The organism is Inquilinus sp. 2KB_23, from assembly GCF_052115705.1.
GTDB lineage: Bacteria > Pseudomonadota > Alphaproteobacteria > DSM-16000 > Inquilinaceae > Inquilinus > Inquilinus ginsengisoli_A.
Genome location: NZ_JBFRHF010000020.1, coordinates 1 through 55931, shown reverse-complemented (window position 1 = coordinate 55931; position 55931 = coordinate 1). Strand labels below are relative to the sequence as shown.

52 protein-coding genes (1 of these 52 running past the window's edge) are annotated in these 55931 nt (G+C 70.1%); 29 read left to right on the top strand and 23 right to left on the bottom strand.

All coding sequences use genetic code 11. From position 1 onward, the window contains the following. A protein-coding gene (locus AB4112_RS23870) for a MarC family NAAT transporter (RefSeq protein ID WP_309792306.1) crosses the window boundary here: on the bottom strand, positions 1-479 show its 5' portion. The gene continues 169 nt to the left of window position 1, outside the view; 479 of the gene's 648 nt are visible here — the first part of the coding sequence; it begins with the start codon at positions 477-479; its stop codon lies beyond the left edge, outside the window. 497 nt (positions 480-976) lie between these two features. On the opposite strand from AB4112_RS23870, the gene AB4112_RS23865 reads away from it, so the two are divergent. Then, positions 977-1399 carry a VOC family protein gene (locus tag AB4112_RS23865; RefSeq protein ID WP_309792305.1) on the top strand — a complete coding sequence of 141 codons (423 nt, stop codon included), beginning with the start codon at positions 977-979 and terminating at the stop codon, positions 1397-1399. Positions 1400-1454: 55 nt separating this feature from the next. Continuing rightward, on the top strand, positions 1455-1622 hold the full coding sequence (locus tag AB4112_RS23860; protein ID WP_309792304.1) for a hypothetical protein: 168 nt from the start codon (positions 1455-1457) through the stop codon (positions 1620-1622). A gap of 13 nt (positions 1623-1635) precedes the next feature. Here AB4112_RS23860 and AB4112_RS23855 read toward each other — a convergent pair whose 3' ends face one another. Continuing rightward, positions 1636-1893 (bottom strand): hypothetical protein, encoded by a 258-nt coding sequence (locus AB4112_RS23855; RefSeq protein WP_309792303.1) that lies wholly within the window; start codon positions 1891-1893, stop codon positions 1636-1638. Positions 1894-2002: 109 nt separating this feature from the next. Beyond that, entirely contained in the window at positions 2003-3004 is a 1002-nt protein-coding gene (locus AB4112_RS23850; protein WP_309792302.1) for a DUF1254 domain-containing protein, read from the bottom strand. A gap of 148 nt (positions 3005-3152) precedes the next feature. Between AB4112_RS23850 and AB4112_RS23845 the strand changes: the two genes are divergently transcribed. After that, positions 3153-4052 (top strand): LysR family transcriptional regulator, encoded by a 900-nt coding sequence (locus AB4112_RS23845; RefSeq protein ID WP_309792301.1) that lies wholly within the window; start codon positions 3153-3155, stop codon positions 4050-4052. Positions 4053-4076: 24 nt separating this feature from the next. Here the strand turns inward: AB4112_RS23845 and AB4112_RS23840 are convergent, their stop codons facing one another. Continuing rightward, a complete protein-coding gene (locus tag AB4112_RS23840) occupies positions 4077-4871 on the bottom strand; it encodes a DUF899 domain-containing protein (RefSeq protein WP_441723425.1) in 795 nt (264 codons plus the stop codon). 298 nt (positions 4872-5169) lie between these two features. Here AB4112_RS23840 and AB4112_RS23835 point away from each other — a divergent pair, with 298 nt between their 5' ends. The 5 genes from AB4112_RS23835 to edd all read left to right on the top strand — a co-directional run bounded on the left by AB4112_RS23835 (position 5170) and on the right by edd (position 13260). Further along, a complete protein-coding gene (locus AB4112_RS23835; protein WP_309792298.1) occupies positions 5170-5811 on the top strand; it encodes a chloramphenicol phosphotransferase CPT family protein in 642 nt (213 codons plus the stop codon). A gap of 259 nt (positions 5812-6070) precedes the next feature. Then, positions 6071-8959, top strand: a complete 2889-nt coding sequence (locus AB4112_RS23830) for an AAA family ATPase (RefSeq protein ID WP_441723423.1) — start codon at positions 6071-6073, stop codon at positions 8957-8959. A gap of 170 nt (positions 8960-9129) precedes the next feature. Beyond that, entirely contained in the window at positions 9130-10608 is a 1479-nt protein-coding gene (gene zwf, locus AB4112_RS23825) for a glucose-6-phosphate dehydrogenase (protein WP_309792296.1), read from the top strand. 10 nt (positions 10609-10618) lie between these two features. Further along, a complete protein-coding gene (pgl, locus tag AB4112_RS23820; RefSeq protein WP_309792295.1) occupies positions 10619-11317 on the top strand; it encodes a 6-phosphogluconolactonase in 699 nt (232 codons plus the stop codon). Positions 11318-11448: 131 nt separating this feature from the next. After that, a complete protein-coding gene (gene edd, locus AB4112_RS23815; RefSeq protein WP_309792294.1) occupies positions 11449-13260 on the top strand; it encodes a phosphogluconate dehydratase in 1812 nt (603 codons plus the stop codon). 71 nt (positions 13261-13331) lie between these two features. On the opposite strand, the gene AB4112_RS23810 is transcribed toward edd, so the two are convergent. Beyond that, on the bottom strand, positions 13332-14438 hold the full coding sequence (locus tag AB4112_RS23810; RefSeq protein ID WP_441723420.1) for a YeiH family protein: 1107 nt from the start codon (positions 14436-14438) through the stop codon (positions 13332-13334). Between the two features lie 174 nt (positions 14439-14612). On the opposite strand from AB4112_RS23810, the gene AB4112_RS23805 reads away from it, so the two are divergent. After that, complete coding sequence (locus AB4112_RS23805) at positions 14613-15182, top strand: NADPH-dependent FMN reductase (RefSeq protein ID WP_441723418.1); 570 nt, start codon at positions 14613-14615, stop codon at positions 15180-15182. An 87-nt stretch (positions 15183-15269) separates the two neighbouring features. Here the strand turns inward: AB4112_RS23805 and AB4112_RS23800 are convergent, their stop codons facing one another. The 6 genes from AB4112_RS23800 to AB4112_RS23775 all read right to left on the bottom strand — a co-directional run bounded on the left by AB4112_RS23800 (position 15270) and on the right by AB4112_RS23775 (position 22685). Continuing rightward, the gene (locus AB4112_RS23800; protein ID WP_309792292.1) at positions 15270-16862 is read right to left on the bottom strand and encodes a peptide chain release factor 3; all 1593 of its coding nucleotides are present in this window, start codon (positions 16860-16862) and stop codon (positions 15270-15272) included. A gap of 80 nt (positions 16863-16942) precedes the next feature. Next, positions 16943-19009, bottom strand: coding sequence for a M3 family metallopeptidase (locus AB4112_RS23795; RefSeq protein ID WP_441723416.1), 2067 nt, complete (start codon positions 19007-19009; stop codon positions 16943-16945). Positions 19010-19062: 53 nt separating this feature from the next. Next, a complete protein-coding gene (locus AB4112_RS23790; protein ID WP_309792290.1) occupies positions 19063-19401 on the bottom strand; it encodes a DUF1491 family protein in 339 nt (112 codons plus the stop codon). Positions 19402-19675: 274 nt separating this feature from the next. Continuing rightward, positions 19676-20902, bottom strand: coding sequence for an SGNH/GDSL hydrolase family protein (locus AB4112_RS23785; protein ID WP_441723414.1), 1227 nt, complete (start codon positions 20900-20902; stop codon positions 19676-19678). Positions 20903-21017: 115 nt separating this feature from the next. After that, positions 21018-22244, bottom strand: coding sequence for an SGNH/GDSL hydrolase family protein (locus AB4112_RS23780; RefSeq protein WP_309792286.1), 1227 nt, complete (start codon positions 22242-22244; stop codon positions 21018-21020). Positions 22245-22352: 108 nt separating this feature from the next. Beyond that, positions 22353-22685 (bottom strand): hypothetical protein, encoded by a 333-nt coding sequence (locus AB4112_RS23775; protein ID WP_309792285.1) that lies wholly within the window; start codon positions 22683-22685, stop codon positions 22353-22355. Between the two features lie 324 nt (positions 22686-23009). On the opposite strand from AB4112_RS23775, the gene AB4112_RS23770 reads away from it, so the two are divergent. Continuing rightward, positions 23010-25619: a beta strand repeat-containing protein gene (locus tag AB4112_RS23770; RefSeq protein ID WP_441723411.1), complete on the top strand. Its 2610-nt coding sequence runs from the start codon at positions 23010-23012 to the stop codon at positions 25617-25619. A gap of 54 nt (positions 25620-25673) precedes the next feature. On the opposite strand, the gene AB4112_RS23765 is transcribed toward AB4112_RS23770, so the two are convergent. Further along, positions 25674-26663, bottom strand: a complete 990-nt coding sequence (locus AB4112_RS23765; RefSeq protein ID WP_441723409.1) for a zinc-dependent alcohol dehydrogenase family protein — start codon at positions 26661-26663, stop codon at positions 25674-25676. Between the two features lie 110 nt (positions 26664-26773). Between AB4112_RS23765 and AB4112_RS23760 the strand changes: the two genes are divergently transcribed. The 3 genes from AB4112_RS23760 to AB4112_RS23750 all read left to right on the top strand — a co-directional run bounded on the left by AB4112_RS23760 (position 26774) and on the right by AB4112_RS23750 (position 28279). Further along, on the top strand, positions 26774-27658 hold the full coding sequence (locus tag AB4112_RS23760) for a LysR family transcriptional regulator (protein ID WP_309792282.1): 885 nt from the start codon (positions 26774-26776) through the stop codon (positions 27656-27658). A gap of 73 nt (positions 27659-27731) precedes the next feature. Beyond that, complete coding sequence (locus AB4112_RS23755) at positions 27732-27989, top strand: type II toxin-antitoxin system ParD family antitoxin (protein ID WP_309792281.1); 258 nt, start codon at positions 27732-27734, stop codon at positions 27987-27989. Then, a complete protein-coding gene (locus tag AB4112_RS23750) occupies positions 27977-28279 on the top strand; it encodes a type II toxin-antitoxin system RelE/ParE family toxin (protein ID WP_309792280.1) in 303 nt (100 codons plus the stop codon). The genes AB4112_RS23755 and AB4112_RS23750 overlap by 13 nt, the downstream gene beginning before the upstream one ends. Positions 28280-28289: 10 nt before the next feature. Here AB4112_RS23750 and AB4112_RS23745 read toward each other — a convergent pair whose 3' ends face one another. Then, complete coding sequence (locus tag AB4112_RS23745; RefSeq protein WP_309792279.1) at positions 28290-29450, bottom strand: cytochrome P450; 1161 nt, start codon at positions 29448-29450, stop codon at positions 28290-28292. Between the two features lie 164 nt (positions 29451-29614). Here AB4112_RS23745 and AB4112_RS23740 point away from each other — a divergent pair, with 164 nt between their 5' ends. Both AB4112_RS23740 and AB4112_RS23735 read left to right on the top strand, forming a co-directional pair. Beyond that, positions 29615-30562, top strand: a complete 948-nt coding sequence (locus AB4112_RS23740) for a proline dehydrogenase family protein (protein ID WP_309792278.1) — start codon at positions 29615-29617, stop codon at positions 30560-30562. A gap of 23 nt (positions 30563-30585) precedes the next feature. Further along, complete coding sequence (locus tag AB4112_RS23735; protein WP_309792277.1) at positions 30586-30897, top strand: antibiotic biosynthesis monooxygenase family protein; 312 nt, start codon at positions 30586-30588, stop codon at positions 30895-30897. 9 nt (positions 30898-30906) lie between these two features. Here AB4112_RS23735 and AB4112_RS23730 read toward each other — a convergent pair whose 3' ends face one another. From AB4112_RS23730 to manD, 4 genes are all read right to left on the bottom strand, one after another. Further along, entirely contained in the window at positions 30907-32196 is a 1290-nt protein-coding gene (locus tag AB4112_RS23730; protein ID WP_309792276.1) for an MFS transporter, read from the bottom strand. A gap of 149 nt (positions 32197-32345) precedes the next feature. After that, on the bottom strand, positions 32346-33383 hold the full coding sequence (locus tag AB4112_RS23725; protein WP_309792275.1) for an L-idonate 5-dehydrogenase: 1038 nt from the start codon (positions 33381-33383) through the stop codon (positions 32346-32348). A gap of 25 nt (positions 33384-33408) precedes the next feature. Next, positions 33409-34755: an MFS transporter gene (locus AB4112_RS23720; RefSeq protein WP_309792274.1), complete on the bottom strand. Its 1347-nt coding sequence runs from the start codon at positions 34753-34755 to the stop codon at positions 33409-33411. Positions 34756-34816: 61 nt separating this feature from the next. After that, on the bottom strand, positions 34817-36025 hold the full coding sequence (manD, locus tag AB4112_RS23715; RefSeq protein WP_441723404.1) for a D-mannonate dehydratase ManD: 1209 nt from the start codon (positions 36023-36025) through the stop codon (positions 34817-34819). A 181-nt stretch (positions 36026-36206) separates the two neighbouring features. Here manD and AB4112_RS23710 point away from each other — a divergent pair, with 181 nt between their 5' ends. After that, positions 36207-36932, top strand: coding sequence for a GntR family transcriptional regulator (locus AB4112_RS23710; RefSeq protein WP_441723402.1), 726 nt, complete (start codon positions 36207-36209; stop codon positions 36930-36932). A gap of 82 nt (positions 36933-37014) precedes the next feature. After that, positions 37015-37800 carry an inositol monophosphatase family protein gene (locus tag AB4112_RS23705; RefSeq protein WP_441723400.1) on the top strand — a complete coding sequence of 262 codons (786 nt, stop codon included), beginning with the start codon at positions 37015-37017 and terminating at the stop codon, positions 37798-37800. Here the strand turns inward: AB4112_RS23705 and AB4112_RS23700 are convergent. After that, positions 37742-38479 (bottom strand): HAD family hydrolase, encoded by a 738-nt coding sequence (locus AB4112_RS23700; protein ID WP_441723398.1) that lies wholly within the window; start codon positions 38477-38479, stop codon positions 37742-37744. The genes AB4112_RS23705 and AB4112_RS23700 overlap by 59 nt on opposite strands. Positions 38480-38577: 98 nt before the next feature. Here AB4112_RS23700 and AB4112_RS23695 point away from each other — a divergent pair, with 98 nt between their 5' ends. From AB4112_RS23695 to rpmE, 4 genes are all read left to right on the top strand, one after another. Further along, complete coding sequence (locus tag AB4112_RS23695; RefSeq protein ID WP_309792269.1) at positions 38578-39144, top strand: hypothetical protein; 567 nt, start codon at positions 38578-38580, stop codon at positions 39142-39144. 139 nt (positions 39145-39283) lie between these two features. After that, positions 39284-40066 carry an SDR family NAD(P)-dependent oxidoreductase gene (locus tag AB4112_RS23690; protein ID WP_441723396.1) on the top strand — a complete coding sequence of 261 codons (783 nt, stop codon included), beginning with the start codon at positions 39284-39286 and terminating at the stop codon, positions 40064-40066. After that, the gene (locus AB4112_RS23685) at positions 40063-40494 is read left to right on the top strand and encodes an HIT family protein (RefSeq protein WP_309792267.1); all 432 of its coding nucleotides are present in this window, start codon (positions 40063-40065) and stop codon (positions 40492-40494) included. Before AB4112_RS23690 ends, AB4112_RS23685 begins: the two co-directional genes overlap by 4 nt. Positions 40495-40571: 77 nt before the next feature. Then, positions 40572-40799, top strand: coding sequence for a 50S ribosomal protein L31 (gene rpmE, locus AB4112_RS23680; protein WP_309792266.1), 228 nt, complete (start codon positions 40572-40574; stop codon positions 40797-40799). 80 nt (positions 40800-40879) lie between these two features. Here rpmE and AB4112_RS23675 read toward each other — a convergent pair whose 3' ends face one another. Beyond that, the gene (locus AB4112_RS23675; RefSeq protein ID WP_441723393.1) at positions 40880-41920 is read right to left on the bottom strand and encodes a C-terminal binding protein; all 1041 of its coding nucleotides are present in this window, start codon (positions 41918-41920) and stop codon (positions 40880-40882) included. Positions 41921-41933: 13 nt separating this feature from the next. After that, complete coding sequence (locus AB4112_RS23670) at positions 41934-42275, bottom strand: hypothetical protein (RefSeq protein WP_441723391.1); 342 nt, start codon at positions 42273-42275, stop codon at positions 41934-41936. Positions 42276-42538: 263 nt separating this feature from the next. Here AB4112_RS23670 and AB4112_RS23665 point away from each other — a divergent pair, with 263 nt between their 5' ends. Continuing rightward, positions 42539-44092 carry an MFS transporter gene (locus AB4112_RS23665; protein WP_441723389.1) on the top strand — a complete coding sequence of 518 codons (1554 nt, stop codon included), beginning with the start codon at positions 42539-42541 and terminating at the stop codon, positions 44090-44092. 79 nt (positions 44093-44171) lie between these two features. Here AB4112_RS23665 and AB4112_RS23660 read toward each other — a convergent pair whose 3' ends face one another. After that, positions 44172-45374, bottom strand: coding sequence for a UbiH/UbiF family hydroxylase (locus AB4112_RS23660; protein ID WP_441723387.1), 1203 nt, complete (start codon positions 45372-45374; stop codon positions 44172-44174). 154 nt (positions 45375-45528) lie between these two features. Here AB4112_RS23660 and ettA point away from each other — a divergent pair, with 154 nt between their 5' ends. Both ettA and AB4112_RS23650 read left to right on the top strand, forming a co-directional pair. Further along, positions 45529-47202: an energy-dependent translational throttle protein EttA gene (gene ettA, locus AB4112_RS23655; protein ID WP_441723385.1), complete on the top strand. Its 1674-nt coding sequence runs from the start codon at positions 45529-45531 to the stop codon at positions 47200-47202. 297 nt (positions 47203-47499) lie between these two features. Next, the gene (locus AB4112_RS23650; RefSeq protein WP_441723383.1) at positions 47500-49044 is read left to right on the top strand and encodes an FAD-dependent monooxygenase; all 1545 of its coding nucleotides are present in this window, start codon (positions 47500-47502) and stop codon (positions 49042-49044) included. A gap of 22 nt (positions 49045-49066) precedes the next feature. Here the strand turns inward: AB4112_RS23650 and AB4112_RS23645 are convergent, their stop codons facing one another. After that, entirely contained in the window at positions 49067-50032 is a 966-nt protein-coding gene (locus AB4112_RS23645; protein WP_441723381.1) for a GlxA family transcriptional regulator, read from the bottom strand. Positions 50033-50188: 156 nt separating this feature from the next. Between AB4112_RS23645 and AB4112_RS23640 the strand changes: the two genes are divergently transcribed. Together AB4112_RS23640 and AB4112_RS23635 are read left to right on the top strand one after the other, a co-directional pair. Further along, entirely contained in the window at positions 50189-50902 is a 714-nt protein-coding gene (locus AB4112_RS23640) for a GNAT family N-acetyltransferase (RefSeq protein WP_309792254.1), read from the top strand. A gap of 102 nt (positions 50903-51004) precedes the next feature. Then, positions 51005-51700, top strand: coding sequence for a DNA-3-methyladenine glycosylase I (locus AB4112_RS23635; RefSeq protein WP_441723379.1), 696 nt, complete (start codon positions 51005-51007; stop codon positions 51698-51700). A gap of 3 nt (positions 51701-51703) precedes the next feature. Here the strand turns inward: AB4112_RS23635 and AB4112_RS23630 are convergent, their stop codons facing one another. Continuing rightward, positions 51704-53134: an MFS transporter gene (locus AB4112_RS23630; protein WP_441723377.1), complete on the bottom strand. Its 1431-nt coding sequence runs from the start codon at positions 53132-53134 to the stop codon at positions 51704-51706. A 115-nt stretch (positions 53135-53249) separates the two neighbouring features. Between AB4112_RS23630 and AB4112_RS23625 the strand changes: the two genes are divergently transcribed. From AB4112_RS23625 to AB4112_RS23615, 3 genes are all read left to right on the top strand, one after another. Further along, positions 53250-54116 carry a LysR family transcriptional regulator gene (locus tag AB4112_RS23625; protein ID WP_309792251.1) on the top strand — a complete coding sequence of 289 codons (867 nt, stop codon included), beginning with the start codon at positions 53250-53252 and terminating at the stop codon, positions 54114-54116. 58 nt (positions 54117-54174) lie between these two features. Further along, a complete protein-coding gene (locus AB4112_RS23620; RefSeq protein WP_441723375.1) occupies positions 54175-55179 on the top strand; it encodes an ornithine cyclodeaminase family protein in 1005 nt (334 codons plus the stop codon). 2 nt (positions 55180-55181) lie between these two features. Continuing rightward, positions 55182-55931: aromatic amino acid lyase (locus AB4112_RS23615; protein ID WP_441723373.1), on the top strand; the 750-nt coding region annotated here is incomplete at its 3' end.

Here is a 55931-nt window from a genome sequence, read left to right as displayed (position 1 = left end):
ATCGCCGCGGCGGAGGCGCCGAGCACGAAGGGCAGGAAGGACGGCTGCCCCACCGGCAGGCTCGACCCGATGGCGATGGCGACCGAGATCGTCCCCGGTCCGGTGGTGAACGGCATGGTCAGCGGGAAGAAGGCGACGGCGTCGATGCCCTCGGCCTCCGAGGCCTGCTGCTGCTTGCGCTCCTCCTGCTGCTCCGGCGATTGCAGCAGCCGCCAGGCGCTGGCGGCGATGATGAAGCCGCCGGCGATGCGCAGGGCGGACAGGCTGATTCCGAAGAAGCTCAGCACATAGGCGCCGCCCCACAGCGCCCCGAGCATGACCAGGGTGGAGTACATCGCGATCGTCCGCGCCAGCTGGCGGCGTTCGTCATGCGACCGGTCGGCGGTGATTTGGCTGAAAATCAGCGCCGCCCCGATCGGGTTGACGATCGAGAACAGGGCCGAGAGGGTGAGCAGGAATGTCTGGATCGAACCGCCCATGCGCGTCCCCCTGATGTGGCCAGACACCCTGGCTGATCTGCGGTGCCGGCCGCAACATCGGGATCACGGCAAGAGGCTAGAGCCCGGTGATCAGCTTCCTGAGCAGGGCGTTGAGCTTTTCCTGCTCGGCGGTGGTGAGCACCGACAGCAGCCGCTCCTATCGTAAAGCCGGGTGGGTGACAGCATGCAGGGCACGCCCGATCGCCGGAGGGTCGCGAGCACGTCAAACTCGCCCGGCTGCAGCCCGGCGCTGGCGAACAGCGGGTTGAGATGGTCGCGCGTCACCCGCCCGGCGGCTTCGGACAGGCGGCCGAGCACCGCCATCGGCAGCGTGGGAGGTCCGGGCGCTCGCGGGCCCATTGCTCTGTCGCGACGTCGGCACGATCCATGAGTCTTTTCTCTCGACGTAATGTATCTTGACGATAAGACATATTGCGTCTACCAACATAGCAGCGAGACAAAAGCGCGGCTCGCAGATCAAGAGAAGGAGGGACGTGATGCCCAAGATGATTTTCGTGAACCTGCCGGTCCGCGATCTCGCCGCTTCGACCACGCTCTACCTCGCGCTCGGCGGCACGCTGAACCCGCAGTTTTCGGGCGAGCAGTCCAGTTCGATCATGTTCTCGGACGCAATCGGGGTGATGCTGCTGACCCACGCCCACTATGGCGTTTTCACCAAGCGCCCGATCGGCGACGCGCGGCGCGACAGCCAGGTCCTGCTCGCCCTGAGCGTCGACAGCCGCGACGCGGTGGATGCGACGCTGGCCCGCGCGGTGGCGGCCGGCGGTCGCGCCGATCCCAACCCGGCGCAGGACCATGGCTTCATGTTCAGCCGCAGCGTCGAGGATCCCGACGGCTATGTCTGGGAGATCATGTGGATGGATCCGGCGGCGATCGCAGGGACGCCCGAGACCGCGTGATCGGCCGAACAGAACGGGCGTCCTGATCAATCCGGGCGCCCGTCCCGCCGAGTCGATGGCCCGAGGCAGGCGGATCGAGGTCGAGTACCGGACACTGGAGCAGGAGATAACCGCGCGCGGCAGCAATGTCTGCCAGTTCGGCAGCTTCGACTACGCCTCGGACGCCGAGAATTTCGCCGCCAGGAATTTCGGCGGCAAGGGCAGCCCCTGCAGTTGCCGCTGAGGCGGCCGGCGCGTCATCGCTTCGGCGCCAGCGGCACGATCGGCGGTCTCGGGGCCGGTTGGGCCGGCGGGGAGACCTTGACCGACGGTGCGGGCGTCGCCCTCGGCGGCGGCTTGATATTCTGGAGGACCGGCTGCCGGTCGTGGGTCAGCGGCGGCGTGCCGCCGTTGACGCAGGGGGCGCCGATGGCGCCGGGGTTCACGATGCATTGCGCCTGGGCCGCCGATGCGGCGGCGAAGGCAAGGCCGGCGACCAGCGCCAGGCGGATCATGGATCTCATCATACTGACATGCACCGCGGCCGGCCGGCTTCAATGGCCATTCGACTCACCCCAGACGCATCCTCGAACGGTCTCCCCTGTGGCTTGCCAGCCGACAGCTTCAGCCCTCGGGCTGGACCGATGGAAATGTCCAGGTGCCGTCGAGGATCTCCGCACGCGGGCGGAACAGGCGCACGGTGTAGTTCCATCCCGGCGTGATCGGCAGGCAGTTCGGGGCTGTGCCGTCGCAGCCGCCGAACCGGATGGCGACCGAACCGTCCGGGCCCTTCCTGGCGTTGAGGCTGTTCACCGCATAGGCGTTGTCCGGGTTCGGCTGGAGGTAGCCCGCGCTGTTATAGACGGTCAGCGACCAGAAGCCGTCTACCGGCACGTCCCCGACCCTCAGCGCGTAGACGGTGCGGCCGTCGTTCCGGGCCGGCGTGGTCGGAAGGTAGAGCGCGTCCTTCTCAGGCGCGCCGCCCCACAGCATGGCGCTGCCGATCAGGTGCCGGACCGGGTCGACCGCGTCCGCGTCAGGACCGAACATGCGCCGCGTGTCGGACACCGTGGTTCCCAGCTGTTGCAGCGCCGCCTGAATGGTCTTGAGGCTGGCCTCGTCCCAGTGGGGAACTGCGAAGGTGCCGGGCCGGTCCTGGCCGAGCGTGACGGCATCCTGCAGGGCGTGGACCTGGCCGACATCCTGCTGGTTCGCGAAATCGACCAGGAAGCGCACCACCACGATGGCGTAGCGCGTGCCGACCGCCTCCCGGGTCAGGGTGTGGGGGCCCGGGCTGTAATAGGTGGCCCGGGTGTACTGGTCCTCGTTGACGACCTGCATCCCCATGAAGCGCCGGCCGGCATCCGGCAGCGTGATCGTCGCCGGCCCAGCGTCGAGGTCGAGGATCGCGAAGGAATACAGCGTGTCGCGGTTGGGGCGCACGATGCCCTGTTGGACCGGGGGCGCCAACTCGCGGCCATGCTTGAACCGTCCGAAGCCGCCGGCCTTCACCACCCCGGCGAAGTTCACATCGGTCTGGGCGCGGCTGTAGGTCTCGACGGTGACGGGCTGGGCCGGTGCCGCCGCCGTCTGGGCCGATGCGATGGAGCTCGCGATCAACGACATGGCCGCCAAGATCCTCATGCTGGTCAGTTTCATCGTGCTTTCCCGGGCGAAAACCCCCTTCCCGATGCGCGGCACCCTAGGCCGATCGAATATGAAGATTAACCGGCAAGATTGGTAACAAGTCTCTCAGAAATGGTATGCTCCCGGCATGGATCTGGATGCCACCCGCATGTTCGTCGCGGTGGTCCAGGCGGGCAGCCTTTCGGCAGCGGCGGCCCGTCTCGGAACCCCGCTGCCCACGCTGAGCCGTCGCATCCGCGAGCTGGAGCGGCAGCTCAAGGTGCAACTGCTGGAACGCTCGGCGCGCGGCACCCGGCTGACCGATGCCGGGGCGAGGCTGTACGAGCATGCCAGCGGCGGCATCGAGGCGCTGCTGGAGGCCGAGCAGGCGGTGGTCAGCGACCAGGCGCGGCTGAAGGGGCGCCTGCGCCTGTCGCTGCCCCAGACCTTCGAACCGTGGTGGGACCTGCTGGCCGCCTTCCAGCGCCGCTACCCCGACATCGAGGTCCACGTCTATTCGACCGAACGGCGCATGGACCTGGTCGAGGACGGCATCGACGTCGCCCTGCGGGTCGGCGCGATCGTCCACGAGGCCATGGTGGCGCGGCGCCTGCTGTCCTTCCGCAACGTCCTCGTTGCCAGCCCAACGCTGATGGAGCGGCTGGGCCTGCCGACCGGACCCGACGCGCTGCATCGCTACCCCTGCGCGGTGTGGGCGACGCGCCTCGATGTCCCGGCCCGCTGGGATCTGGGCGGGCAGGTGGTGGCGCCCCGGGCGGTGCTGTCCACCAACGACTACCACCAGCTGTGCAGCCGGGCGCTGGGCGGCGACGTCGTGACTGAGCTGCCGCCCTTTCTGGTGGCCAGGCCGATCCGAGAGGGGCGGCTGGTGCAGCTGCTGCCGCAGCACCCGCTGCCGGAATGGCCCCTCCACCTGGTCTATCCGCCCCACCGCCACCCCTCGACCATCGTCCGGACCTATCTGGACTTCTGCCAGGGCTATCTCCCGCAGATCGTCCAGGCCTGCGATATCGGCGGCGGCGGGTGAGCGGAGCGGGGCGGCGGGCCCGCCTCAGGGCTTCGTGGCCGTGTCCTGGTTCCGGAACGCCGCCTCTCCGGCGTCCGACACCTCGACCCATTTCTTGTCGGGCGCCGCGTCCGCGACGTAGCTGTCGTGCCAGTTCCACCATTTGTAGGTCGGGGTCTGGGGATAGCCTTCGGGCGAGTCCTCCCACACCTCCTGCCGGCCCAGCGGTGTGATGTCGAGGTAGTTCCAGGTGCCCCCCATCTGCTCGTCGCCGCGGTTGTTGACGAAATAGGTGCGGAACACGCGGTCGCCGTCGCGATAGAACACGTTGGTGCCGTGCCACTCGTCCACGCCGAAATCGGCGTCGAAGCTGTCGGTGACGGTGAACCACGGGATCTCCCAGCCCATCCGCGCCTTCAGCCGCGCGATATCCGCCTGGGGCGCCCGCGAGACGAACACCAGGGTGGTGTCGCGGGCGTTGAGATGGGCGAGGTGGGCGACCTGGTCGGCCACCATGGAGCAGCCCCGGCAGGCATGGTCGGGCCAGCCGAACACGCCCGGCTCGAAGAAGGCGCGGTAGACGATCAACTGGCGCCGGCCGTCGAACAGGTCGAGCAGGCTGGCCTTGCCCACAGGCCCGTCGAACGCATATGCCGTTTCCACGGCCATCCACGGCATGCGCCGGCGCTCGGCGGCCAGGGCGTCGCGGGCGCGGGTCTGGGCCTTTTCCTTCACGAGCAGCTGGTCGTGGGCCGCCTGCCACGCCTGCGGCGACACCACCGGCGGCGTGCGCATGATGGCCCGGGTGCCGTTCCGTCCGGTCTCGGTTGATGTGGTCATGGTTGCAACCTCCTGATTTGGGCGGGCTCCCGCGCCTCGCGGTCGAGGCGGGATGCCATGTCCCTGCTCATCGCTGGTTGTTGGTCGTGACATAGATTTGGGCCGGACATCGGACAGCGGGGAGTGACAAGTATGGCGTGAGTCCGTTCGCGTCATCGCTTGCGCGCCACGATGTAGGGACGGCCGTCGTTGCCCTTGGTGGCGTGGCTTTCGGGACGTGGCCGGGCCAGGCGGGCGTTGCATGCCGGCCCGGCATGGCTTTAGCTGGCCTGGATGTCACGAGCGCGGGGCGCAGGCCATGGGCCAGGGGACCCAGCCCGGGTGGATCGTCGTCCTGAACGGCGCGCCGCGGGCGGGCAAGTCGAGCATCGCTGCGGCGATCCAGGACAGCTTCGACGGCCCCTGGATGAATTTCGGGGTCGACGCCCATGTCCGGCACGTCACCCCGCCGCGCTACCGGCCCGGCATCGGGCTGCGGCCGGGCGGTGAGCGCCCGGAGCTGGAGCCCTGGGTGCCAGTGTTCTACGCCGCCTTGTACGAATCGGTCGCCGCCCATGCCCGGTTGGGGCTGAACGTCGTGGTCGACGTCGGCCACCACGACGCCCATGCGGTGCCGCGTGACACCCTGCGCGATTGCGCCCGGCGCCTCGCCGGGCTGCCGGCCCTGCTGGTCGGGGTGCGCTGCCCGGTCGAGGAGATCATGCGCCGCCGCCGGGCGGGACAGCCGGGGCGGGAAGGGGAGTATGCCACCGCCATGGCGGCGGAGCCGGTGCCGGCCCCGGTCCTGCTGTGGCAGCGCGAGGTGCACCGCCCGGGGATCTACGACCTCGAGCTCGACACCTCGCAACTGAGCCCGGAGGCCTGCGCCGCGGCGATCCGCCGGCGCCTCGACGACCCCGAACCGACCTCGGCCTTCCGCCGGCTGGCCGAGGCTGGGTAGGTGCCGGTGCTGACCGGCTGGGATTGTGGCGCGAAGATGCTTAAGCTCGGGGTTTCCGGCTGGACCGGCGGCCACGGTCGCGTGTCGTGCCCCGGCGGCATCGGCGCAAAACGCCGGGGCGGGCTGGAACAGCCACGATCCCCAAGCGTTCGCGCTGGGGGAGAGGAAAACGCCGTTCGACCCGGACTCGCACCGGGCCGTCTCGCAACGGGCTTCGTCAGATGAGGCCGATCCGGTTTTCGGGAGTGGAGACGTCACCATGCCCCAGCATCTCTGCGATATCTGCCAGGCCCGGCCCGCCACGGTCCGCGTCACCGTGCTGCAGAACGGCCAGCGCCGGCAGCTGGATGTCTGCGATTTCCATTACACCCAGCTGACCCGGCACCAGCGCTACGTCTCGCCACTGGAGGCGCTGGTCCGCGGCGGCGGGCTCGATGACGTGCTCGGCCAGGGCGGCCAGGGCAACGGCGTGCCGGCCGGGCCGCCACGCCGCGGCCCGCAACGGCCCGAGGGCGACGCGCTCAACATACAGCAGCATTTCAGCGAGACCTCGAAGGAGCTGCTGCAACGCGCGGCGGAGCGGGCGGTCAACGCCGGCAAGCGCGAGGTCGACACCGAGCACCTGCTGTATGTGCTGTCGGTCAGCGATGTGGTCCAGGCGATCCTGCGGCGCTTCAAGATCTCGCCCGACGACCTGCGCAACTACATCGACCAGAATGCGCCGCGCGGCGACCCCGGCACCATCGGGCCGCGCACCGAGGTCGGGGTGTCGCCGCGGGTGAAGAGCGCGCTGGACCATGCCTTCCTGATCTCGCGTGAGCTCGGCCACAACTATGTCGGGCCGGAGCACCTGCTGCTCGGCCTCGCCGCAGTGCCGGAGAGCTTCGCCGGCAACCTGCTGAGCAAATACGGGCTGACGCTGCAGGCGCTGCGGCAGCAGACCGTGCGCACGGTCGGGTCGGGGGCGGAGGAGGGGCCGGTCGAGGTGCCGTCCAACACGCCCCAGGTCGACAAGTACAGCCGCGACCTGACCAGGCTGGCGCGCGAGGGCAAGCTCGACCCCGTGATCGGCCGGTCGCGCGAGGTCGAGACCACGATCGAGATCCTGGCCCGGCGCAAGAAGAACAACCCGGTGCTGATCGGCGAGCCCGGCGTCGGCAAGACCGCCATCGTCGAGGGGCTGGCCCAACGCATCGTCAACGGCGAGGTGCCGGACACGCTGCGCGACAAACGGCTGGTCGAGCTGAACGTCAACAGCCTGGTCGCCGGCTCGAAGTTCCGCGGCGAGTTCGAGGAGCGGGTCAAGCAGGTGATGGACGAGATTGCCGAGCACCGCGACGAGCTGCTGCTGTTCATCGACGAGGTCCACACCATCGTCGGCGCCGGCCAGGGCGGCGGCGAGGGCGGGTTGGACGTCGCCAATGTGTTCAAGCCGGCGATGGCGCGCGGCGAGATGAACCTGATCGGCGCCACCACGCTGAACGAGTACCAGAAGTACATCGAGAAGGACGCGGCTCTGGAACGCCGGTTCCAGCCTGTGCTGGTGGCCGAGCCGACGGTGGAGCAGACCATCGCCATCCTGCGCGGGTTGCGCGACCGGATGGAGGGCCACCACAAGGTCACCATCCAGGACGAGGCCTTCGTGGCGGCGGCGGAGCTGTCGGACCGCTACGTCTCCGGCCGCTTCCTGCCGGACAAGGCGATCGACCTGATCGACCAGGCAGCGGCGCGCGTCCACCTGTCCACCACCTCGCGCCCGGCCGAGATCCAGGAGCTGGAATCGGAGGTCGCGCAGCTGAAGCGCGAGCAGGCCTACGCCACCTCGCGCAAGCAGTACGAGCGCACCAAGGCGTTCGAGGAGCAGGTGGCCGAGAAGGAGAAGACGCTGGCCGACCTGACCGACGAGTGGAAGCGCCGCATCGGGTCGAGCACCGCCGAGGTCACGGTCGAGCACATCGCCGAGATCGTGTCGAAGCTGACCGGCATCCCGGTCACCGAGCTGACGGCGGAGGAGAAGGCCAAGCTGCTGCAGATGGAGGAGCGGCTGCACCAGCGCGTGATCGGCCAGGAGGAGGCGATCCGCGCGGTCAGCGACGCGGTGCGGCTGGCCCGGGCCGGGCTGCAGCAGGGGCATCGCCCGATCGCCAACTTCCTGTTCCTGGGCCCGACTGGCGTGGGCAAAACCGAGCTGGCCAAGGCCCTGGCCGAGGTGGTGTTCGGCGACGAGGACGCGATCATCCGCATCGACATGAGCGAGTATATGGAGCGCCACGCCGTGTCCCGGCTGATCGGCGCCCCGCCCGGCTATGTCGGCTACGACGAGGGCGGACAGCTGACCGAGCGGGTGCGCCGCCGGCCCTACAGCGTGATCCTGCTCGACGAGATCGAGAAGGCGCATGCCGACGTCTACAACGTGCTGCTGCAGGTGTTCGACGACGGCCGCCTGACCGACGGCAAGGGCCGGGTGGTCGATTTCAGCAGCACCCTGATCATCGCCACCTCGAACCTCGCCTCCGACATCATCATGGGCCGGCAGAGCTCGATCGGCTTCAACGCCACCGCCAACGGCATCAAGGGCGACGTGATGACCGTGCTGCGCCAGCATTTCCGGCCGGAGTTCCTGAACCGGATCGACGAGATCATCATCTTCCACGGCCTGACCGGCGAGCAGATCAAGGCGATCGTCCGGCTGCAGCTGGCCCGCCTGGTCAAGACGGCCCGCGGCCAGGACATCGAGCTGGCGGTGGACGACAGCCTGGTCGACCACCTCGCGGCCGAGGGCTACCAGCCGGAATACGGCGCCCGCGAGCTGCGGCGGCAGATCCGGCAGCTGCTGGAGACCCGGCTGGCCAAGGCGATGCTGAACGGCGAGGTCAAGGAGGGTGACCGCGTCACCTTCCGCTACGACAAGGGCGAGGTCGCCTTCAAGGTCGAGACGCCGAAGCCGGCCAAACCGGCCGGAGCGAAGCCGGCCAAGCCCGCCAAGGCAAAGGCCGCTAAGCCGGCAAAGACTGTGAAGGCCGCCGGGAACGGCAAGGCGGCCCCGGCCAAGCGCGTCCCGGCCGCGAAGCCGGCCAAGGCCGCCAAGGCACCGGCGGCCGGCAGGAAACCGGCGAAGGGCAGCCCCCCGGCCCGCAGCCGCGGCTGAAACCGGGGCATCTGCCCAGCTTTTGGGCAGGCGCGGGCCCCGCAACCCTCCGGGCCCGCGCCTGACTCAACCGACGCATGCGTCGGGCCGGCCCTCGATCGCAACTTCCCGCTGGCACTTGCGCGCCCAGCCGCCGATAACAGCGGCTCGATTTGGTCCGAGGATTGGATATGATCGCGCGCGTCATTGCCGTCGAGCCGTTCGACATCGTCGTGTTCGGGGCGACGGGAGACCTGTCCCAGCGGAAGCTGCTGCCCGCGCTCTATGAGCGCGACAAGGCCGGGCAGGTGCCGCCGGAGGCCCGGATCATCGGCACGTCCCGCCGGCCGCTGTCCGACGACGAGTTCCGGGACTTTGCCCGCAAGGCGATCCTCGAGCACATCCCGACGGCGGAGCAGAGCGGCACGGTGCTGGACGATTTCCTGGCCCGCCTGTCCTACGTCCCGGTCGATGCCAACGCCAAGAAGGGCTGGGCCGACCTCGGCAAGGCGCTGAAGGACGGTGCCGAGCGCATCCGCATCTTCTACCTCGCGACTTCGCCGGACCTGTTCGGAGAGATCTGCGGCCAGCTTGGCCAGCACGGGCTGGTGACCGAGCGGTCGCGGGTGGTGGTCGAGAAGCCGATCGGCAAGGATCTCGAATCCGCCCGCGAGCTGAACGACGCGATCGGCCGCGTCTTCCCCGAGGAATCGACCTACCGGATCGACCACTATCTCGGCAAGGAGACGGTGCAGAACCTGATGGCGCTGCGCTTCGCCAACGCCCTGTTCGAGCCGCTGTGGAATTCCTCGCACATCGACCATGTCCAGATCACCGTGGCCGAGAGCCTCGGGGTCGAGGGCCGTGCCGGCTATTACGACGGCGCCGGCGCGCTGCGCGACATGGTGCAGAACCACATCCTGCAGCTGCTCTGCCTGGTCGCGATGGAGCCGCCGACCTCGATGGAGGCCGCGTCGCTGAGCGACGAGAAGCTGAAGGTGCTGAAGTCGCTGAAGCCGATCACGGACGGCATGGTGAACACCGCCACGGTGCGCGGCCAGTACCGGGCCGGCGCCTCCTCTGGCGGCGCGGTGCCGGGCTATCTCGATGAGCTGGGCAACACCACCAGCCATACCGAGACCTTCGTCGCCCTGAAGGCCGAGATCGAGAACTGGCGCTGGGCCAACGTTCCGTTCTACCTGCGCACCGGCAAGCGCCTGGCGGCGCGGATGTCGGAGATCGTGGTCACCTTCCGCGCCATCCCGCATTCGGTGTTCGACGGGTCGGCCGGACCGATCTCGCAGAACCACCTGGTGATCCGGCTGCAGCCCGACGAAGGCGTCAAGCTGTGGCTGATGATCAAGGATCCGGGGCCGGGCGGCATGCGGCTGCAGCATGTGCCGCTCGACATGAGCTTCGCCGAGGCCTTCAACGTGCGCAATCCGGACGCCTATGAGCGGCTGGTGATGGATGTCGTCCGCGGCAACCAGAGCCTGTTCATGCGCCGCGACGTGGTCGAGCAGGCCTGGGCCTGGGCAGACCCGATCATCGAGGCGTGGAAGGCCTCCAAGGAGCCGCCGAAGCCCTACACCGCCGGCACCTGGGGCCCCTCCGCCGCGATCGCGCTGATCGAGCGCGACGGCCGCACCTGGCACGAGGACGAGGACTAAGGGGGCTAGCATGTCGATCGCGCGCCACGACTTCCCGACCGCCGAGGCGCTGGCATCCGGCCTCGCCGACCACATCGCGGCAGTGTTGACCGTGCGGCTCGCCCAGGGCGGGCGGGCGGCGCTGGCGGTGTCCGGCGGGCGCACCCCGACCCGGATGTTCGAGGCGTTGTCGGGCAAGCCGCTCGACTGGGCCCGGGTCGACATCACCCTGGTCGACGAGCGCTGGGTGGGCGAGGAGTCCGACCGCTCCAACGCCGCGCTGGTCCGCAAGCACCTGCTGCAGGGCCCGGCGGCGGCCGCGACCTTCGTGCCGCTGCATGTCGATGCGCCGACGCCCGAGGACGGGATGGCGCAGGTGACCGCCAGCATCGCCGCCCTGCCGCTGCCCTTCGCCGTGGTGGTGCTGGGCATGGGCGATGACGGCCACACCGCCTCCTTCTTCCCCGGCGGCGACCGGCTGGCCCAGGCCTTGGCCCCGGCGGCCGGACAACTGCTCGAAACCATGCGCGCCCCCGCCGCCGGCGAGCCGCGCATCACCTTGACGCTGCCGGTGCTGCTGGCGGCGGACGCCCTGTGCCTCCATATCGAAGGGGCGGGCAAGCAGCGCGTGCTCGAGGCGGCGCTGGTCGCCGGCCCGGCCGAGGCGATGCCGATCCGCGCCGTGCTGACCCGGTCGGTGCGGCCGGTCGAGATCTTCTGGTGCCCGTGACCATCGGCTTCAGAAGCTGATAGTCAACTATAAGAATCTGCCATAACATATTGATCGTTATGAGATCGGGCTGAACATCCTTCGCTTGGCCCGGTCCGGTGGCGAGACCGTCCAGCCAAGGAGCCAGCCTGATGGTGCAAGCCCGCATAGCCGAGGTCACCGAACGGATCGCGCGGCGCAGCCACGATGCCCGCTCGGCCTATCTCGACCGGATCGCCGCAGCCGCCGAGGCCGGCCCCACCCGCCGGCGGCTGGGCTGCGCCAACTTCGCCCATGGCTTCGCCGCCTGCGGCGTCGACAAGGGCGCGCTGCGCGAGGGCGAGGGCCCCAACCTCGGCATCGTCACCGCCTACAACGACATGCTGTCGGCGCATCAGCCCTTCGAGCGCTATCCCGAGCTGATCCGCGAGGCGGCGCGGGCCGTCGGCGGCACGGCGCAGGTGGCGGGCGGCGTGCCGGCGATGTGCGACGGCGTCACCCAGGGCGAGGCGGGGATGGAGCTGTCGCTGTTCTCGCGCGACGTCATCGCCCTGTCGACCGCGGTCGCCCTGTCGCACCAGATGTTCGACGCCGCCGTGTTCCTCGGCGTCTGCGACAAGATCGTGCCGGGGCTGGTGATCGGCGCCCTGTCCTTCGGCCACCTGCCGGCGGTGTTCATCCCGGCCGGGCCGATGCCGTCCGGCCTGCCGAACGACGACAAGGCCAAGGCCCGCCAGCTCTATGCCGAGGGCAAGGTCGGCCGCGACGCGCTGCTGGAGGCCGAGGCCCAGTCCTATCACGGGCCGGGCACCTGCACCTTCTACGGCACCGCCAACACCAACCAGATGTTGATGGAGATCATGGGCCTGCATCTGCCGGGCTCGTCCTTCGTCAACCCCAACACGCCGTTGCGCGACGCCCTGACCATCGAGGCCGCCAAGCGGGCGCTGGCGATCACCGCGCTGGGCAACGAGTTCATCCCGATCGGCCGGCTGATGGACGAGCGCGCCGTGGTCAACGGCGTGGTCGGGCTGCACGCCACCGGCGGGTCGACCAACCACACCATCCATCTGATCGCCATGGCGGCGGCGGCCGGCATCGCCCTGACCTGGGACGATTTCGCCGACCTCGCCGAGATCACGCCGCTGCTGTGCCGCGTCTATCCCAACGGCAAGGCCGACGTGAACCACTTCCACGCCGCCGGCGGCACCGGCTTCCTGATCCGCGAGCTGATCGGCGCCGGCCTGCTGCACGACGACGTCGCCACCATCCTCGGCGGCGGGCTGGACCGCTACACCGTCGAGCCGGGCCTGGACGTCGACGGGGCGGTGGTGTGGCGCGACGCGGCGGCGACCAGCGGCGACACCGCGGTGCTGCGCGGCGCGGCCGAGCCGTTCCAGGCCACCGGCGGCCTGCGCGTGCTGGACGGCGATCTCGGCCGCGCGGTGATCAAGACCTCGGCGGTGGCGCCGGAGCGCCATGTGATCGAGGCGCCGGCGAAGATCTTCCATTCGCAAGAGGAGCTGCAGGCGGCGTTCAAGGCCGGCGCGCTGGACCAGGACTTCATCGCGGTGGTGCGGTTCCAGGGCCCCAAGGCCAACGGCATGCCGGAGCTGCACAAGCTGATGCCGCCGCTCGGCGCGCTGCAGGACCGCGGCCGCAAGGTGGCGCTGGTCACCGACGGCCGCCTGTCCGGCGCCTCGGGCAAGGTGCCGGCGGCGATCCATGTCACGCCCGAGGCCTCGGTCGGCGGGCCGATCGCCAAGCTGCGCGACGGCGACATCCTGCGCCTCGACGCGGTCACCGGGCGGCTGGAAATCCGCGACATCGACGCCGAGGAATGGGCCGCGCGGGAAGACGCAACGGCCGATCTCGCCCCGTCGCATGTCGGGGTGGGACGTGAGTTGTTCGCCGCCTTCCGCAACGCTGCCGGACGGGCGGATGCGGGTGCTTCGATCTTCTGAGGCCGAGGAGCCCGAACAGAATCGTCATCCCCGCGAAAGCGGGAATGACGATGAGAAGGGAATGCTCGGCGTCACACGATCCCGAGCATATGAATCAGGCCGAAGCTGATGGCGCCGAGCACCAGCAGCGAGAGGGTAACCGCGGCGGTCACGCGCGGGCCGGCCTTGGCCACGCTGCGCAGATCGGTGCTGAGGCCGAGCGCCGCCATCGACAGCACGGTCAGCCAGGTGGCCACCGCCGCGGTGGGGGCGAGCGCCACCTGCGGGATCAGCCCGAACGAGCGCAGCACCGCGAGCAGCAGGAAGCCGTCGATGAACCAGGGCACCAGCTTGTGCCACGGCATCCGGCCCGTGCTGCGCACGGCTGCGCCGTCGGTCCGCCTCCGGGTCACCAGCGTCAGGCCCAGGATCACCGGCCCGAGCATCAGCACGCGCATCAGCTTGACCAGGGTGCCGAGCTGCACTGCGATCGCGCCGATCGGCGCCGTGGCCGCGAGCACCTGGGGCACGGCGTAGACGGTCAGCCCGGCCAGCACGCCGTACTGCACCCCGCTCATATGCAGCAGCGCCGGCAGGAAGGGCAGGCCCAGCACCACCAGCACGCCGAGCACGGCGGTGAAGGCGATCGACGCCGCCACCTCTTCGCCATCCGCCCCGATCACCGGCGCCACCGCGGCGATCGCGGAATTGCCGCAGATCGAGTTGCCGCAGGCGACCAGCACCGCCATGCGGTGGGGCAGGCCGAGGCCGCGCCCCAGCCCGTAGCTGGCGGCGATGGCCACCAGGACCACGGCGGCGATGCCGACCAGCAGGGCCGGGCCGGCGGTCACCACCGCGCCGATGCTCACCGAGGCACCGAGCAGCACCACCGCGATCTCCAGCAGCGTCTTGGCGCTGAAGCCGATCCCGGCGCGCCAACGCTGGTTCGGGGTCCAGACCGTGCGCACCACGGTGCCGACCAGGATCGCCAGGACCAGAGCTTCCAGCCAGGCGTGGCCGAAGATGCCGGCCTCCAGCCGCTCCAGCAGGACCGCGACGATGGTGACCGCGCCGCACAGGACGAGACCCGGGGCCAGCCGGGCGATGGTGCCCGGGACAGACCCGGCGGCCGCCGTCAAACGGTGCGCCATGGGGAGGGTGGCTGGCAGCTGGGGCCGGAATGGGTCGACGATCGCCATGGCAGACTCGGATTTCTAAGGTGCCTGCAAGATGATCTGCGCCGATCAATCAATCCAACGCATTCAATTTCTCAAATCGATCGACTTTGTCGATTGGTCTGTACTTTATGCCCTCCCCCGGAGGTCCGCTTGACCGATGTGGCGGCGGCAGCGAGGCGGGACTTATGATCTCCCGTGAACGATGATCCCCGACAGATCGGCGCCGCCATGAAGATCCTCGCCATCTCCGGCAGCCTGCGCGCCGGGTCGTCCAACACCGGGCTGCTGCAGGCCATGGCGACGCTGGCGCCGGCCGGGGTGGAGGTGGCGGTCTATGGCGGCCTGGCCGACCTGCCGCATTTCAACCCGGACCTCGACCCCGAGGCGATCCCGGCGGTGGCGGAGTTCCGGGCGCGGCTGGCGGCGGCGGACGGCGTGCTGATCTCCAGCCCGGAATACGCCCATGGCGTCGCCGGGGTGATGAAGAACGCGCTGGACTGGGTGGTGGCGACCGGCGAGTTCGTCGACAAGCCGGTGGCGCTGATCAACGCCTCGCCGCGCGCCCATCACGCCCAGGAAGCGCTGACCGAGACGCTGGTGGTGATGACGGCGCGGATGGTGCCGGAGGCCTCGATCGCCGTCCCGCTGCTGGGCCGCAAGCTGCCGGAGGGCGGCATGCTGGCCGATGCCGAGATCGCGACGGCGCTGCGCGGGGCGATCGAGGGTTTCGTCCGGGCGATCGGGACGGAGACGACGGCTTCGTAGGTTGGGTTCGCATATGCGAACCCAACATCGATCCGCCGGCTGGGTGTTGGGTTCGCGGTGCGAACCCAACCTACGGACTGGAGTGCCTTACGCCGTCTGTTCCTTGGTCTTCAGGAAGCGCAGCGTCGGGTTTTCCTTGGTCACGGTGTCGAGGTGCCAGGCGTTGCGTGCCAGGAACACCGGCGCCCCGTCATGGTCGTCGGCCATGGCGCTGCGCAGACCGTCCTGGAAGGACTTCAGCGCGATCGGGTCGTCCGATTCGACCCAGCGGGCGGTGTAGTAGGGCGCCGGCTCGAAATGCACCGGGATGCCGTATTCGGTGCGGATGCGGTCGGCCAGCACCTCGAACTGCAGCCCGCCGACCACGCCGACGATCCAGTTGGCGTCCAGCACCGGCTTGAACACCCGGGCAGCGCCTTCCTCGGCCAGCTGCTCCAGCGCCCGGCCGAGATGCTTGGCCCGCATCGGGTCGTCCGGCCGCACCCGCTGCAGCAACTCCGGTGCGAAGCTAGGGATGCCGGTGAAGCGCAGATCCTCGCCCTCGGTCAGCGCGTCGCCGATGCGCAAATTGCCGTGGTTGGGGATGCCGACGATGTCGCCGGCCCAGGCCTCCTCGGCCAGCTCGCGGTCCTGGGCCAGGAACAGCACCGGGTTGTGCATGTTCATCAGCTTGCCCGAGCGGACATGCTTCAGCTTCATGCCGCGCTTGAAATGGCCGGAGGCGAGGCGGACGAAGGCGATGCGGTCGCGGTGCTTCGGATCCATGTTGGCCTGGATCTTGAACACGAAGGCCGAGACGTCGCTCTCGGTCGGGTCCACCGTCCGGCCCGCCGTCGGCTGGGGCCGGGGCGAGGGGGCAAGGGCGCCGATGCCGTCGAGCAGCTCGCGCACGCCGAAATTGTTCACCGCCGAGCCGAAGAACACCGGGGTCAGATGCCCCTCGCGATACATCTCCAGGTCGAATTCCGGGCACAGCGCCCGGGCCATCTCGACCTGCTCGCGCAAAGTGGCGACGGCATCGGCCGGCAGCAGCGCGTCGAGCTTGGGGTCGTCCAGCCCGCTGCAGGTCTCGCCGAGCTCCGGCATGGCGCCCTTCGAGCCCTTGGCCATCAGCACCAGCCGGTCGTGGAACAGGTCGTAGCAGCCCAGGAAGCCGCGGCCGCTGCCGATCGGCCAGGTCGCCGGCGTCACGTGCAGCTGCAGCTCCTGCTCGATCTGGTCGAGCAGGTCGAACGGGTCGCGGCTCTCACGGTCCATCTTGTTGATGAAGGTCGTGATCGGCACGTTCCGCATGCGGCAGACTTCGAACAGCTTGCGGGTCTGCTCCTCGATGCCCTTGGCCGCGTCGATCACCATCACCGCCGAATCGACCGCGGTCAGGGTGCGGTAGGTGTCCTCCGAGAAATCCTCGTGGCCCGGCGTGTCCAGCAGGTTGAAGGTGTGGCCGTCATAGTCGTAGGTCATCACCGAGGCGGTGACCGAGATGCCGCGCTCGCGCTCCACCTTCATCCAGTCCGACCGGGCGCGGCGCTGGTCGCCGCGGGCCTTGACCGCGCCGGCCATCTGGATGGCCCCGCCGAACAGCAGCAGCTTTTCGGTCAGCGTGGTCTTGCCGGCGTCCGGATGGGCGATAATGGCGAAGGTGCGGCGGCGTTCGATCGGGTCGATATTCGAGGGCATGATCGGTCAGTCATATATGCAAAAGCAGGCCGCTGGGAGCGGCCTGCCAGAAACGGGCGGAAACGGAGGAGGCCCGGCCGCTACATCAGCCCGTCCCGCCGCAGCAGCGCATCCTGGTCGGGCTCGCGGCCGCGGAAGCGCTTGTACAGCTCCATCGGGTGCTCGGTGCCGCCGCGCTCCAGCACGTTCTCCTTGAAGCTGCGGGCGGTGGCGGGGTCGAACAGCCCCTTCTCCTGGAACAGCTCGAAGGCGTCGGCATCCAGCACCTCGGCCCATTTGTAGCTGTAGTAGCCGGCGGAATAGCCGCCGCCGAAGATGTGGCTGAAGCCGGAGGAGGAGTTGGCCTCCGGGATCGGCGGTAGCACCTGGGCGCGCGCGGTGGCGCTGCGCTCGAACTCCGGCACCGAGGCGATCGCGGTCGGGTCGCCGTCGTGCCAGGCCATGTCGAGCTGGGCGAAGGAGGTCTGGCGCAGCGACTGCCAGCCGGCCATGAAGCGGGCGCTCTCGCGGATCTTCTCGACCAGGTCCGCCGGCAGCTTCTCGCCGGTCTGGTAATGCCCGGCGAACAGGTCCAGCCCGTCCTTCTGCTGCACCCAGTTCTCGAAGATCTGCGACGGCAGCTCGACGAAGTCCCAATAGACGTTGGTGCCGCCCAGCGAGCGGTAGGTGCAGCGCGACAGCAGGCCGTGCAGGGCGTGGCCCATCTCGTGGAAGAAGGTCCGCACCTCGTCGTAGGACAAGAGCGACGGCCGGTCCGCGGTCGGCTTGGTGAAGTTGCAGACGATGGCGACATGCGGCCGCTTGACGCCGTCGTGGTACAGGCCCTGGTCGCGATAGGTGGTCATCCAGGCGCCGTTGCGCTTGGACGAGCGCGGGAAGAAATCGGCGTAGAACAGGCCGACATAGCGGTCCTCGGCCTCGTCATAGACCTCATAGGCCTTCACGTCGGGGTGCCAGACCGGATAGGCGTCGGACGGGCGGAAGACCAGGCCGTACAGCCGTCGGCAATGCTCGAACACGCCGTCGATCACCCGGCCGAGCGGGAAATAGGGGCGCAGCGCCTCCTCGTCGAAGGCGAAGCGGTGCTGCTTCAGCTTCTCGGCGTAGTGGCCGACATCCCAGGGCTGCAGCGGGGTCGGTCCGCCCAGGGTGCGGGCATGGTCCTGGATCTCGGCGAGGTCGCGCTCCGCCGCCGGCTTCGAGGCGGCGAGCAGCCGGTCGAGGAAGGCGTGCACTGCGTCCGGCGTCTCCGCCATCCGCTTCTCCAGCACGAAGGCGGCATGGGACGGATAGCCCAGCAGCCTGGCGCGGCGGAAGCGCAGCGACGCGATCTCCTTGACCAGCGGCTGGTTGTCGAACTCGCCGCCGAAGGCGCGGGCGTTGAAGGCGCGCCACAGCTGCTCGCGCAAGCCCCGGTTCTCGGCATAGGTCATGAACGGGACATAGCTCGGCGCGTCGAGCGTGATCAGCCAGGCCTCCGGCCGGTCGCGCTCCTCCGCCGCCAGCTTGGCCGCCTTGACCGCGCCCTCGGGCAGGCCGGCCAGGTCGGCCTCGTCCTCGACCCACAGGGTGAAGGCGTTGGTGGCCTTCAGCACATTGTGCTGGAAGTCGGGGGTCAGCTTGGCCAGCGCCTCGTCGATGGCGCGCAGCTCGCCCTTCTCGTTGTCCGACAGCAAGGCGCCGTTGCGGACGAAGCCGGTGTAGGTGTCGTCGAGCAGCCGGGCCTTCTCGCCCTTGAGGCCGAGCCCGTCGCGCGCGTCCCAGACGGCGCGGACCCGGGCGAAGACGCGGGGGTCGAGCGAGACGTCGGAGGAGAAATTGGCGCTCTTCGCCCCGAAATCCGCGGCCAGCGCCTGCAGTTCGTCCGAGGTCTGGGCCGAAAGCTGGTTGTAGAACACCGAGGAGACGCGGTCGACGTCCTGGCCCGCCTGCTCCAGCGCGACGATGGTGTTCTCGATGTCCGGCGCCGCCGGGTTGGCCAGGATCGCCTCGATCCGCGCCTTGGCCTCGGCGATGGTGTGGTCCAGCGCCGGCAGGTAGTGCTGCACCTCGACGCGGTCGAACGGCACGGCCTGGTCCTGCAGCGGCGAGGGCGCCACCAGCGGGTTCTCGGCGATGTCGAGGGTGTCGTTGGCTTGCGTATCCATGCGGCCGGGGGTGTCCATTGGCTAGCGGGTGTCGGGCGGGTGGGGCAGGGCCGTCAGAGGATGCGCCCCTCGAAGGGGTGGCGGCCCTCGCGGTCCTCGATCTCGACCACCCAGAGGTCGGGATCGCGTTGGACCGCACGGGCAATATAGGCATCGGCCTCGGCCTCTGCCAGGAGCTCGCCGCCCTTGGCCGGCAGCCATGCGAGCTCGCCGTCGAGATCGCGCGACTGGCTCAGCACCCGGCAGCCGGGCGCGCCGAGGTTGAGCTTGAGGATCAGCAGGCCGGCGCGCGGGTCGCCCTTGCGCGCGACATAGGCCGCGATCGCCTGCTGCCCCAGCTGGCGCAGATGGGCCGAGACCCACAATTCGGTCGGAAGGCGTTCGGTGGTCATGGGGCAGGGTATAGCAGGTCGGGACGAAAATTGACCCTCGGACAGGGGTCGTCCTTCCCCTCCACTGTCATGCCCGCTTGACCCGGGCAGTCCGATTCCTGGGTTGTGGACGAAGACACAGGATTCAACTTTCATTGTCATTGCCGGGCTTGACCCGGCAATCCAGGAGCCACCAAGAGCTGCTCTGGCCGCCCCTGGATCCTCGGGTCAAGCCCGAGGATGACAGGTGACGGAATGGCATCGGTGCCGGAAGACTACTGTCGATTGGCTCTCCTTACTTGAACAGCCCCAGATCCACCGCCGCGGCCATCGCCTCATAGCCGGCGGCGTTCGGGTGCAGGTGGTCGCCGACGTCGAAATCGGCGCGCAGCTTGCTGGGATGCGCCGGGTCCTGGACCGCGGCGTCGAAGTCGATCACCGCGTCGCAGCCCTTGCCGGTGCGGATCCAGCTGTTGACCGCCTGGCGCTTGGCCTCGCCCTCCGCGGAATAGTAGTGGGCGAAGACCGTGCCCTCGAACGGCGTCAGCGTGGCGCAATAGGCCTTCAGCCCGCCGCCATGGGCGCGGGCGACGATCTGCTTCAGCCCGCCGATGATCTCGTCGGCCGTGACTTCCTGCTCGGTCAGGCCGGCGGAGCTGGAGTGGCCGATGTCGTTGATGCCCTCCATGATCACCACCCAGCGCGCGCCCGGTACCGAGAGAACGTCGCGATCGACGCGGGACAGGGCGCTGGGGCCGAACATCGCCTCCGGCAGGTCATGCAGCACCCGGTTGCCGCTGATGCCGGAATTGACCACGCCGACCGCCGGGCCGCCGGCCTTGGCCAGCCGCTCGGCCAGCAGGTCCGGCCAGCGCTTGTTGGCATCGACGCCGGAGCCGTAGCCGTCGGTGATCGAATCGCCCAGGGTCACCAGCGTGCCGCCCTCGGCCGCCACCTCGACCCGCGACAGGAAGAAGCGCGCCTCCAGCGGGGCCGCGTCCGGCAGCGCGGTGGCCTGGGTGCTGTCGCCGGCGATCGAGATCCAGGCGGTCTGCATCGACAGGGGATGGACCACCGAGGGGCCGGTCCAGCGCGGCAGATAGAGGCTGACCGCCAGGGTGTCGAGGGCGGCGACGGTGATCTCGACCGGGTCCGACACCACGGGCGCGCCGGGCGGCACGGTGATCGCGGCCTCGCCGCCGAAGGTCACCACCTTGCTGCTGGCCGGGTCGATCGAGCCCGGGGCGTTGCCGGGCCGGGCGATGCGGACGGCGCCGATCACCAGCGGCTGGGTGCCGGTCTCGTTGGAGAAGCGCAGCCGTACCTTGGTGCCGCCGGCGCTGAGCCGGACCAGCTGGCGGACGGTGGCGTTGCTGAGTTCGGGTCCGACCGGGAAGGCCGGGCTGGCGCCCCAGCTGCCGATCCAGGCCTCCTGCGCCGTGGCCGCCTGGGATCCGGCCAGCGCCGCCATCACGCAGGCTGCGGCCAGCCACGAACGTCCAACCCTATTGCTTCCGATCATTGGTGTTTCTCCCCTGTCGGCCATCGATGAGGGCGACGCCGCCTGCCGGTCGTGCCGCCGGTGCTGTCGAACTATGCGCGGAAGAAATCGCAAGGGGCAACGCCCGGCGGCCGCCTCAGCGGAACAGGCCGAGATCCACCGCCGCCGCCATCGCCCGGTAGCCGGCAGCACTGGGGTGGAGATGGTCGCCCGAATCGAATTCGGGCTTCAGCCGGGACGGGCGGGCCGGGTCGCGCAGGACGGCGTCGAAATCCACCGTGCCGTCGCAGCCGCCGCCGCTGCGGATCCAGGCATTGACCGCCTGGCGCTTGGCCTCGCCACGCGGCGTGTAGTAGCCGCCGAGGCCGGTGCCCTCGAACGGCGTCAGGGTGGCGCAGATCGCCTTCAGCCCGTGGCGGCGGGCGCGGGCGACGACCTGCTGCAGCCCGGCGGTGATCTGGTCCGCCGTCGCCGCCCGGTCGGTGCGGTCCGAGGTGCCGGAATGGCCGATGTCGTTGATGCCCTCCAGCACCACCACCCAGCGCACGCCGGGGACGGCGAGCACGTCGCGGTCGAAGCGGGACAGGGCGCTGGGGCCGTAGGCGGTGCCGCGATCGTCATGCAGCAGGCGGTTGCCGCTGATCCCGGCATTGACCACGCCGATGGCGGGTCCGCCCGCCTGGACCAGCCGCTCCGCCAGGATGTCGGGCCAGCGCCGGTCGGCGTCGGTGCCGGAACGGGCGCCGTCGGTGATCGAATCGCCCAGCGCCACCACCGTGCCGCCGGCCGCCGTCACCTCGACGCCGGACAGGAAGAACCGCATGGTCGATCGGGTCGCGGCGGGCAGCGTGGCCGCGGCCGTGGAATTCCCACCGGCCGAGAGGAAGGCGGTCTGCTCGCCGTCCTTGTGGATCACGGCGGGGCCGGTGGGCTGCGGCAGGTACAGGCTGACCGCCAGGGTCTGCAGGGCTGAGACCTGCAGCGCGACCGGGTCCGACACCGCCGGCTGGCCCGGCGGCACGGTGATCGAGGTGGCGCCGCCGAAGGTCAGGGCCAGGCCGCCGCCCGGGTCGACGCTGCCGGGCGCGGGGCCGGGCAGGGCGATGCGGGCGGCGCCGATCACCAGGGGCCGCGTCCCGGTCTCGTTGGAGAAGCGGATGCGCAGCTGCCGGCCGCCGGCGCTGAGCCGGACGAACTGGCGGATGGTGGTGTTGCCGAGATCAGGCCCGACCGGGAAGGCCGGGCTGGCGCCCCAGCTGCCCTGCCAGCCCTCCTGCGCCGAAGCGCCGGGAGGGGCGGTGAGCAGGGCCAGGCAGAAGGCGGCGGCCAGCCGGAAGCGTCCGGTCTTGTGCTGTCCGGTCACGGGGTCCTCCGCCGGGATCGCATCGGCGAGCCTCGGGCGGAAGACGGTGCGCGACGGATAGCGGCGGCGTCAACATGGTGCGCGGCCCGCAACGAGCCGCGGCCCCGCCTACCGATAGCGCCGCAGCGCCGCCACCTGGTCGGCGGCGTCCTCGCCATCGGCGAGCTTCTCCAGGAGACCGTAGAGCCGGTCGATCTCGTGGCGGGTCAGCGGCGTCATCCCCATCGGCCCAGTGTAGGTCTCGCGCCGGCGGGCGATCGGCAGGTTCATCGACTTCCAGCACGAGATCGCGCCGGTGGCGGAGTCCCGGGCCAGGAAGTTGCAGCCGCTGCGGAAGAAGTCCGCCTCCCATGGATCCAGCGGCTGGTCCAGGCGTTCCAGGTAACGGCGGGCCCATTCGGCGGTCATCCGGGTGGGCTCAGGCTGTTCGATTGTGCGCATGATCAGTCCCCGCTTTAGACGATAGTGTCGGTCGATATCGTCTGGACCTTAGTTCCTTGCGCGTTAAACCATCGTGAGCAGGCCGTAACGAAGCCGTAGCCGGGGGCGCAATACGAGCGTGCGGCCGGACCCCTCCAGGAAACTTTCCATGATCGGGTCGGGGTGTAGGGCGGGATTCTGCCCAATTGAGTAAAATCCAATATATCCCCACATATGCTATTATTCCGGATGTAGAATGAGTCCGGATCGATGCCGTCAGGGCCCCGAAGCGGGGCCGACGAGCGCGCCCGTCATAAATCGGGCATCGATCATGGGGAGGACCTCATGGCGGTCATCAACGGCGACAACAACGCCAACATCCTGAACGGCACCACCGCGGCGGACCAGATCAACGGGCTCGGAGGCGACGACACGATCAACGCGGGCAGACGGCCGACGGCGCCGGGCTCCGGCGCCGACGTGGTCGACGGCGGCACCGGCAGCGACACCCTGGTCGTCGACGCCTCCGCCGAGACCCAGGCGGTGCAGCTGTTCACCGGCGGGTCGCCGACCTTCCAGGTCCGATCGACCTCCGGCAACCTCTATGTCGATGCCTACAACATGGAGCGGGTGCAGTTCACCGGCGGCTCCGGCGACGACCAGATCAGCACCGGCGAGCGCGGCGGGACGGTCAATGGCGGTGCCGGCATCGATTCCTGGAGCGCCGATCTCAGCGGCTTGTTCGCGAATGTCAGCTTCATCCTCGGCACCACCACCGCGATCGCCGCGGCCGGGCTGACCTCGATCCTGAACCTCGAGCGCATTTCCCTGTCGACCGGCAGCGGCAACGACACCGTCACCGGCGGTGCCCGGGACGACAATATCTCGACCGGCGACGGCAACGACGTCATCGACGCCAAGACCCGGCCGACCGCGGCGGGCTCGGGCACCGACACGGTCGATGGCGGGCTGGACGCCGACACGCTGATCGTCAATGCCGGCGCCGAGACTCAAGGTGTGCAGCTGTTCAGCGGCGGGTCGCCGACCTTCCAGGTCCGATCGACCTCCGGCAATTTCTACGTCGATGCCTACAACATGGAGATCGTCAAGATCGTCACCGGCAGCGGCGCCGACCAGATCAACACCGGCGACCATGCCGGTACGATCGACGGCGGCGCCGGCATCGACTGGTGGCTGGCCGATCTCAGCGCGGTCAGCAGCGGCATGGGTTTCGCCCTCGGCACCTCAACCTCGATCGCCGCGGCCGGGCTGACCTCGATCCTCGGCCTCGAGCGGATCACGCTGATCACCGGCGGCGGCAACGACCTGATCTATGGCGGCGCCCAGGCGGACAGCATCACCACCAATGCCGGCAACGACACGATCAACGCCAAGACCCGGCCGATCGCCGGCGGCACCGACACGGTCGATGGCGGGCTGGGGACCGACACGCTGGTCGTCGATGCCAGTGCGGAGACCCAGGCGGTCCAGCTGTTCAGCGGCGGGTCGCCGACCTTCCAGGTCCGCTCGACCTCCGGCAACTTCTACGTCGACGCCTACAACATGGAGATCGTCAAGATCATCACCGGGGTTGGCGCCGACCAGATCAACACCGGCAACCATGGTGGCACGATCGACGGCGGCGGCGGCATCGACTGGTGGTTGGCGGACCTCAGTGCGCTGACCAGCGGCGTGGGCTTCGCCCTCGGCACCACCACCGCGATCGCCGCCGCGGGGCTGACTTCGATCCTCGGCCTCGAACGGATCACGCTGACCACCGGCGGCGGCAACGATGTGATCGTCGGCGGCAACCAGGCCGACACCATCACCACCGGCGCCGGCAACGATGCGATCGATGCCAAGACCAGGCCGATCGCCGGCGGCACCACCGACACGGTCGATGGCGGGGTGGGGACCGACACGCTGGTGGTCAATGCCGGCGCCGAAACCCAGGCGATGCAGCTGTTCAGCGGCGGGTCGCCGACCTTCCAGATCAGATCGACCTCCAGCAATTTCTATGTCGACGCCTACAACATGGAGACCGTCAAGATCGTCACCGGCAGCGGCGCCGACCAGATCAACACCGGCGACCATGGCGGTACTGTCGACGGCGGCGGCGGCATCGACTGGTGGCTGGCGGATCTCAGCGCGCTGACCACCGCCGTGGGCTTCGCCCTCGGGACCAGCACCGCGATCGCCGCCGCGGGGCTGACCTCGATCCTGAACCTCGAGCGGATCACGCTGACCACCGGCAGCGGCAACGACCTGATCTATGGCGGCGCCCAGGCGGACAGCATCGCCACCGGTGCCGGCAACGACACGATCGACGCCAAGACCCGGCCGGCGGCGCCGGGGTCGGGCACCGACACGGTCGATGGCGGGGTGGGGACCGACACGCTGATCGTCAACGCCGGCGCCGAGACCCAGGTGGTCCAGCTCTTCGCCGGCGGGTCGCCGAGCTTCCAGGTCCGCTCGACCTCCGGCAATTTCTACGTCGACGCCTACAACATGGAGAGGGTGCAGTTCACCAGCGGCGCCGGCGCCGATACTGCGAACGGCCTCAATGGCGACGACACGCTCAGCACCGGCGCCGGCAATGACGTGCTCCATGGCGGGCGCGGCGCCGACACCTTGACCGGCGGTGCCGGCACCGACCGGTTCGACTACGACCTCGTCCTCGAATCGAACCTCGCCAGCGGCAAGATCGACAGCATCACCGACTTCGCCGTCGGCATCGACGATCTCGACCTCACGGACATCGACGCCAACAACATCGCGTCGGACGGCAACCAGGCCTTCATCTTCATCGGCGGCGCCGGCTTCAGCGGGGTCCGCGGCCAGCTGCGGGCGGTGTCCGGGGTGGTGGAGGCGGACGTCAACGGCGACGGGGTCGCCGACTTCCGCGTGCTCCTGACCAACGGCGCCGTCGCCGGGGCCGCGGACCTGCTGCTGTAGGCGACGAGCCTGCGGCCCGCCCCGGAGGTCACCCCGGGGCGGCGCGGGTCGGGGCTACACCGTGACCACCACCTTGCCGATCTGCTCGTTGGATTCGAGGTAGCGGGTCGCCTCGACGATCTGGTCGAGCGGGAAGGTCTTCGCCACGATCGGCTTCAGGCTGCCGTCGGCGAGGCCCTCAAGGATGAAGCGCTTGGCCCGGTCCAGCCGGGCCGGGTCGGACACGATCTCCTTGTACTGGTAGCCGTGGAACGTCAGTCCCTTGACCAAAGCGGGGAACAGCGGGAAGGGCGTGGCCTCCGGGCTCAGCGCGCCGTATTCGACCAGGATGCCGCCCTGGGCCAGCGCGTCGGCCAGCGCGTCGAAGGACGGCCCGGCGATCGGGTCGAACACCAAACGGACTCCGGCGCCGCCGGTGATCGCCAGCGCCCGCGCCGCCAGATCCTCCTCTTCGGTCACGATCACATGGTCCGCGCCGGCGTCGCGCAGCGCCGCCGCTTTGGTGCTGCCGCGGGTGGCCGCGATCGGCACGGCGCCGATCCGGTTGGCCACCTGGATCGCGGCCAGGCCGACGCTGCTGGAGGCGGCGGTGATCAGCACCGCATCGCCCTTGGCCAGCCCGGCGATCTCGACCAGCGCGCCATAGGCGGTGACGTACTGCATCCACACCGCCGCGGCATCGACCCAGGACAGGGTGGCGGGGTGCTTCACCGCCAGCTCGGCCGGGACGGTGGCGACCTCGCCATAGGTGCCCCAGCGGGTGATCGACAGCGGCGGCACCAGGCTGACCGCGTCGCCGGGCGCGAAGCCGGTGACGCCGGGGCCGACCGCCTCGACCAGCCCGGCGGCCTCGTAGCCCAGCCGGGCCGGGAACACCGGCGCCTCGGGATAGCGGCCGGTGCGGAACATCGATTCGGCGCGGTTGATGCCCAGCGCCTTGACCTGGATGCGGATCTCGCCGGGGCCGGGCGGCGGCACCTCGACCTCCTCGATCCGCAGGACGTCGGGGCCGCCGAGTTCGTGAATGCGGACGATGCGAGCCATGGACGGATGCTCCTGATGCAGCGGAATGCCGAAGCCTCAGATATGAATTCGTTTCCAATCGGGATAAATATCGGGTTCGGGGCAACACTCGGAACCAATGGTTTTGGATCATGGATCGGCTCACCAGCATGGCGGTGTTCGCCAAGGCGGTCGAAGCGGGCTCCTTCGCCGCCGCGGCCGAGGCGCTCGGCCTGTCGGCGCCGATGGTCGGCAAGCATGTCCGCTTCCTCGAGGACCGGCTGGGCGCCCAACTCCTGGCCCGCACCACGCGGCGGCAGAGCCTGACCGAAGTGGGCCGCGCCTTCTACGAGCGCTGCCGCATCGTGCTGGCCGAGGCCGAGGCGGCGGAGGCGCTGGCCGAGGATCTGCGCGCGGTGCCGCGTGGCCGGTTGAGGATTAATGCGCCGGTCACCTTCGGCGCCCATGAATTCGTGCCGATGGTGGCGCGCTACCTCCGCGCCAACCCGGAGGTCAGCATTGAAGTAACGCTAAGCGACCGCATCGTCGACCTGGTGGAGGAGGGGTACGAGGCGGTGATCCGGGTCGCGCCGCTGCCCGATTCCAGCCTGGTCGCCCGGCGGTTGCGGCCCTATCGCCTGGTGGCCTGCGCCGCGCCCGCCTACCTCGCCGAACGCGGCGTCCCGGCGCGGCCGGAGGAGCTGGGGGGCCACGAATGCCTCGGCTTCGCCCATTGGGCGCCGCGCGGCGAATGGGAGTTCAGGGATGCGGACGGGGTCATCAGCCGGGTCCAGATCGGAGGCCGAGTCTCGATCAACAGCGGCCAGGCCCTGCGCAGTGCGGCGCTGGAAGGCTTGGGCATCATCCTGCAGCCGGAAGGGCTGCTGTGCGACGACATCGCGGCCGGGCGGCTGGTGCGGGTGCTGCCGGGCTACACCCCGCCGTCGCGGCCGATGCACATCCTGTTCGCCCCCGACCGCCGGCCGACCCCGAAGCTGCGCAGCTTCATCGACGCGGTGGTCGAGGAGTTCGGGTAGGCGGATCGCGAGGCTGACAGTTTATGCGCATTTTTTGTTTTACTGGCGCCGCCTGGCACTGGAGACCCACTTTATGAATGTATCGATCGGCGACCGTTGGGAACGCTTCGTCGAATCCGTGGTCAAGGGTGGACGCTACGGTTCGGCGAGCGAAGTGGTGCGCGAGGGTCTGCGTCTGGTCGAGGAGCGCGAGGCGAAGCTCCGGGCCCTGCGCGAGACGCTCGATCGCTCGATCGCCGAAGGCGGCGAGGTGAGCGAGGCGGAGCTGGATGCCGCCTTGGCGGCGAAGGCCGCGGATTGGCCAAAGCGGACTACTGATTGCGACGGCTGACGTATCTGCCGGCGGCGCAGCGCGATCTCATCGAGATCCTGACCTACATCTCCCGGCAAAGCGGCAGCGTGGCGCTCGGCCAGGATTTCGTGGCGTGGCTCCGCCGGCAATGCCGGCATCTGGCCGAACTGCCCGGAATGCTCGGGCGCGCCAGGCCCGAGTTGCGCCCGGACATCCGCAGCTTCACGGTCGGTAACCATGTCATCTTCTTCCGATACCGCGATGACGTCTTCGAGGTGGTGAATATCCTTGAGGGTGATCGCGATATCGACCTGCACCTCAGCGAATAGGCAGGTCGAGCTAAGACTTCGCAAACACCGGGACGCGGGCGGCGGAGGGGCGATAGCCCGCCGGCGAGCCCGGCCAGGCCGCTTCCGGGAGCCGGTCCAGAAGGGCGTCCAGCCCGGCCACGGCGATGGCGTTGGCGATGCCGTTCTCGGGGCAGGCGTGGCGGCCGTGGCCGAAGGTCAGCATCCGGCGGTTGGCGCGATCAAGGTCGAAGCGGTCGGGGTCGGGATTGAGCGCGGGGTCGCGATTCGCCGCGGCCAGCAGCACCAGGACCGTGTCGCCGGCTTGCAGGCCGTGGCCGGCAATCTCGACATCCTCGGCCAGGAAGCGGCGGGTGTTCTGGGCTGGCGGGTCGAAGCGCAGCACCTCCTGCACCAGCCCTGGCAGCAGCGTGCGGTCGGCGGCGGCGCGGCGGCGCAGCTCCGGTCGGGCGCCGAGGGCGAGGATGGCGTTGCCGAGCAGCCCGGCGGTGGCGTCATGGGTCTGCGACAGGAAGCCGACGGCGTTGGCGGTGACCGCGGCCGGATCGATACCGCCCTCACGCTCCGCCGCTTCGTGCAGCCGCCGGGCTAGACCGCCGTCCGGGGTGTCGATCAGATCCTGGGTCAGGGCGACCATCTCCGCTGCCGCCGCGCCGCCGCGTTCCACCACCTCGGGCGAGCTGCCGGGAGCGATGGCGGCGACGAAGGCGCGCATCCGATCGGCCACCGCGGGTAACTGCGCCGGAGCGAATCCCAGCAGCGACCCGACGACATGCATCGGTAGCGCGAAGATCAGGGCGTCGAGGCCAGCAGGATCGAGCGCCGCGCCTTCGGTCAGCGCGCCCGCCCAGCGCCGCGCCTCTATCGCCGCGGCCTCGGGCGTGACCGAGGCCAGCGTGGCGATGATGGCGCGCTTGGCCCGGGCCTGGGCGTCGCTGTCGGTCATTCGCACCAGCCGCCCGAAGATCTCGCCCGCGGCACCGCCCAGCAGCGCCCGCGGAACCGGCTCGGCCAGCGGGCGGACGCGGCCGGCGGGGCTGGCCAGCGCCGCCGTCGCCGTCTCGGCGCTGGCGGCGACCCAGAGGCCGAGCGCCTCGTCCCGATGGAACGGGCGCCGCCGCAGCAGCCCGGCATAGTAGGGGTAGGGATCGGGATGGGTGATGGCGGCGACGGGATCGCGCGGCGGGAGCATGGGCGGCCTCGGCGGCTGGGGTTGCGCAAATACCATACCAGCAGGATGCCGCGGCCCGGCCGGCGGACGCTTCGGTGGCGGTCGAAGGATGCGGCCAAGCGGATGGACTCCGCCGGCCGCTCGGATATCTTTTTCCGGCCGAGAGAAGCGGGCAGGGGGACGGGATGCGTCGTGCATGGCAGGCCGGGATGATCGCGCTCGCCCGATCGCCCCGGGCCAAGCGCTGGATCCAGAGCGGACGGGCGACGTCGGGTCTCGCCAGCCGCTATGTCGCCGGGCCGGATGCGGAAGCCGGAGTCGCCCTGGCCGCTGCGCTGCTGGCCCGGGGCATCCGCAGCTCGCTGTTCTACCTCGGCGAGTACGTCGACAGCCCCGTCCTGGTGGCGGAGAACGTCGCAGCGAAGCGCGAGGTCGCCGACCTGCTGGGTCGCGCGGGGATCGAGATCCATGTCTCGGTCGACCCCACTCAGATCGGGCACAGCCTCGACCCGGCGCTGGGGCGACGCAATGCGTTGGCCATCGCCGGCGCCATCGCCGACGCGCCGGGGGATGGCCAGCGGCTGATGATGATCGACATGGAGGACCGCAGCTTCGTCGACGCCACCATCGCGCTGCATGACGAGCTGCGGGGTGACGGGCTGCCGATCGGCATCACGCTGCAGGCCTATTTGCGCCGGACCGAGGCGGACCTAGCCGCCCGCATCCGCCAGGGGGCCACGGTGCGGCTGGTCAAGGGCGCTTTCGCCGCTGGGGCCGACGCCGCCTTCACCACACAGGCGGAGATCAAGGCGAACCACCGCCGGCTGATCGGCCTGATGCTGTCGCGCGCCGCGCGCGACGCCGGCTTCCGCCCGGTGATCGCCACCCATGACGACCGGCTGCAGGACCACGCCATCGCACAGGCCGAGGCCGCCGGCTGGGGCAAGGACGAGTACGAGTTCGAGATGCTGTACGGCGTGCGCGGCGCGCTGGCCGAACAGCGGGCGCGAGAAGGGCACCGGATGCGGCTCTACCTGCCCTTCGGCCGCGACTGGTGGCCCTATGCGGTGCGCCGGATCGGTGAGAATCCACGCAACGCCTGGCTGCTGGCGCGGTCGCTGGCCGGCGGGTGACCAGGGCATCGAGGAGGCAAGAGATGATCACACGGGTCTGGCGCGGCTATGCGCCCTTGTCGAATCCGTCGGCCTATGCCGCGCATTTCCGCGACACCGTGCTGCCGGCGCTGCGCGGCATCGCCGGCTTCCAGGGGGCATCGCTGCTGCGCCACGATCGGCCGGACGAGGTCGAGTACATGGTGCTGACCCGTTGGGACTCGATGGATGCGGTCCGGGCCTTCGCCGGCGAGGATCCGGACCGTGCCGTGGTCGAGCCCGAGGCGGTGGCCGCCCTGACCAGGTTCGACGTCCGGGTCCGGCACTATACCGCGGTCGAGGACGGGGCGGCCTGATTCGGCTCCTCAGCCCTGGCCCATCGCCCGCGCCGTGACCGGCTGGGCCGCCGGCTCGCGGATCCAGATCAGCGCGGCCAGCGCGCCGAGCACGGCCAGGCCGCCGGCCAGCACGAAGGCGCTGGTGTAGACCCCGCCGGTGGCCTGGACGATGAAGCCGGTGACCGTCGGCCCGATGATGCCGGCCAGGTTGGCCAGCAGGTGGATGAAGCCGCCGACGCCGCCGACATTCTCGCCATGCACCGCGTCCTGCACCACCGCCCAGTAGATCGAGCCGGTGAGGTAAAGGCCGAAGATCGACACCGACATCAGCGCCACCGCGCTGGTCACGTCGGCCACGCCGCCGGCCAGGGCGACGCCGACCGCGGCCAGGCCAAGGCCCGCGATCAGCACCACCTTGCGCGACAGCAGCGCCTTGCCGGTGAGGCGGAAGATGCGGTCGGAGACGAAGCCGCCCAGCGCCAGGCCGAGGAAGCCCAGCACCCAGGGAATGACGGTGGCCAGGCTCATGTCCTTGATGCTGAGCTTGTGCACCTCGGTCAGGTAGCTCGGGAACCAGGTCAGGAAGAAGAACAGCACGTAGTTGTAGGTGAAGAAGGCGAAGGCGGTGGCCAGCACGATCGGCTGGCGCAGGTAGTATCCCAGGCCGTGCGCCGGCAGCTGCGCCGCCGCGTCGCCCTGGCGCTGGCCGTCTTCGATCAGCCGGCGCTCCTCGTCGCTGATCGCCGGATGCTGCGACGGCCGGTCGGCGGACAGGTTCACCCAGAAGGCGAGCCAGATGAAGCCGAGCAGCATGATGATCAGGAAGGCCCAGCGCCAGCCGAAGGCGAGCGCGAGGTAGCCGACGATCGGACCGGCGATGGCGCCGCCCAGCGGCGTGCCGGAGTTGACGATGCCGATCGCCGTCGCCGCCTCTCGCCGCGGGAACCAGTTGCTGACCGTCTTGCTCATGGTCGAGCTCAGCGGCCCTTCGCCGACTCCGAACAGCACCCGCAGCACGATCATCGAGACGAAGCCGGTGGCGGCGGCGGTCAGGCCGCAGAACAGCGACCACATGCCCATCGCGCCGGTGAACACCTTCTTGGGCCCGATCCGGTCGGCCAGCCAGCCGCCGATGAAGTTGAACAGGGCGTAGCCGGCGAAGAAGCTGCTGAAGATGATGCCCATCTGCGCGTGATCCAGGCCGAGATCCTGCTGGATCAGCGGCGCGGCGATCGAGAGGGCCGACCGGTCGAGGTAGTTGATCATGCCGGCGATGAACAGCAGGCCGACGATCATCCAGCGCACGCTTTTGAACATGGTTTTCCTTCCGCTTGCGGGGCGGTGAAGGTTCGGGGGGATCGTCATCGCGAGGAGCGAAGCGACGTGGCGATCCAGAGGCCGGTGCCGCTGGATGGCCACGCCCCTGCGGGGCTCGCCATGACGGTTCTTTGCCCGGAGGGCGCGTATCAAAGATCCAGCAGATGGACCTTCATCGACTGGTTGCGGTCGAGGGCGACCTGGAAGGCCTGGTCGGCGTCGCGCACCGGGAAGCGGTGGGTCATCAGCGGCGCCAGGTTGATGCGCTTGCCGGCGATCATCTCCACCGCCAGGGCATATTCCTCGGCGAAGCGGAAGGAACCGCGATACTCCAGCTCCTTCGACATGACGAGGTTGGCGGAGACCGGCGACTGGCCGGCGGGCAGGTTGCCGAGCTGGACCACCCGGCCGCGGGCGCGGGCGGCGCGCAGGGCGGTGTCCAGGCCGGCCGGGCTGCCCGAGGCCTCGATGGTCACGCCGAAGCGGCCGCGGTTGCGGCTCCATGCCGCGATGCGCTCCTCGTCCTTGGCGTCGACCGCCTCGTCGGCGCCGAGGCCCAGCGCGGTCTCGCGCGCCTTCTCGGCCAGGTCGACCACGGTGATGCGGCGGGCGCCGGCCTGGCGCGCCACCAGCAGCACCAGGGCGCCGATCGGGCCGCAGCCGACGATCAGAACCTCCTCGCCCAGCAGCGGCCCGGCGCGGCGAACGGCGTGCAGCGACACCGCCAGCGGCTCGGCCATCGACGCCTCGGCGAAGCTGACATGCTCCGGCACCGGCACGCATTGCCGCGCCGGCACGGCGATGTATTCGCGGAAGGCACCCTGCATGTGCGGGAAGATCGAGGCGCTGCCGAGGAACCGCATGTTCAGGCACTGGTTCTCCAGCCCGCTCATGCAGTAGTCGCAGCGGCCGCAGGACCGGCTGGGATTGACCGCGACCGGCTGGCCGATCGCCAGGCCCTCGACGTCCGGCGCCACCTCCGCCACCTCGCCGGCCATCTCATGGCCCAGGATCAGCGGCTCGCGCAGGTGGAAGTCGCCGGTCTTGCCCTTGGAGTAATAGGCGAGGTCGGAGCCGCAGATGCCGCCGGCCCGGAAGCGGACCAGCACCTCTCCCGGGGCCAGGGTCGGCGGGGCGCGGTCCTCGATCCGCAGGTCCTTGGCTTGGTGCAGCACGGCGGCGAACATGGCGGTCTCCTGAGGGAGGGACGGTTCAGGAATGGGCGGCGGCAGGCGCGCCGATCCGGTCGACGGTACCGGACACGCGCGGCGCCGTCTCGGGCAGGGCCCAGGTGCAGGCGAGGGTGATGAGGCAGCCCAGCGCGATGTAGGCGCAGAGGTACCAGGGCGTGCCGTCGCCGATCTCCAGCAGCCAGCCGGCCGCCAGGGTGCCGGCCGACCCGATCAGGGCGCCGATCTGCTGCACGAAGGACACGCCGCTGGCCCGGATCCGGGTCGGGAACATCTCCGAGTACATCGCGGCCTGCGGCCCGTACATGGCGGCGTGGCCGAGGGCGAGGGCGGCGGCCAAGCCAATCCACAGCACCCCGTCGGCGCGGGCGTAGACCAGGCCGAACACCGGGAAGGTCGCGGCCAGCACGCAGAAGGCGCCGAACAGGTAGACCGGCCGGCGGCCGATCCGGTCCGACAACGCACCGAACAGCGGCAGCGTCACCAGCTCCAGCAGGATGGCGACCAGCGTCGCCGTGGTCATGGTCGGCCGGGGCACGCCGCGGCTGGTGCCATAGGCGGTCAGCAGCACGGCGAAGGCGGTGAAGGCGATGCTTTCGGCCAGCTTGCTGCCGCAGCCCGTGACCAGCGACCGGGGATGCTCGCGCACCAGTTCGACCAGCGGGTGGGCGTCGTCCGCCCGGCGCTGGCGCATCTCCAGGAACAACGGCGATTCCGTCAGCTGCAGCCGGATGTAGAGGCCGATGCCGACCAGCAGGATGCTGAGCAGGAAGGGGATGCGCCAGCCCCAGCTCAGGAACGCCTCCTCGGACAGGGTCGTGGTCAGCAGCGCGAAGATGCCGAGCGGCAGCACGAAGCCGGCCGGCGCGCCGATCTGGACCCAGGAGCCGAAGAAGCCGCGGCGGGGCGCCGGGGCGTGCTCGCACATGATCAGGATGGCGTTGCCCTGCTCGCCGCCGATGCCGAAGCCGTGCAGCAGCCGGATGAACAGCAGGATGATCGGCGCGGCGATGCCGATCGACTGGTAGGTCGGCATCAGCCCGATGACGAAGGTGGCGATGCCGACGATCAGGAGGGTGATGACCAGCGCCTGCTTGCGGCCGTAGCGGTCGCCGATATAGCCGAACAGCAGCCCGCCGACCGGCCGGGCGAAGAAGCCGGCGGCATAGGTGCCGAGCGCGACCAGCGACCCCACCAGCGGGTCGACGGTGGGGAAGAACAGCTTGTTGAACACCAGCGCCGAGGCGGTGGCGTAGATGAAGAAGTCGTACCACTCGACCGTGGTGCCGATGCAGGACGCGATCGCGATCCGCCGCATCATCGCCGCCGACGTCTTGGCCGAGGTCTTGTCCGCCTGTGCTGCTGCCATCTGCTCCTCCTCCCTGTGACCGTCATGCGGCCTTGATGTCGATGTCGGCCCCGGCGGGCCGCTACCAGTTGGTCAGCGTGCCGTCCTCCAGCCGCGCCACCGGCAGGTAGGCCGGGTCGTAGGGGTAGCGGGCGGCCAGCGTTTCATCGATGTCGACGCCATGGCCTGGCGCCTCGCCGGGATGCATGAAGCCGTCGGCGAAGCTCCAGGCGTGGGGGAAGACCTCCAGCGCCGGGTCGGGATAGCCCATGTATTCCTGCACCCCGAAATTCGGCACCCACAGGTCGAAATGCAGGGCGGCGCCCATGCACACCGGCGACAGGTCGGACGGGCCATGGCAGCCGGTGCGCACCTGGTACAGCGCGGCCAGGTCGGCGATGCGGCGCATGTGGGTGATGCCGCCGGCATGGGTCAGCGTGGCCCTGATGTAGTCGATCAGCTGCTCTTCGATCAGCTGCTTGCAGTCCCAGATGCTGTTGAACACCTCGCCCACCGCGATCGGGGTGGTGGTGTGCTGGCGGATCAGGCGGAAGCCTTCCTGGTTCTCCGCCGGGGTCGGGTCCTCCAGCCAGAACAGGGCATAGGGTTCGACCGCCTTGCCCAGCCGCGCCGCCTCGATCGGGGTCAGCCGGTGGTGGACGTCGTGCAGCAGATGGGTGTCGAAGCCGAACTTCTCGCGCACCGCCTCGAACAGCTTGGGCACGTAGTTCAGGTACTTCTCGGTCGACCAGGACTGCTCCTCGGGCCAGCCCTTGGTCGCCGGCTCATAGGAATCACCGCCCTTGCTGACGCCGTAGACCGAGTCCATGCCGGGCACGCCGCACTGGACGCGGATCGCCTTGAAGCCCTTCTCCTGATAGGCGGCGTAGCGGTCCAGCGTCTCGGGAATGTCGCGGCCAGTGGCGTGGCTGTAGACCATGACGCCCTCGCGCGACGCGCCGCCCAGCAGCTGGTACAGCGGCAGCCCGGCGACCTTGGCCTTGATGTCCCAAAGCGCCATGTCGACCGCGGCGATGGCGCTCATGGTCACCGGGCCGCGGCGCCAATAGGCGCCCTTGTACAGGTACTGCCAGGTGTCCTCGATGCGGTGCGGGTCGCGCCCGACCAGCAGGGGGCAGACATGGTCGCGGAGGTAGCTGGCCACCGCCAGCTCGCGGCCGTTCAGGGTGGCGTCGCCGATGCCGTACACGCCCTCGTCGGTCACCAGCTTCAGGGTGACGAAGTTGCGCCCGGGGCAGGTGACGATCACGTCGGCGCGGATGATCTTCATGGTGCTTCTCCCCGGGTCTTGCATGCCGTTGCCGCTGCTTGGCGCAGCGGGCGCGGCCGATTCCATAGCGGAGATTTAATCACCATACAAGTATGGCGATTGACTGAAGCACTGTATCGTGGCGCTGTCCGGCCGGCCGATCGGCTGTATGGTCAACGGGGAAACCGGGGAGGAGAAGCGGGTGGCCGGACGGCGGAGGGCGCAGGAGACCAGGGGCCTGCCGACGCGCATCGCGCTGAGCGGCGACGGCCCGATCGGCAAGCAGATCTATGAGGGGCTGCGCCAGGCGATCATCACCGGCCTGCTGCCGCCCGGCACGGCGCTGTCGGAGAAGGACGGGTCTGAGATGTTCGGCGTCTCGCGCCAGCCGGTGCGCGAGGCCTTCATCAAGCTGGTCGAGGCCGGGCTGCTGCAGGTGGTGCCGCAGCGTGGGTCGCTGGTGCGCAAGATCTCGCGGCGCCAGGTCGAGCAGGGCCGGTTCATCCGCGAGGCGGTGGAGGCGGCGGTGGTGCGGCTGGCGGCCGAGCGGATCGACGACGACTACCTGCAGGCGCTGGCCCACAACCTGGAGGCCCAGCGCGAGGCGGCCCGGCGGCACGACCACGCCCGCTTCCTGGCGCTGGACGAGGCCTTCCACCACCTGATCATCGAGGCGATCGACTGCCTGCCGGCCTGGAGCACGATCGAGAACATGAAGGCGCAGATGGACCGGGTGCGCTATCTCAGCCTGCCCGAGGTGTCGCCGCTGGAGATGCTGATCGAGCAGCATGCGGAGATCCTGGCCGGGCTGCGGGCGCATGACCCTGACGCCGCCGAGGCCGCGATGCGCCGCCACCTGCGCGAGATCCTGTCCTCACTCGGCCCGATCGCCCAGCGGCGGCCGGAGCTGTTCGAGCTGGATTCCTGACGGCAGGGTCCCGCTTTCCTGGGTTGCCGGGGACGGATCGGTCCCGGATGATCGCGCCTTCCCTAGCGGACAGGAATTTCCCATGAGCGACCAACAGACCCTCGCCCTGATGCGCATCGTGGCCGAGGCGCTGGCCCGGGCCGGCGGGCAACTGGCCCGGGCCCATCTGGCCGGCCACAAGGCGCTGGAGATCGAATCCAAGGGGCCGCAGGATTTCGTCACCGTGGTCGACAAGGCGGTCGAGACCCTGATCCGCGGCCGGCTGCAGGAGATCTTCCCGGACCACGCCGTGCTGGGCGAGGAGTTCGGCCTCGACCGGCAGGGCGCGCGCATCGTCTGGGGCCTCGACCCGATCGACGGCACCGCGAACTTCCTGCGCGACCGGCCGGTATGGTGCGTCTCGATCGGCGCCACCATCGACGGCAAGCCGGCGCTGGGCGTGATCTACGAGCCGGTGCGGGACGAGCTGTACAGCGCCGTGGCGGGGCAGGGGGCGACGCGCAACGGCACCCCGATCAAGGTCAACGCCGCGGCGCGGCCCGACAGCGCGATGGTCGGCGTCGGCTATTCCCCGGGCAAGCATGTCGAGGCGCATGTCCGCCAGATCGGCCACATCCTGGCCCATGGCGGCGAATACCGGCGCCTGGGCTCATCGGCGATGTCGCTGGCCTATGTCGCCGATGGCCGCTTCGACGGCTACGCCGCCGCCCACACCAACGCCTGGGACGTGATGGCCGGTCTGGTGCTGGTCAAGGAGGCCGGCGGCGTCACCGACGACTTCATCGAGAGCGGGGTGCAGAGCGGCCCGGTCACCGCCGCGGCGCCGGGCGTCGCGGCCTTGGCGCAGCAGCTGAAGGCGCTGGTCTAGCGGCATAGCCGGGGGCCGGGGCACCGGCCTCCAGCCAGGCCGCGATCTCTGCCATGGTGGAGAAGATGCGGCCGGCGCCGGCGGCCTGCAGGCGCAGCGGCAGCTCGGCATCGGCATGGCCGCCGCCGATGAAGCCGACCACCCGCATCCCGGCCCGGCGGGCGGCGGTGACGCCGAACACCGAATCCTCGATCACCAGGCAGTCGGCCGGGTCGGCGCCCATCTGCGACGCGGCGTAGAGGAAGACATCCGGTGCCGGCTTGCCGCGTGCCACCTGGCTGGCCGAGAACACATGCGGGTCGACCCGCGGCAGCAGCCCGGCCCAGCCCAGGTTGCGGCGCAGGTTGGGCAGGCTGGTCGACGACGCGACGCAGGGCGGATGGCCGAAGCCGGCGGCCGCGGCGATCGCCTCGGCGGCGCCCGGGATGGCCTGCAGCTCGATCTCGAAGCGCCGGGCGCATTCCGCCCGGACCTCCTCGATCAGCTGGTCCGGGATCGCGAATCCGAGTTCGGCCGACAGGGTGCTCCAGGCGACATGATGCGGCGTGCCGCAGAAGCGCCGGGCGAATTCGCTGGGCGTCATGACATGGCCCAGCCGGGCCAGCGCCTCGGAATCGACGGCGCAGAAGATCACCTCGGAGTCGATCAGGACGCCGTCGCAATCGAAGATGACCAGCATGGTGGGCCCGGGCAGCGGGAGAGGTTGCGCGACAACACCATGCCCGTGCGCTATGTGCAAGGCGCAGGCCGATCCGAACGTCGAGGACAGGGACGACCATGGCGCCCAGGCGCATCCACATCACCGGCGCGGCCGGTTCCGGCACCTCGACGCTGGGCGGGGCGCTGGCGGCGGCGACCGGGGTCCCGCACCTGGACACCGACGATTTCTACTGGCTGCCGACCGACCCGCCCTTCGTGCAGAAGCGCCCGATCCCCGACCGGCTGGCGCTGATCGAACAGGCGGTCGACGGCGTGGACCGCTGGGTCCTCAGCGGGTCGTTGGTCAGCTGGGGCGGGCCGTTGATTCCCCGCTTCGACCTGGTGGTGTTCCTCTACGTGCCGCCGGCGCTGCGCATGGAGCGGCTGCGGCGGCGCGAGGCCGAGCGCTACGGCGCGGCGACGCTGGCCCCGGGCGGCGCGATGCACGAGGCGCACCACGCCTTCCTGGACTGGGCCGAGGCCTATGACGCCGGAACCGTCGGCCGCAGCCTGCCAGCGCACGAGGCCTGGCTGTCCCGGCTGCCCTGCCCGGTGCTGCGGATCGAGGGCGACACCACCACCGAGGACCGGCTGCAGCGGGTCCGCTCGTTCCGGCTGCGCGAGGGCAAGGCGTGGCGCGGGTGAACGCGCTGGAGAATTGCTGGTGGATCACGAAAGAGCGTGTTGCCTCTCTCGCAAACAGGAGGCAACGCAAAGGCTGAGGCTGACGTCCAGCCACCTATGCCGCTAGATTGGGCCGGGAACTGCGAGGAATGAGTCTGGAATGAGCGAATCCGAAGCCTTGCCGCGCCTGGACGGCGCCGTGGCCGTGATCACCGGGGCCAGTCGCGGCATCGGTGCCGCCACCGCCCGGTTGCTGGCGGCCCGGGGCGCCGCGGTGGCGCTGACGGCGCGGTCGGCCGAGGCGATCGACGGCATCGCCCGGGATCTGCGCGGGGCCGGCGGCCGGGCCGTGGCCATCGCCGGCGACATCGGCGATCTCGCCTGGGTCGAGGCGATGCTGCGCGAGGTGACGGAGACGCTGGGCACGCCGACCATCTTGGTCAACAACGCCGGCATGGTCGGCCCGATCGGCCATATCCTGGACTGCGATCCGGCGGAATGGGCGCGGAACGTCACCGTCAACCTGCTCGGCGCCTTCGCGGCGCTGCGGGCGGCGCTGCCGGGCATGGTGGCGCAGGGTGGAGGCACCGTCATCAATGTCAGCTCCGGCGCGGCCGAGAACGCCTATGAGGGCTGGAGCGCCTATTGCGCGGGGAAGGCCGGGCTGGCGATGCTGACCCGGTCGATCCATCTCGAATATGCCGGCCAGGGCATCCGCGCCTTCGGCTTCCGCCCCGGCACGGTCGACACCGAGATGCAGGGCGAGATCCGGACCTCCGGCATCAACCCGGTCAGCCGGATGCCGCGCGAGGCCCATGCCCCGCCGGAGCATCCGGCCCGGGTCATCGCCTGGCTGTGCGGGCCGCAGGCGGAGGATCTGGTCGGACGTGAGCTGACCATCCGCGCCCCCGAGCTGCGTGCCCGAGTGGGGCTGCCGTCATGAGCGCGGCCAAGGAGGCGGGATTCGCGCTCGACCCGCGGATCGCGGCGTCGACCCTGGCCTGGCAGGACTGGCCCCTGGCCCAGCTGCGGCTGATGAACGACCGGCGCTTCCCCTGGCTGCTGCTGGTGCCGCGCCGGGCCCAGGCGGTGGAGTGGCATGCCTTGGCGCCGGAGGACCAGGCGGCGCTGCACCAGGAGACCATGCTGGCGGCCTGCGCGCTGGCCGCCGCGTTCCCGGCGCACAAGATCAACATCGGCGCGCTCGGCAATGTCGTGCCGCAGCTGCATGTCCATGTCCTGGCGCGGCAGGCGGGCGACGCCGCCTGGCCCGGCCCGGTGTGGGGCGCCGGCACCGCCGAGCCCTATGCCCCGGGCGAGGCCGAGGCGCTGCTGGCGAAGATCGGTGCCGTCCTCGAAGAAACGACATGACCGCCCTGCGGTCCTGACCTTGCAAATCCCGGCGGGGTCGCGTATACGGCCCCCTCGTTTGATCGGAGCCCGCGGCCATGAAGACCGACATCCACCCCGAGTACCATGAAATCAACGTCGTGATGACCGACGGGACCGAGTTCAAGACTCGCAGCACCTACGGCAAGGCGGGTGACACCATCCGCCTCGACATCGACCCGAAGTCTCACCCGGCCTGGACCGGCGTGCAGAAGCTGGTCGATCGCGGTGGCCAGGTTGCGAAGTTCAACAAGCGCTTCGAGGCGTTTGGTCTGAAGAAGTCCTGATCGTCCGGCGCCCGCCAGCCGGGCGCCCGTCGACACTGGTTTCGAAAGCCGGCCCCGCGAGGAGGCCGGCTTTTCGTCGTTCAGCGCCGCAGCTTCTTGCGGTCGAGGACGGCCTCGTTGACGCAGTTGCGCAGCGCCCCGTTGCGCAGATAGGCCACCGCCGTCTCCGCCGACAGGCGGCGGGCGTCGGCCGCGCTCTCCGGGCTCGACCACGCCGCATGCGGGGTCAGGATCAGGCGCCCGCGCAGCCAGTCCGGCTGCTCGTGATAGGCGGCGATCAGCGGCGGCAGCGGCTGCGGCGGGGGTTCCTCCGGCAGCACGTCCAGCGCGGCGCCGGCGATCCGGCCGGCCTGCAGCGCGTCGTGCAGCGCGTCCAGGTCGACGATGGCGCCGCGGGCGGTGTTGATCAGCACCGCGTTCGGCCGCATCATCGACAGCGCCGCCTCGCCGAACAGCCTGTGCGTCTCCGGCGTCAGCGGCGCGTGGATCGAGACGGCGTCGCTGGCCGCGAGCAGGTCGGACAAGGTCTCGACCCGGGTGATGCCGAGCGCGATCTCCTGCCCCCGCGGGATGTAGGGGTCGTAGGCCAGGATCTCGAGCCCGAAGGCCTTGGCCCGCATCGCCGTCGCGGTGCCGATGCGGCCGAGGCCGACGATGCCCAGGGTGGTGCCGCGGATGCGCCGGGTCAGGTGCCCGGCCTCCAGCGTGTAGCCGCCGACGGGGTCGGCCTGCAGCGCCTGGTCATAGGCCGGGATGCCGCGCAGCAGGCCCAGCAGCAGGCCCATGGCGTGGTCGGCGACCTCGCTGGTGCCGTAGTCCGGAGTGTTCGCCACCGGGATGCCGGCCGCCCCGGCCGCCGCCAGATCGATGTGGTCGAAGCCGACCCCGGCGCGGACGATGATGCGGCAGCGTGTCAGCTTGTCGATCACCGATTGGTCGACCTTCAGCTCATGCCAGGTCAGCAGCGCGTCGCAGCGGGCATAGGCTTCGTCCGGGATCTTCCGGCGGTCGCGCTCGCGCCGGATCTCGAATTCGACATCGGCGCCGCCGACCTGCCGTTCGATCACGGCATCGTCGGCGAATTGCGCATCGGGCGTCAGGATGGTGAAGCGGGCAGCCATGCTAGACGGCCGGTCAGTGGTCGGCGCGATGCAGAATCGCATCGGCCAGCCCGGTGTCATAGGCCAGCCCATCAGCCGTGATCACGGCGGCGCCGGGGAAGCCGGACCGGATCAGCCCCTTGCGCTCCAGCGCCGCGAACACCGCGATGTTGTGCAGCCCGGTCATGTCCCGGCCCATCACCGTGGCGTCGCCGACATGGTAGTGGTCGCCATGCGGCGGCGGGAAGTTCGCCACCATCACCGCCCCATCCTCCTGCGGCGTGGCGAAACGGGGGGTGTGCGCCATCTGCTGGAGCACGGTCAGGGTCTTCAACTGCAGCGGGTTGAGACCGAGGGGGTTCTTCTTGGCGGACATGGGGGCCGTCGGTTGTGAAGGACAGGGGCGGGCAGGACCCGTCATCGAACCGTAGCAGTGCGCGCGGCCGCCCGCCACATCCCCGCCGATCGATCGAATTTGCGGAAAACCGTTGCGTCCCAAGTCATCATCCAATCACACTTCGATGCCAGCTCGAAACGAGCGGCGAGTCTTACTGTGGGGGGAGGGCACTCAGCATGACGATATCGACCGGTATTGCCGACGCAGGTGGTCGCCTCGTCAGTCGGAAAGAAGAGCGGCGGGTGATCTTTGCCTCGTCGCTCGGCACCGTCTTTGATTGGTACGATTTTTATCTATATGCGACGCTGGCGCCCTTCTTCGCGGCGCTGTTCTTCCCCAAAGGCAACGACACAGCGGCCCTGCTCGCCGCCTTCGCCACCTATGCCGCCGGCTTCCTGGTGCGGCCGTTCGGCGCCGTGGTCTTCGGCCATATCGGCGACATCGTCGGCCGCAAATACACCTTCCTGGTCACCATCCTGGTGATGGGCGCCTCGACCGTCCTGGTCGGCGTGCTGCCGACCTATGAGACGATCGGCACCTGGGCGCCGATCCTGCTGGTCGTGCTGCGGCTGCTACAGGGCCTGGCGCTGGGCGGCGAATATGGCGGCGCCGCGACCTATGTCGCCGAACATGCGCCGGCGAACGGCCGTGGCTATTCCACCAGCTGGATCCAGACCACCGCCACGATCGGCTTCTTTCTGTCGCTGCTGGTGATCGGCCTGTGCCGCTGGGGTTTCGACGCCCCGGCCTTCGCCGCCTGGGGCTGGCGCGTGCCGTTCCTGGTCTCCGTGGTCCTGCTGGTCTTCTCGCTCTACATCCGGTCGAGGCTGAACGAATCCCCGGTGTTCCAGCGGATGAAGGCGGAAGGCCGCGGCTCGGACCACCCGATCCGCGACAGCTTCTTCCGCTACCCCAACAACAAGCTCGTGCTGCTGGCCCTGCTCGGCGCCACGGCGGGGCAGGGGGTGATCTGGTACTGCGGCCAGTTCTACGCCCTGTTCTTCCTGTCGACGACGCTGAAGCTCGACTACATCTCGACCTACTCGCTGCTCGGCCTGGCGCTCCTGATCGGCACGCCGTTCTTCGTGTTCTTCGGCTGGCTGTCGGACCGCATCGGCCGGCTCAAGATCATCCTGGCCGGCTGCCTGTTGGGCGCGATCACCTATTTCCCGCTGTTCCAGGGGCTGACCCACTACGTCAACCCGGCGCTGGAAAGCTTCCAGGTCTCGACGCCGATCACGGTCACGGCCGATCCGGCGACCTGCGCCTTCCACCTGTTCCCGACCGGCAACACGGTCTACAGCGACTGCGATCGGGTGAAGGGTTACCTGACCGCCGCGGGCCTGTCCTTCACCTCGGCCAATGGGGCGGCGGGCAGCCCGGTGGCGACCAGGATCGGGACCACCGAGATCGCCGGCTGGAACCAGGACCAGTTCACGGCGGTGCTGGCGGAGGCGAAATACCCCAAGGCGGCGGACAAGAGCCAGGTCAACTACCCGATGACGTTGCTGATCCTGGTCATCATGATCCTCTACGTCACCATGGTGTACGGACCGATCGCGGCCTTCCTGGTCGAGCTGTTCCCGACCAGGATCCGCTACACTTCGATGTCGCTGCCCTACCACATCGGCAATGGCTGGTTCGGCGGCATGCTGCCGCTGCTGGCCACGGCCATGGTGGCGGCCACCGGCAACATCTATTACGGGCTGTGGTACCCGATCGTGGTGGCGGTGATCACGGTGGTGGTCGGCGCCCTGTTCCTACGCGACCGGACGACCATGAACATCACGGATTGATCGCTCAATCGGATTGACCGATCGACCGGTCAATGAAACGACGGCGGGGCCTCCGGGCTCCGCCGTTTTCCTTTGGGGATCAGGCGCCGCCCGGGGCGATGCCCTCGCGCATCAGCAGCCGGCGCAGCGGCGCGATCCGCTTCACCGCCTGCAGCGCCAGCGCGCGCAGGGCCAGGGCCGGCGCGGCATCGGTCAGCAGCGACCGGTTCAGCAGGTCGACCCCGGCAGTGCGGCTGGCGACGTCGCCGCGCCGCTTCGCCTCGTAGCGCGCCATCACCGCGGCGGCGCCGGGATCCATCCCGGCCTTCAGGGCCCAGGCCACCACCCCGGCCAGGGCCGCGGCGTCGCGGAAGCCGAGATTGAGCCCCTGGGCGCCGATCGGCGGCACCACATGCGCGGCCTCGCCGACCAGCGCCGCCCGCGGCGCCGCCAGCCGCCGCGCGGCCTGGCCGGACAGCGGAAACACCTGGCGCGGGCCGTCCAGCGTCACCGCGCCCAGGATCGGCCCGGCCCGCCGCCCGATCGCCTGGGCCAGGGCGTCGTCGTCCAGCGCCGCCAGCGCCGCGGCCTCGGCCGGCCGCGCCACCCAGACCAGGCTGGACCGCCGATCACCCAGCGGGACCAGGGTGAAAGGCCCGGCCTCGGTGTGGATCTCGGTCGAGATGTCGTCATGGCCGCGTTCGTGCCGCAGCACCGCCACCAGCGCCGACTGGTCGTAGCCCCAGCGCCGCAGCCCGATGCCGGCGGCCGTCCGCACCGGAGAGCCGCGGCCGTCGGCGCCGACCACCAGCCGGCCGCGCAGGGATGCCCCGCCCGCGGTGCGCACGGTCGCCCCGGTGCCGTCGATGCGGATCGACGCCGCCGGCTCCTCGACCCGGCGCAGACCCGGTGTCTCCGCCACCGCCCGGGCCAGGGCCGGCACCAGGTCGCGGTTGGCGATGTTGTGGCCGAAGGCGTCGAGGCCGATCTCGGCGGCGCGGAACAGCACCTCCGGCCCGCGGATCCGCCGGCCGCCATCGTCGATCAGCCGGATCGCCCGCAGCGGCGCGGCCTTGGCGCACAGGCCGGACCACAGCCCGGCCTTGTCGAGGATGGCGACCGACCCGGCCAGCAGGCCGGTGGTGCGGTGGTCCTCCGGCGCCGGCGGGGCGACCAGCACGGTCTCGGCGCCGGCCTCGGCCAACAGCAGCGCCGCCAGCAGCCCGGCCGGGCCGCCGCCGACCACGATCACGTCGGCGGGTTTCGCTTCGGTCTTGTCCCTGGGGGAAGCTCGGCGAGTCATGCGCGACGTCATAGCAGGCGGGAGGCGGTTGGCCACTGCGGCATCGGCCCCCGCAGCCGTGCGGGGGCCGCATGCAGTCGCGCCCCTGGCCTTGTGCCGCCCCATGGGCTAAAACCCGGGCCTCCCCAGACCGGTTTGTGACGGAGCGGCTTCGATGGCCTCCTACCAGTACGTCTTCGTGATGAAGGACATGACCAAGGCCTATCCGGGCGGAAAGGTCGTGCTGGAGAAGATCTGGCTGTCCTTCCTGCCGGGGGTGAAGATCGGCGTGCTGGGGCCGAACGGCTCGGGCAAGTCGACCCTGATGCGGATCATGGCCGGCATGGACAAGGAGTTCACCGGCGAGGCCTGGGTCGCCCAGGGCGCCACCGTCGGCCACCTCTCGCAGGAGCCGGAGCTGAACCCCGACAAGACCGTCGCCGAGAACGTGATGGAAGGCCTGGGCCCGATCAAGGGCCTGGTCGACCGCTTCAATGCCGTCAGCGAGGCAATGGGCGAGCCCGATGCCGATTTCGATGCGCTGATCGCCGAGCAGGCGGAGCTGCAGGAGAAGATCGACGCCGCCGACGCCTGGGACCTCGAGCGCACCGTCGAGATCGCCATGGACGCGCTGCGCTGCCCGCCGGGCGACAGCCCGGTGACCAACCTGTCCGGTGGCGAGCGCCGCCGCGTCGCCCTGGCCAAGCTGCTCCTCGCCAAGCCGGACCTGCTGCTGCTCGACGAGCCCACCAACCATCTCGACGCCGAATCCGTCGCCTGGCTCGAGCGCCATCTCGAGGACTACAAGGGCACGGTCGTCATGGTCACCCATGACCGCTACTTCCTCGACAACGTCACCAGCTGGATCCTTGAACTCGATCGCGGCCGCGGCATTCCCTACGAGGGCAACTACTCGGCCTATCTCGAGGCCAAGGAAAAGCGCCTGGCCCAGGAGTCCAAGGAGGAGTCGAGCCGGCAGAAGACCCTGGCCGAGGAGTTGGACTGGATCCGGCAGGGTGCCCGCGGCCGCCAGGCCAAGCAGAAGGCCCGTATCCATGCCTATGAGGATCTGCTGGCGCAGAGCCGCGACCAGGCGCCGGGCCAGGCCCAGATCCTGATCCCGACGCCGGAGCGGCTGGGCGACAACGTCATCGACACCCAGGCCCTGTCCAAGGGCTTCGGCGACCGGCTGCTGATCGACAATCTCAGCTTCCGCCTGCCGCGCGGCGGCATCGTCGGCGTCATCGGCCCGAACGGCGCCGGCAAGTCGACCCTGTTCAAGATGATCACCGGCCAGGAGACGCCGGATGGCGGCACCCTGCGCGTCGGCGAGACCGTGAAGCTCGGCTATGTCGACCAGAGCCGCGACGACCTGTCCCCGACCAAGACGGTGTGGGAGGAGATCTCCGGCGGGCTCGACGAGATCGACCTGGGCAAGCGCAAGATGCCCAGCCGGGCCTATGTCGGCGCCTTCAACTTCAAGGGCGGCGACCAGCAGAAGAAGGTCGGCCAGCTCTCGGGCGGTGAGCGCAACCGCGTCCACCTCGCCAAGATGCTGAAATCCGGCGCCAACGTCCTGCTGCTCGACGAACCGACCAACGACCTCGACGTCGAGACGCTGCGGGCGCTGGAGGAATCGCTGCTGACCTTCCCGGGCTGCGCCATCGTCATCAGCCACGATCGCTTCTTCCTCGACCGGCTGGCGACCCACATCCTGGCCTTCGAAGGCGACAGCCAGGTGGTGTGGTTCGAGGGCAACTACGAGGATTACGAGAAGGACCGCCATCGTCGCCTGGGCACCGAGGCGGACCAGCCGCACCGCATCAAGTACCGGCCGCTGACCCGCTGAGGCGGGGGCTGCGGGAGGGCTCGTAGGTTGGGTTCGCGGTTCGCGAACCCAACATCCGTGAACGCCGCGCCATGTCCATTGCGGACCCGTCGCCACGGCGCTATAGAGCCCGCGTCGGAAAAGGCAGACTTGGTTTGGTAAGCCCAAGTCCTTTCGGAAACGGAAGCTCTGGTCTCTCGCCTCGTGCAGGGGATCCCCACGACGAACATCGGACGCCGCCCGGCGTCCCCTTGTTCGTCCGTGTGGTTCTCGAACCGACGAACCGCTCCGGTCGATCGCTGACGAAGGAGTAGGTCCATGCACAGCCACCACCCCGCTCTCCATGACGTCGTGATCGCCGGCGCCGGCCCGGTCGGCCTGTTTCTCGCCTGCGAGTTGCGGCTCGCCGGCCTCTCGGTGCTGGTGCTGGAGCAGGCCGAGGATCCGCGCTCGCCCCTGAAGCGGCTGCCGTTCGGGTTGCGCGGCCTTTCGGCGCCGACCATCGAAGCCCTCTACCGCCGCGGGCTGCTGGACGACATCGCGGCGCCGCGACCCGCGAAAGAGGGGGCGGCCGGCCGCGGGTCAAATGCCCAGCATTGGATGCAGCAGGCGCGCCGCCCCGGCGGCCATTTCGCCGGCATCCAGTTCTACCTCGACAGCATCGACACCTCGAAATGGCCGTACCGCCTGCCCGGCCCGGCCGGCACCAACATGGCGGTCGAGACGGAGCACATCGAATCCGTCCTCGCCGCCCAGGCCCTCGCACTGGGTGTCGAGATCCGGCGCGGCCTCGGCGTCGACGGCTTCGATTCATCCGACGAAGAGGTGACCATTCGCGCCGGCGACGAGGTGGTCCGCGGGCGCTGGCTGGTCGGATGCGATGGCGGCCGCAGCATGGTGCGCAAGGCCGGTGGCTTCGCGTTCACCGGCACCGACCCCGAATTCACCGGCTACTCCGCCGAGGTCGAGCTGGCCGATCCGGACAAGCTCGATCCCGGCCGTCACTACACGTCGACGGGCATGTACACCTTCTCCCGGCCCGGGACGATCGCGATGGTCGATTTCGACGGCGGGGCGTCCCATCGCATCCAGCCGATCACGCCCGAGCATGTGCAGGCGGTCCTGCGCCGGGTCTCCGGCACCGACGTCACCGTGACGGCGCTGCGGCAGGCCGCCACCTGGACCGATCGCGCCTATCAGGCGGACCTGTACTGCAAGGGGCGGGTGCTGCTGGCCGGCGACGCCGCGCACATCCATTCCCCCCTGGGCGGCCAGGGGCTCAACCTCGGGCTGGGCGACGCCATGAACCTGGGGTGGAAGCTGGCGTCCACCATCCGTGGCGACGCGCCGGCCGGCCTGCTCGACAGCTATGGCAGCGAACGGCATCCGGTGGGGGCGCAGGTTCTCGACTGGTCGCGCGCCCAGGTCGCGCTGATGCGGCCGACCCGGAGCACCCGCGCGCTCGAAGCTATCATCCGCGATCTCATCGACACCCGCGACGGCGCGACCTACTTCGCCGAGCGCGTCTGGGGCGTGTCCCTCCGCTACGATCTCGGCGGCAGCCACCCACTGGTGGGCCGCAGCGTGCCCGACTTCGAGCTGGCCGACGGGACCCGGATCGGCGCTCTGCTCCGCGAAGGGAAAGGTCTGCTCCTGGACTTCGATTCCCGCGCCTCGCTCCAGGCGCTGGCGAGCCGCTGGAGCGGTCGGATCGCCTATATCGCCGGCGACGCCAAGGACCGGCTGGGCCTGAGCGCCGTGCTGGTGCGCCCCGACGGCTTTATAGCCTGGGCCAGCGAGGCCAACCCCGACGAGGGGGACGCCGCCGAGGCCGCATCACGCTGGTTCGGCCCGGGCGCCTGATCCCGACCGACGGCTGCGCCGTTCAGAGCTGCATCTCGGCCCGCAGCTCGCGCACGCCGCGGCCGAGGCGGCGACGCAGCAGGGTCCGCAAGGTCGCGGAATCGGCGTAGCCGACCTCGGTGGTGACCGCCTCGAGGTCCTGCCCGATCGAGATCAGGTGCTGCGCGCGCTCGACCCGCATGTCCTGGAAGAAGGCGAGGGGCGACTTCCCGATCACCGCCTCGGTGCGGCGCTGCAGGGTGCGGGGGCCGACGGCCAGCGCCTTCGCCGCCTCCTGCAGCGAGAAGCCCGCGGCCAGGTTGGCGCGCGCCCAGCGCTCGAAGCGCTCGACCAGCGGGTCTGCATGGGCCAGGTGGTTGGGGATGACGTACTGGGCCTGGGACGGCCGCCGGTCGACCAGCATGAAGCGCGCGACCACCGCCGCCATCTCGGGGCTGGCCTGCCGCATCAGCCACAGCGCCAGGTCCAGATGGCCCATCGCCGCCCCGGCGGTGACGATGCGGCCGGCGGGAACGATCATCCGCCCATCGTCCAGCCGCACGTCCGGATAGCGCTGGCGGAACAGCGGGGCGAGCGACCAGGTGGTCGTCGCCTCCAGCCCGGCCAGCAGCCCGGCTTCGGCCAGCAGGAAGGTGCCGATGCAGGCCGCCGCCACACCGATGCCGCCGGCCTGCCAGCGGCGAAGCTGCGCCATCGCGTCGAGCACGTCCGGCCGCCCCAGCGCCTCGACCAGCCGCTCCGGCTGCTTGGTGTTCAGCGCCGGCACCACCACCCAGTCGGGCTTGCGCACGGCGTCGGCCAGCTCGACGCTGGCCGTCAGGCCGAGTGCGGTGCGGATCTGCGGCCGCACCCCGACGAGGGCGATCTCGAACGGAGGGGTCGCGATGCCCTGGGCGGCCGCCAGCTCGTTCGCGGTCGAGAACATGTCCAGGAACACGGTCAGGCCGGTGTCGAAAACGCCGTCGAGGGCGAGAACCATCAGTCGCATGACGTGAATGACCTCAAGATTGTCATTTACGACAATAGTGCGACTGTGGGCCGGGATCTACGATCTTGAGCACTGCGGCCGTCCCACTCAGCCTCCTCGGCGCCTCGCTTTGAGCACGGCCGGGCGCCCGGCCGCGGCTTTTCGAAAAGGCACTCCATGACCATACGCACGCTTTCCGCCCGGGATGAGGCGGCCCTCGACCGGCCGATCTGGTCGGCATTGACCTCGAAGCACCGGTCGCTGGCCCTGGGCGGCGATCGGGCCCGTCGCTACCCCTCGGACATCGCACCGTTCGCCGCGGTGGCCGATGTCTCGCCCGAAGCGGTGTCCGACCTCCGGGCCCTGGCCGCGGACGGTCCGGTGGCGCTGCAGACCTTGACCTCCGTCGACGCGCTGGATGGGTTCGAGGTGAAGTCCAGACTGGTGCTGCGCCAGATGATCGCGCTGGGGGATAGTCCCGATGGGCCGGATGTCTCGCCGGTGTTGCTGGGCGAAAGCGACGTCCCGGCCATGCTCGAACTGACCGCCCTGACCAAGCCGGGGCCATTCTTCCCCCGGACCTATCAGCTCGGCCGCTACATCGGCATCCGCGACGGCGACCGGCTGGCGGCGATGGCCGGAGAGCGGATGCATCTCGACGGCTACACCGAGATCAGCGCGGTCTGCGTCCACCCGGACGATCGCGGGAAGGGCCACGCGCAGCTGCTGATGAAGAGCCTGATGCAGACGATTTCGGAGCGTGGGGAAACCCCGATCCTGCATGTCTTGGAGGGCAACCTGGGGGCGATCGCGCTCTATGAGCGGCTGGGCTTCGTCATCCGGACGACGCTTCACCTCGCCATCATGCAGCGCTCGGACATGGCGGGCTGAGGCTCCCGCTGGCAGCGCGACGCAAGGTCCGGATTTTCCTCTGGATCGAGGCGAAGGGAGGGGCTCTCCTGTCCGCCTGCGCCGAACCGGAGGACTGCGGGCATGGGTGATTTCACGACGGTCATCGCGCTGGCGGCCAAGCGCCGCGGCGGCATGGATGGGCTGGAGAGCGCGCTGGCCGAGACCCGGTCCCGGACCCCGGCGGAGATCGCCGCGACGCCGGATGACCGCATCCTGGCGGAGATGACCCGGCGCATCTTCAACGCTGGCTTCGCCTCCAAGGTGATCGCCGCCAAATGGGACGGCTTCGAGGCCGCGTTCGAGGGCTTCGATCCCCATCGCTGCGCCGCGCTGTCCGAGGAGCGGTTCGACGCGCTGCTGAAGGACACCCGTATCGTCCGGCACGGCGCCAAGATCCAGTCGGTCACCGCCAATGCCCAGTTCCTGCTGGACTTGGCGGCCGAACACGGCAGCGCCGCCCGGTTCCTGGCGGATTGGCCGGACGCCGACTATGTCGGCCTGCTGGAGGTCCTGAAGAAGCGCGGCAACCGCCTGGGCGGCGACACCGGCATGCGGTTCCTGCGCGGCATCGGCAAGCCGGCCTTCATCCCGACCGGCGACGTCGTGGCCGCGCTGATCCGCGAGGGCGTTCTGACCAAGGCGCCGGGCGGCAAGGGCGACTTCAAGGCCATGCAGCAGGCGTTCAACCGCTGGTCCGCGGAATCGGGGCGGGACCTCACCGCCATCAGTCGCATCCTGGCCATGAGCATCGGCGACATCGGGCACGGCCGCCGTTGAGGGTCACTCGGCCGAAACCGCCAGCCGCACCGCCGCGGCGGGCGGACGGCGCAGCATCAGCGACAGCGCCGCGCCCACTCCCAGCAGGGCGACATTGGCGCCCAGCGCCAGGGCGAAGGCCTGGGCATGCGCGGCCGCGTCGGGCCGGGGCCCGAGCGCGCCGTAGAACAGGCCGCCGATGATGGCGACGCCCAGCGCCGCCCCGATCTGCAGCACCGAGATCACGATGCCGGAGGCGAGGCCGGCCTGCCGCTCTGCCACCCCGCCGATCACCACCTTGATCGCCGAGGGCAGCACCACGCCGTAGCCGAGGCCGGCCAGGACCAGGCCCAAATCCAGCGCCGCCGGCGGCCAGGCCTCGGCGACGGCCAGGGCGACGGTGCCGAAGCCGAGGATCTGGGCGGCGAAGCCCAGGGTCAGCACCCGCGGGCCGAGCCGCCGCATCCCGGCCGGCGCGGCGAAGGAGCTGGCGAAGACCGCGCCCAGGAAGGGCAGGATGGCAATCGCGGCCGCCAGCGTGCCCCGGTGCAGCCCGCCCTGCTGGTAGACGGAGAAGGTGAGGTAGAAGGAGGACAGCATGTAGAAGCTCAAGGCAGCGGCCAGCCCGACCACGAAGTCGCGGCCGCGGAACAGGGCGAGGTCCACCAGCGGCGCCCCGCCGCGTGCGGCCAGGCGCTGTTCGAACCGGATGAAGCCGGCCAGCGCCAGCGGGGCCGCGGCCAGCAGGGCGAAGCACCAGGCGGGCCAGCCGGCCTGGCGGCCCTCGACCAGCGGATAGACCAACAGGGCGAGGGTCAGCGACAGCAGCGCCACCCCGCCGAGATCGAGCCGCGGCGCCGTCGCCGCCCGGGATTCCGCCAGGAACAGCCGGCTGCCGGCCAGCCCGGCGAGGCCGATCGGCAGGTTGACCAGGAAGATTGCCGGCCAGCCCAGCCCGAAGGGGTGCAGGGCGATCAGCACCCCGCCCAGCACCTGGCCGATGATGAAGGCGAGGCTGAAGGTGGCGCCGTACAGCCCCAGCGCCAACCCCTGTTCCGCGGCCGGGAACATCACCCGGATCGAGGCCAGCACCTGCGGCGCCATGGCGGTGGCGGCGACGCCCTGCAGGATGCGGCCGGCGATCAGGGCGGTCGGCGACCAGGCGGCGGCGCAGAGCAGCGAGGCCAGGGTGAAGCCGGCGATGCCGAGGGTGAACAGCCGGCGGCGCCCGAACAGGTCGCCCAGCCGCCCGCCGGTGATCAGGAACACGGCATAGGTGGCGGCATAGGCCGAGATCACGAACTGGACCTCGCCGGGGCTGGCCCGCAGATCCGCCTGGATCGAGGGCAGCGCCAGGTTGACGATGCTGAAGTCCAGCGGCGGCAGCAGGGCCCCGACCAGCAGCACCGCCAGGGCCGGCCAGCGTCGCGGATCGGGGGTGGGGTCGGGTGCCATCGGTGGTCCTCGGTCGTGGCTGCATCGGCGCGTGACCTCAAGTTGGGCGCGGCTTGATTATTTTGAAATCGTATGGCTGGATATTTCATAGATATCGAATTGCTATGGTGTGGCCATGAAGACGCTGGACATCGAGGCGGTGCAGGCCTTCGTCGCGGTGGCCGAGCTGCGCAGCTTCACCCGCGCGGCGGAGGCGCTGGAGACCTCGCAGGCGGCGGTCAGCCTGAAGCTGAAGCGGCTGGAGGACCGACTGGGACGGCGCCTGCTGGAGCGCACGCCGCGGATGGTGCGGCTGTCGGCCCAGGGCGCCGCCTTCCTGGGCGCGGCGCGGGCGCTGCTGTCGGCCCATGACCAGGCCCTGGCCGACCTGTCGGAGGCGCCGGCCCGCCTGGCGCTGGGCATCGGCGACCACGTCGCCGGGCCCGACCTGCCGGTGCTGCTGGCCCAGCTGGCCGGCCACGACCCGGCGCTGACCATCGAGGTGCGGATCGGCGCGTCGCGCGAGCTGCTGGATGCCTTCGACCGGGGCGAGATCGATGCCGCCATCATCCGCCAGCTGCCGGACCGGCGCGACGGCGAGTTCCTGACGGCTGACCCGGTCGCCTGGTTCGCATCGCCCAACTGGGCGCATCACGACACCCGGCCCCTGCGCCTGGCCTCGCTGGCCGCGCCCTGCAGCATCCGCGCCAATGCCATCAAGGCGCTGGACGCCGCCGGCATCGCCTGGAGGGAGGTCTTCGTCGGCGGCGGCATCGTCGGCGTCGGCGCCGCGGTGACGGCCGGGCTGGCGGTGGCGGCGCTGGCCCGCCGGGTGGCGCCGGTCGGCGCGGTCGATGTCGGCGACCGGCTGGGCCTGCCGCCGCTGCCGCCCGCCGAGGCCGTGCTGCACGCCAATGTCACCGACCCGCGCAGCCGCGCCGCGCTGCGGGTGCTGGCTGCGACATTGCGCGGCGTCTCGACGCGTCGCAACGAGGCAGCCTGACCGCGGCGAACGTGCTTGACTTGCCGCCGACTGCCGATGCCTTCGCTCTGGAGCTTCCATGACGCCGATCTATGTGACCTATCTCAACGGCCTCGACATCGACGCGCTGGCCATCACCGACGACGAGATCCTGCAGGCGATCGAGACCAGCCTGGCGGCGCAGGGCCGCGGCGAGACGGTGATCGAGCCGCGCATGCACCTGAAGCCCGACCCGGCGGTGAACGGGCACTTCAACGTCCTGCGCGGCGCCATCGGCGCGCCGATCAACGCCGCCGGGGTCAAGGTGGTCGGCGACTATGTCGACAACTACAAGCGCGGCCTGCCGTCCGAGATGGCGATCCTGAACCTGTTCGATCCCGCGACCGGCATGCCGAAGGCGATCCTGGACGCCACCGCGATCACCGACATGCGCACCGGCGCGGTCACCGCGATCGGCGCCAAATACCTGGCACGCAAGGACAGCCGTGTGCTCGGCCATATCGGCGCGCGCGGCACCGCCTATTGGAACGTCCGGCTGCTCGACAAGCTGTTCGACTTCGACGAGATCCGCGTCCATTCCCGCCGGCCGGAAAGCCGCGACAGCTTCGCCGAGCGACTGACCCAGGACCTCGGCAAGCCGGTGCGGGCGATGACCGACTGGGAATCGACGGTGCGCGGCGCCGACATCGTGGTCGAGGCCTCGCGGCTGCTGCAGCCCGAACCGCTCTTGAAGACCGGCTGGATCAAGCCGGGCGCGCTGGTGGTGCCCTATGGCACGATGAGCGCGGTCGAGCTGTCGCTGACCGACATCATGGCCAAGATGGTGGTCGACGACTGGGGCCAGTGCCGCGGCGGCCAGTTCGGCTCGCTGCGCGCCCATGTCGAGGCCGGCAAGCTGTCCGAGGCGACGCTGCACGCCGAGCTGGGGCAGGTCGTCGCCGGGCTGAAGCCGGGCCGGCAGAGCGACGACGAGACCATCCTGTTCTGGCACCGCGGCCTCAGCCTCAGCGACATCGCCCTCGGCCACGCCATGCTGGAGAAGGCGAAGCGGCTGGAGATCGGCCAGCGGCTGCGGTTCGCCTGACCATGACGGATCCCGTTCGCCTCGGCGCCGCGCCGATGACCACGGCCGATATCCGGCGCATCGCCCGGGACGACGCGACTGTGCTGCTGGACGAGGCCGCCCTGCAGCGGGTCGAGGCCGGGCATCGCGCCCTGGAGGCCCTGGCGGCCGGCGGCGCGGCGATCTACGGCGTCAGCACCGGGCTCGGCGCCGCCGTCGACACCCGGATCGAGCCCGACGCCGCGGTGGTGCAGCGGCGCATCCCGCCCGGCCGCGCCGTCGGGGTCGGACGGCTGGCGGAGCGGGACGAGGTGCGGGCCATCATCGCCGCCCGGCTGGCGGGGCTGTGCGCCGGCCGCTCCGGCGCCTGCCGCGCCGTCACCGAGGCGCTGGCGGCGCTGCTGAACCACGGCGTGCATCCCGTCGTGCCGATGACCGGGTCGGTCGGCGAATCCGACCTGCCGCCGCTGGCCCATATCGCGCTGACGCTGCTGGGCCAGGGCGAGGCGGAGCACCGGGGCCAGCGCCTGCCGGCCGCCGAGGCGCTGGCCCGCGCCGGCATCGCCCCGCCGGTGTTCGGCCTCAAGGACGGGCTGGCCCTGGTCTCGGCCAACGCGGCCTCGGCCGGCATCGGCGCGCTGGTGGTCGAGGATGCGGCGCAGGCGCTGCGGGCGATGCTGGCGGCCACGGCCCTGTCCTTCGAAGGCTACCGCGCCGGCCCGGCGCCGCTGGACCCGCGGGCCGCGGCGCTGCGCCCGGCGCCGGGGCAGGGC

Bases quoted from the DNA above. Each gene is read 5' to 3' on its own strand.
- AB4112_RS23865 (WP_309792305.1), top strand. From the start codon at position 977: ATGCCCAAGATGATTTTCGTGAACCTGCCGGTCCGCGATCTCGCCGCT.
- AB4112_RS23860 (WP_309792304.1), top strand. From the start codon at position 1,455: ATGGCCCGAGGCAGGCGGATCGAGGTCGAGTACCGGACACTGGAGCAG.
- AB4112_RS23855 (WP_309792303.1), bottom strand. From the start codon at position 1,893: ATGATCCGCCTGGCGCTGGTCGCCGGCCTTGCCTTCGCCGCCGCATCG.
- AB4112_RS23850 (WP_309792302.1), bottom strand. From the start codon at position 3,004: ATGTCGTTGATCGCGAGCTCCATCGCATCGGCCCAGACGGCGGCGGCA.
- AB4112_RS23845 (WP_309792301.1), top strand. From the start codon at position 3,153: ATGGATCTGGATGCCACCCGCATGTTCGTCGCGGTGGTCCAGGCGGGC.
- AB4112_RS23840 (WP_441723425.1), bottom strand. From the start codon at position 4,871: ATGACCACATCAACCGAGACCGGACGGAACGGCACCCGGGCCATCATG.
- AB4112_RS23835 (WP_309792298.1), top strand. From the start codon at position 5,170: ATGGGCCAGGGGACCCAGCCCGGGTGGATCGTCGTCCTGAACGGCGCG.
- AB4112_RS23830 (WP_441723423.1), top strand. From the start codon at position 6,071: ATGCCCCAGCATCTCTGCGATATCTGCCAGGCCCGGCCCGCCACGGTC.
- zwf (WP_309792296.1), top strand. From the start codon at position 9,130: ATGATCGCGCGCGTCATTGCCGTCGAGCCGTTCGACATCGTCGTGTTC.
- pgl (WP_309792295.1), top strand. From the start codon at position 10,619: ATGTCGATCGCGCGCCACGACTTCCCGACCGCCGAGGCGCTGGCATCC.
- edd (WP_309792294.1), top strand. From the start codon at position 11,449: ATGGTGCAAGCCCGCATAGCCGAGGTCACCGAACGGATCGCGCGGCGC.
- AB4112_RS23810 (WP_441723420.1), bottom strand. From the start codon at position 14,438: ATGGCGATCGTCGACCCATTCCGGCCCCAGCTGCCAGCCACCCTCCCC.
- AB4112_RS23800 (WP_309792292.1), bottom strand. From the start codon at position 16,862: ATGCCCTCGAATATCGACCCGATCGAACGCCGCCGCACCTTCGCCATT.
- AB4112_RS23795 (WP_441723416.1), bottom strand. From the start codon at position 19,009: ATGGATACGCAAGCCAACGACACCCTCGACATCGCCGAGAACCCGCTG.
- AB4112_RS23790 (WP_309792290.1), bottom strand. From the start codon at position 19,401: ATGACCACCGAACGCCTTCCGACCGAATTGTGGGTCTCGGCCCATCTG.
- AB4112_RS23785 (WP_441723414.1), bottom strand. From the start codon at position 20,902: ATGATCGGAAGCAATAGGGTTGGACGTTCGTGGCTGGCCGCAGCCTGC.
- AB4112_RS23775 (WP_309792285.1), bottom strand. From the start codon at position 22,685: ATGCGCACAATCGAACAGCCTGAGCCCACCCGGATGACCGCCGAATGG.
- AB4112_RS23770 (WP_441723411.1), top strand. From the start codon at position 23,010: ATGGCGGTCATCAACGGCGACAACAACGCCAACATCCTGAACGGCACC.
- AB4112_RS23765 (WP_441723409.1), bottom strand. From the start codon at position 26,663: ATGGCTCGCATCGTCCGCATTCACGAACTCGGCGGCCCCGACGTCCTG.
- AB4112_RS23760 (WP_309792282.1), top strand. From the start codon at position 26,774: ATGGATCGGCTCACCAGCATGGCGGTGTTCGCCAAGGCGGTCGAAGCG.
- AB4112_RS23755 (WP_309792281.1), top strand. From the start codon at position 27,732: ATGAATGTATCGATCGGCGACCGTTGGGAACGCTTCGTCGAATCCGTG.
- AB4112_RS23745 (WP_309792279.1), bottom strand. From the start codon at position 29,450: ATGCTCCCGCCGCGCGATCCCGTCGCCGCCATCACCCATCCCGATCCC.
- AB4112_RS23740 (WP_309792278.1), top strand. From the start codon at position 29,615: ATGCGTCGTGCATGGCAGGCCGGGATGATCGCGCTCGCCCGATCGCCC.
- AB4112_RS23735 (WP_309792277.1), top strand. From the start codon at position 30,586: ATGATCACACGGGTCTGGCGCGGCTATGCGCCCTTGTCGAATCCGTCG.
- AB4112_RS23730 (WP_309792276.1), bottom strand. From the start codon at position 32,196: ATGTTCAAAAGCGTGCGCTGGATGATCGTCGGCCTGCTGTTCATCGCC.
- AB4112_RS23725 (WP_309792275.1), bottom strand. From the start codon at position 33,383: ATGTTCGCCGCCGTGCTGCACCAAGCCAAGGACCTGCGGATCGAGGAC.
- AB4112_RS23720 (WP_309792274.1), bottom strand. From the start codon at position 34,755: ATGGCAGCAGCACAGGCGGACAAGACCTCGGCCAAGACGTCGGCGGCG.
- manD (WP_441723404.1), bottom strand. From the start codon at position 36,025: ATGAAGATCATCCGCGCCGACGTGATCGTCACCTGCCCCGGGCGCAAC.
- AB4112_RS23705 (WP_441723400.1), top strand. From the start codon at position 37,015: ATGAGCGACCAACAGACCCTCGCCCTGATGCGCATCGTGGCCGAGGCG.
- AB4112_RS23700 (WP_441723398.1), bottom strand. From the start codon at position 38,479: ATGCTGGTCATCTTCGATTGCGACGGCGTCCTGATCGACTCCGAGGTG.
- AB4112_RS23695 (WP_309792269.1), top strand. From the start codon at position 38,578: ATGGCGCCCAGGCGCATCCACATCACCGGCGCGGCCGGTTCCGGCACC.
- AB4112_RS23690 (WP_441723396.1), top strand. From the start codon at position 39,284: ATGAGCGAATCCGAAGCCTTGCCGCGCCTGGACGGCGCCGTGGCCGTG.
- AB4112_RS23685 (WP_309792267.1), top strand. From the start codon at position 40,063: ATGAGCGCGGCCAAGGAGGCGGGATTCGCGCTCGACCCGCGGATCGCG.
- rpmE (WP_309792266.1), top strand. From the start codon at position 40,572: ATGAAGACCGACATCCACCCCGAGTACCATGAAATCAACGTCGTGATG.
- AB4112_RS23675 (WP_441723393.1), bottom strand. From the start codon at position 41,920: ATGGCTGCCCGCTTCACCATCCTGACGCCCGATGCGCAATTCGCCGAC.
- AB4112_RS23670 (WP_441723391.1), bottom strand. From the start codon at position 42,275: ATGTCCGCCAAGAAGAACCCCCTCGGTCTCAACCCGCTGCAGTTGAAG.
- AB4112_RS23660 (WP_441723387.1), bottom strand. From the start codon at position 45,374: ATGACTCGCCGAGCTTCCCCCAGGGACAAGACCGAAGCGAAACCCGCC.
- ettA (WP_441723385.1), top strand. From the start codon at position 45,529: ATGGCCTCCTACCAGTACGTCTTCGTGATGAAGGACATGACCAAGGCC.
- AB4112_RS23650 (WP_441723383.1), top strand. From the start codon at position 47,500: ATGCACAGCCACCACCCCGCTCTCCATGACGTCGTGATCGCCGGCGCC.
- AB4112_RS23645 (WP_441723381.1), bottom strand. From the start codon at position 50,032: ATGCGACTGATGGTTCTCGCCCTCGACGGCGTTTTCGACACCGGCCTG.
- AB4112_RS23640 (WP_309792254.1), top strand. From the start codon at position 50,189: ATGACCATACGCACGCTTTCCGCCCGGGATGAGGCGGCCCTCGACCGG.
- AB4112_RS23635 (WP_441723379.1), top strand. From the start codon at position 51,005: ATGGGTGATTTCACGACGGTCATCGCGCTGGCGGCCAAGCGCCGCGGC.
- AB4112_RS23630 (WP_441723377.1), bottom strand. From the start codon at position 53,134: ATGGCACCCGACCCCACCCCCGATCCGCGACGCTGGCCGGCCCTGGCG.
- AB4112_RS23625 (WP_309792251.1), top strand. From the start codon at position 53,250: ATGAAGACGCTGGACATCGAGGCGGTGCAGGCCTTCGTCGCGGTGGCC.
- AB4112_RS23620 (WP_441723375.1), top strand. From the start codon at position 54,175: ATGACGCCGATCTATGTGACCTATCTCAACGGCCTCGACATCGACGCG.